The sequence below is a fragment of the Allobosea sp. genome (assembly GCF_051860145.1).
In the GTDB taxonomy this organism is placed as follows: Bacteria; Pseudomonadota; Alphaproteobacteria; order Rhizobiales; family Beijerinckiaceae; genus Allobosea.
Window position 1 is genome coordinate 1 of the sequence record NZ_JBHYEM010000008.1, and the last position, 53,562, is coordinate 53,562.

The 53,562-nt window shown below is 65.6% G+C and carries 66 protein-coding genes, 1 tRNA gene and 1 pseudogene; 56 read left to right on the plus strand and 12 right to left on the minus strand.

The window, feature by feature from the left end:
* The 29 genes from ACTIF2_RS14840 to ACTIF2_RS14980 form a co-directional block, all read left to right on the plus strand.
* A partial coding sequence (locus ACTIF2_RS14840) for an EF-Tu C-terminal domain-related protein (RefSeq protein ID WP_465248471.1) occupies positions 1–151 on the plus strand: 151 nt, incomplete at its 5' end.
* A 67-nt stretch (positions 152–218) separates the two neighbouring features.
* Positions 219–527: a 30S ribosomal protein S10 gene (gene rpsJ / locus ACTIF2_RS14845; protein ID WP_043237115.1), complete on the plus strand. Its 309-nt coding sequence runs from the start codon at positions 219–221 to the stop codon at positions 525–527.
* 67 nt (positions 528–594) lie between these two features.
* Positions 595–1,344: a 50S ribosomal protein L3 gene (rplC, locus tag ACTIF2_RS14850; RefSeq protein ID WP_439497864.1), complete on the plus strand. Its 750-nt coding sequence runs from the start codon at positions 595–597 to the stop codon at positions 1,342–1,344.
* Entirely contained in the window at positions 1,344–1,964 is a 621-nt protein-coding gene (gene rplD, locus ACTIF2_RS14855) for a 50S ribosomal protein L4 (RefSeq protein WP_439497865.1), read from the plus strand. The genes rplC and rplD overlap by 1 nt, the downstream gene beginning before the upstream one ends.
* Positions 1,961–2,272, plus strand: a complete 312-nt coding sequence (locus ACTIF2_RS14860) for a 50S ribosomal protein L23 (RefSeq protein ID WP_043237110.1) — start codon at positions 1,961–1,963, stop codon at positions 2,270–2,272. The genes rplD and ACTIF2_RS14860 overlap by 4 nt, the downstream gene beginning before the upstream one ends.
* A gap of 15 nt (positions 2,273–2,287) precedes the next feature.
* Entirely contained in the window at positions 2,288–3,130 is an 843-nt protein-coding gene (gene rplB, locus ACTIF2_RS14865; protein ID WP_439497866.1) for a 50S ribosomal protein L2, read from the plus strand.
* Positions 3,131–3,138: 8 nt separating this feature from the next.
* Entirely contained in the window at positions 3,139–3,417 is a 279-nt protein-coding gene (gene rpsS, locus ACTIF2_RS14870) for a 30S ribosomal protein S19 (RefSeq protein ID WP_439497867.1), read from the plus strand.
* 3 nt (positions 3,418–3,420) lie between these two features.
* Complete coding sequence (gene rplV / locus ACTIF2_RS14875; protein WP_439497868.1) at positions 3,421–3,804, plus strand: 50S ribosomal protein L22; 384 nt, start codon at positions 3,421–3,423, stop codon at positions 3,802–3,804.
* A 10-nt stretch (positions 3,805–3,814) separates the two neighbouring features.
* Positions 3,815–4,525: a 30S ribosomal protein S3 gene (gene rpsC / locus ACTIF2_RS14880; RefSeq protein ID WP_439497869.1), complete on the plus strand. Its 711-nt coding sequence runs from the start codon at positions 3,815–3,817 to the stop codon at positions 4,523–4,525.
* 18 nt (positions 4,526–4,543) lie between these two features.
* Positions 4,544–4,957, plus strand: coding sequence for a 50S ribosomal protein L16 (gene rplP / locus ACTIF2_RS14885; RefSeq protein ID WP_439497870.1), 414 nt, complete (start codon positions 4,544–4,546; stop codon positions 4,955–4,957).
* 10 nt (positions 4,958–4,967) lie between these two features.
* Positions 4,968–5,180: a 50S ribosomal protein L29 gene (rpmC, locus tag ACTIF2_RS14890; RefSeq protein WP_439497871.1), complete on the plus strand. Its 213-nt coding sequence runs from the start codon at positions 4,968–4,970 to the stop codon at positions 5,178–5,180.
* An 11-nt stretch (positions 5,181–5,191) separates the two neighbouring features.
* On the plus strand, positions 5,192–5,434 hold the full coding sequence (rpsQ, locus tag ACTIF2_RS14895; protein WP_439497872.1) for a 30S ribosomal protein S17: 243 nt from the start codon (positions 5,192–5,194) through the stop codon (positions 5,432–5,434).
* Between the two features lie 215 nt (positions 5,435–5,649).
* Positions 5,650–6,018 (plus strand): 50S ribosomal protein L14, encoded by a 369-nt coding sequence (gene rplN / locus ACTIF2_RS14900; protein WP_043237099.1) that lies wholly within the window; start codon positions 5,650–5,652, stop codon positions 6,016–6,018.
* Positions 6,018–6,335 (plus strand): 50S ribosomal protein L24, encoded by a 318-nt coding sequence (gene rplX, locus ACTIF2_RS14905; RefSeq protein WP_043237098.1) that lies wholly within the window; start codon positions 6,018–6,020, stop codon positions 6,333–6,335. The genes rplN and rplX overlap by 1 nt, the downstream gene beginning before the upstream one ends.
* Positions 6,328–6,894, plus strand: a complete 567-nt coding sequence (gene rplE, locus ACTIF2_RS14910; protein ID WP_439497873.1) for a 50S ribosomal protein L5 — start codon at positions 6,328–6,330, stop codon at positions 6,892–6,894. The genes rplX and rplE overlap by 8 nt, the downstream gene beginning before the upstream one ends.
* 36 nt (positions 6,895–6,930) lie before the next feature.
* Positions 6,931–7,236, plus strand: coding sequence for a 30S ribosomal protein S14 (gene rpsN / locus ACTIF2_RS14915; RefSeq protein ID WP_439497874.1), 306 nt, complete (start codon positions 6,931–6,933; stop codon positions 7,234–7,236).
* A 12-nt stretch (positions 7,237–7,248) separates the two neighbouring features.
* Positions 7,249–7,647, plus strand: coding sequence for a 30S ribosomal protein S8 (gene rpsH / locus ACTIF2_RS14920; RefSeq protein ID WP_439497875.1), 399 nt, complete (start codon positions 7,249–7,251; stop codon positions 7,645–7,647).
* A gap of 30 nt (positions 7,648–7,677) precedes the next feature.
* Entirely contained in the window at positions 7,678–8,211 is a 534-nt protein-coding gene (rplF, locus tag ACTIF2_RS14925) for a 50S ribosomal protein L6 (RefSeq protein WP_439497876.1), read from the plus strand.
* A gap of 11 nt (positions 8,212–8,222) precedes the next feature.
* Positions 8,223–8,585: a 50S ribosomal protein L18 gene (gene rplR, locus ACTIF2_RS14930; protein ID WP_439497877.1), complete on the plus strand. Its 363-nt coding sequence runs from the start codon at positions 8,223–8,225 to the stop codon at positions 8,583–8,585.
* 74 nt (positions 8,586–8,659) lie between these two features.
* Positions 8,660–9,220, plus strand: a complete 561-nt coding sequence (rpsE, locus tag ACTIF2_RS14935; protein ID WP_439497878.1) for a 30S ribosomal protein S5 — start codon at positions 8,660–8,662, stop codon at positions 9,218–9,220.
* 10 nt (positions 9,221–9,230) lie between these two features.
* Complete coding sequence (gene rpmD, locus ACTIF2_RS14940; RefSeq protein ID WP_439497879.1) at positions 9,231–9,425, plus strand: 50S ribosomal protein L30; 195 nt, start codon at positions 9,231–9,233, stop codon at positions 9,423–9,425.
* Positions 9,426–9,438: 13 nt separating this feature from the next.
* Positions 9,439–9,915 (plus strand): 50S ribosomal protein L15, encoded by a 477-nt coding sequence (gene rplO, locus ACTIF2_RS14945; RefSeq protein ID WP_439497880.1) that lies wholly within the window; start codon positions 9,439–9,441, stop codon positions 9,913–9,915.
* Positions 9,916–10,013: 98 nt separating this feature from the next.
* Positions 10,014–11,351 carry a preprotein translocase subunit SecY gene (gene secY / locus ACTIF2_RS14950; RefSeq protein ID WP_439497881.1) on the plus strand — a complete coding sequence of 446 codons (1,338 nt, stop codon included), beginning with the start codon at positions 10,014–10,016 and terminating at the stop codon, positions 11,349–11,351.
* Positions 11,351–11,932 (plus strand): adenylate kinase, encoded by a 582-nt coding sequence (locus ACTIF2_RS14955; RefSeq protein ID WP_439497882.1) that lies wholly within the window; start codon positions 11,351–11,353, stop codon positions 11,930–11,932. The genes secY and ACTIF2_RS14955 overlap by 1 nt, the downstream gene beginning before the upstream one ends.
* Positions 11,933–12,148: 216 nt before the next feature.
* Positions 12,149–12,517 carry a 30S ribosomal protein S13 gene (rpsM, locus tag ACTIF2_RS14960; protein ID WP_439497883.1) on the plus strand — a complete coding sequence of 123 codons (369 nt, stop codon included), beginning with the start codon at positions 12,149–12,151 and terminating at the stop codon, positions 12,515–12,517.
* 171 nt (positions 12,518–12,688) lie between these two features.
* Positions 12,689–13,078: a 30S ribosomal protein S11 gene (rpsK, locus tag ACTIF2_RS14965; RefSeq protein WP_043237079.1), complete on the plus strand. Its 390-nt coding sequence runs from the start codon at positions 12,689–12,691 to the stop codon at positions 13,076–13,078.
* Between the two features lie 88 nt (positions 13,079–13,166).
* Entirely contained in the window at positions 13,167–14,183 is a 1,017-nt protein-coding gene (locus ACTIF2_RS14970; protein WP_439497884.1) for a DNA-directed RNA polymerase subunit alpha, read from the plus strand.
* Positions 14,184–14,294: 111 nt separating this feature from the next.
* Positions 14,295–14,714 (plus strand): 50S ribosomal protein L17, encoded by a 420-nt coding sequence (rplQ, locus tag ACTIF2_RS14975; protein ID WP_439497885.1) that lies wholly within the window; start codon positions 14,295–14,297, stop codon positions 14,712–14,714.
* Positions 14,715–15,797, plus strand: a complete 1,083-nt coding sequence (locus ACTIF2_RS14980; RefSeq protein ID WP_439497886.1) for a CPBP family intramembrane glutamic endopeptidase — start codon at positions 14,715–14,717, stop codon at positions 15,795–15,797. It begins immediately after the preceding gene.
* A 99-nt stretch (positions 15,798–15,896) separates the two neighbouring features.
* On the opposite strand, the gene ACTIF2_RS14985 is transcribed toward ACTIF2_RS14980, so the two are convergent.
* Positions 15,897–16,316, minus strand: coding sequence for a BLUF domain-containing protein (locus tag ACTIF2_RS14985; RefSeq protein ID WP_439497887.1), 420 nt, complete (start codon positions 16,314–16,316; stop codon positions 15,897–15,899).
* 156 nt (positions 16,317–16,472) lie between these two features.
* Between ACTIF2_RS14985 and ACTIF2_RS14990 the strand changes: the two genes are divergently transcribed.
* Positions 16,473–17,906: a DegQ family serine endoprotease gene (locus tag ACTIF2_RS14990; protein WP_439497888.1), complete on the plus strand. Its 1,434-nt coding sequence runs from the start codon at positions 16,473–16,475 to the stop codon at positions 17,904–17,906.
* Positions 17,903–19,210, plus strand: a complete 1,308-nt coding sequence (locus ACTIF2_RS14995; protein WP_439497889.1) for a replication-associated recombination protein A — start codon at positions 17,903–17,905, stop codon at positions 19,208–19,210. Before ACTIF2_RS14990 ends, ACTIF2_RS14995 begins: the two co-directional genes overlap by 4 nt.
* 152 nt (positions 19,211–19,362) lie before the next feature.
* Here ACTIF2_RS14995 and ACTIF2_RS15000 read toward each other — a convergent pair whose 3' ends face one another.
* Positions 19,363–20,670 (minus strand): porin family protein, encoded by a 1,308-nt coding sequence (locus ACTIF2_RS15000; RefSeq protein WP_439497890.1) that lies wholly within the window; start codon positions 20,668–20,670, stop codon positions 19,363–19,365.
* Positions 20,671–20,803: 133 nt separating this feature from the next.
* Between ACTIF2_RS15000 and crcB the strand changes: the two genes are divergently transcribed.
* From crcB to ACTIF2_RS15045, 9 genes are all read left to right on the plus strand, one after another.
* Positions 20,804–21,187, plus strand: a complete 384-nt coding sequence (crcB, locus tag ACTIF2_RS15005; RefSeq protein WP_439497891.1) for a fluoride efflux transporter CrcB — start codon at positions 20,804–20,806, stop codon at positions 21,185–21,187.
* On the plus strand, positions 21,184–22,497 hold the full coding sequence (locus ACTIF2_RS15010; RefSeq protein WP_439497892.1) for an RluA family pseudouridine synthase: 1,314 nt from the start codon (positions 21,184–21,186) through the stop codon (positions 22,495–22,497). The genes crcB and ACTIF2_RS15010 overlap by 4 nt, the downstream gene beginning before the upstream one ends.
* A gap of 104 nt (positions 22,498–22,601) precedes the next feature.
* A complete protein-coding gene (locus tag ACTIF2_RS15015; protein ID WP_439497893.1) occupies positions 22,602–23,099 on the plus strand; it encodes a hypothetical protein in 498 nt (165 codons plus the stop codon).
* Positions 23,077–23,829, plus strand: a complete 753-nt coding sequence (locus ACTIF2_RS15020) for an HAD-IA family hydrolase (RefSeq protein ID WP_439497894.1) — start codon at positions 23,077–23,079, stop codon at positions 23,827–23,829. Before ACTIF2_RS15015 ends, ACTIF2_RS15020 begins: the two co-directional genes overlap by 23 nt.
* 389 nt (positions 23,830–24,218) lie before the next feature.
* A complete protein-coding gene (locus tag ACTIF2_RS15025) occupies positions 24,219–24,656 on the plus strand; it encodes a hypothetical protein (protein ID WP_439497895.1) in 438 nt (145 codons plus the stop codon).
* A 116-nt stretch (positions 24,657–24,772) separates the two neighbouring features.
* Positions 24,773–26,773, plus strand: a complete 2,001-nt coding sequence (locus tag ACTIF2_RS15030; RefSeq protein ID WP_439497896.1) for an acetyl-CoA carboxylase biotin carboxylase subunit — start codon at positions 24,773–24,775, stop codon at positions 26,771–26,773.
* 98 nt (positions 26,774–26,871) lie between these two features.
* Positions 26,872–27,492, plus strand: coding sequence for a glutathione S-transferase family protein (locus ACTIF2_RS15035; RefSeq protein WP_439497897.1), 621 nt, complete (start codon positions 26,872–26,874; stop codon positions 27,490–27,492).
* A gap of 52 nt (positions 27,493–27,544) precedes the next feature.
* On the plus strand, positions 27,545–28,066 hold the full coding sequence (locus tag ACTIF2_RS15040; protein WP_439497898.1) for a lysozyme inhibitor LprI family protein: 522 nt from the start codon (positions 27,545–27,547) through the stop codon (positions 28,064–28,066).
* Between the two features lie 63 nt (positions 28,067–28,129).
* Positions 28,130–28,918 (plus strand): YdcF family protein, encoded by a 789-nt coding sequence (locus ACTIF2_RS15045; protein ID WP_439497899.1) that lies wholly within the window; start codon positions 28,130–28,132, stop codon positions 28,916–28,918.
* Position 28,919: 1 nt separating this feature from the next.
* On the opposite strand, the gene ACTIF2_RS15050 is transcribed toward ACTIF2_RS15045, so the two are convergent.
* From ACTIF2_RS15050 to ACTIF2_RS15060, 3 genes are all read right to left on the minus strand, one after another.
* Positions 28,920–29,186, minus strand: coding sequence for a DUF3253 domain-containing protein (locus ACTIF2_RS15050; RefSeq protein WP_439497900.1), 267 nt, complete (start codon positions 29,184–29,186; stop codon positions 28,920–28,922).
* A gap of 49 nt (positions 29,187–29,235) precedes the next feature.
* A complete protein-coding gene (locus ACTIF2_RS15055) occupies positions 29,236–29,934 on the minus strand; it encodes an alpha/beta hydrolase (protein ID WP_439497901.1) in 699 nt (232 codons plus the stop codon).
* A 103-nt stretch (positions 29,935–30,037) separates the two neighbouring features.
* Complete coding sequence (locus ACTIF2_RS15060; protein WP_439497902.1) at positions 30,038–30,727, minus strand: DUF599 domain-containing protein; 690 nt, start codon at positions 30,725–30,727, stop codon at positions 30,038–30,040.
* Between the two features lie 108 nt (positions 30,728–30,835).
* Here ACTIF2_RS15060 and ACTIF2_RS15065 point away from each other — a divergent pair, with 108 nt between their 5' ends.
* From ACTIF2_RS15065 to ACTIF2_RS15075, 3 genes are all read left to right on the plus strand, one after another.
* Positions 30,836–31,255 carry a rhodanese-like domain-containing protein gene (locus tag ACTIF2_RS15065; RefSeq protein WP_439497903.1) on the plus strand — a complete coding sequence of 140 codons (420 nt, stop codon included), beginning with the start codon at positions 30,836–30,838 and terminating at the stop codon, positions 31,253–31,255.
* A gap of 9 nt (positions 31,256–31,264) precedes the next feature.
* Positions 31,265–31,438, plus strand: a complete 174-nt coding sequence (locus tag ACTIF2_RS15070) for a hypothetical protein (protein ID WP_439497904.1) — start codon at positions 31,265–31,267, stop codon at positions 31,436–31,438.
* A 319-nt stretch (positions 31,439–31,757) separates the two neighbouring features.
* On the plus strand, positions 31,758–33,554 hold the full coding sequence (locus tag ACTIF2_RS15075; protein ID WP_439497905.1) for an ABC transporter ATP-binding protein: 1,797 nt from the start codon (positions 31,758–31,760) through the stop codon (positions 33,552–33,554).
* A gap of 126 nt (positions 33,555–33,680) precedes the next feature.
* On the opposite strand, the gene ACTIF2_RS15080 is transcribed toward ACTIF2_RS15075, so the two are convergent.
* Positions 33,681–34,196: a gamma-glutamylcyclotransferase family protein gene (locus tag ACTIF2_RS15080; RefSeq protein ID WP_439497906.1), complete on the minus strand. Its 516-nt coding sequence runs from the start codon at positions 34,194–34,196 to the stop codon at positions 33,681–33,683.
* 132 nt (positions 34,197–34,328) lie between these two features.
* Positions 34,329–35,501, minus strand: a complete 1,173-nt coding sequence (locus ACTIF2_RS15085; protein WP_439497907.1) for an isovaleryl-CoA dehydrogenase — start codon at positions 35,499–35,501, stop codon at positions 34,329–34,331.
* Between the two features lie 193 nt (positions 35,502–35,694).
* Here ACTIF2_RS15085 and ACTIF2_RS15090 point away from each other — a divergent pair, with 193 nt between their 5' ends.
* Together ACTIF2_RS15090 and dmeF are read left to right on the plus strand one after the other, a co-directional pair.
* Positions 35,695–35,961, plus strand: a complete 267-nt coding sequence (locus tag ACTIF2_RS15090) for a metal-sensing transcriptional repressor (RefSeq protein WP_439497908.1) — start codon at positions 35,695–35,697, stop codon at positions 35,959–35,961.
* A gap of 16 nt (positions 35,962–35,977) precedes the next feature.
* Positions 35,978–36,985 (plus strand): CDF family Co(II)/Ni(II) efflux transporter DmeF, encoded by a 1,008-nt coding sequence (gene dmeF / locus ACTIF2_RS15095; RefSeq protein ID WP_439497909.1) that lies wholly within the window; start codon positions 35,978–35,980, stop codon positions 36,983–36,985.
* 239 nt (positions 36,986–37,224) lie between these two features.
* Here the strand turns inward: dmeF and ACTIF2_RS15100 are convergent.
* From ACTIF2_RS15100 to ACTIF2_RS15120, 5 genes and pseudogenes are all read right to left on the minus strand, one after another.
* Positions 37,225–37,983 (minus strand): annotated as a pseudogene (locus ACTIF2_RS15100) (glycoside hydrolase family 25 protein); the annotation flags it as partial.
* Between the two features lie 116 nt (positions 37,984–38,099).
* Positions 38,100–39,029, minus strand: coding sequence for a glycoside hydrolase family 25 protein (locus ACTIF2_RS15105; RefSeq protein WP_439497910.1), 930 nt, complete (start codon positions 39,027–39,029; stop codon positions 38,100–38,102).
* A 95-nt stretch (positions 39,030–39,124) separates the two neighbouring features.
* The gene (mgtE, locus tag ACTIF2_RS15110) at positions 39,125–40,528 is read right to left on the minus strand and encodes a magnesium transporter (protein WP_439497911.1); all 1,404 of its coding nucleotides are present in this window, start codon (positions 40,526–40,528) and stop codon (positions 39,125–39,127) included.
* A gap of 156 nt (positions 40,529–40,684) precedes the next feature.
* Positions 40,685–40,769, minus strand: a tRNA-Leu gene (locus tag ACTIF2_RS15115).
* Positions 40,770–40,871: 102 nt separating this feature from the next.
* A complete protein-coding gene (locus ACTIF2_RS15120; protein WP_439497912.1) occupies positions 40,872–41,141 on the minus strand; it encodes a FliM/FliN family flagellar motor switch protein in 270 nt (89 codons plus the stop codon).
* A 132-nt stretch (positions 41,142–41,273) separates the two neighbouring features.
* Here ACTIF2_RS15120 and lipB point away from each other — a divergent pair, with 132 nt between their 5' ends.
* The 11 genes from lipB (at position 41,274) to ACTIF2_RS15175 (ending at position 53,551) form a co-directional block, all read left to right on the plus strand.
* Positions 41,274–41,975, plus strand: coding sequence for a lipoyl(octanoyl) transferase LipB (gene lipB / locus ACTIF2_RS15125; protein WP_439497913.1), 702 nt, complete (start codon positions 41,274–41,276; stop codon positions 41,973–41,975).
* 142 nt (positions 41,976–42,117) lie between these two features.
* Positions 42,118–42,372: a hypothetical protein gene (locus tag ACTIF2_RS15130; RefSeq protein ID WP_439497914.1), complete on the plus strand. Its 255-nt coding sequence runs from the start codon at positions 42,118–42,120 to the stop codon at positions 42,370–42,372.
* A gap of 116 nt (positions 42,373–42,488) precedes the next feature.
* A complete protein-coding gene (locus tag ACTIF2_RS15135; RefSeq protein ID WP_439497915.1) occupies positions 42,489–44,096 on the plus strand; it encodes a carboxyl transferase domain-containing protein in 1,608 nt (535 codons plus the stop codon).
* A 116-nt stretch (positions 44,097–44,212) separates the two neighbouring features.
* Entirely contained in the window at positions 44,213–45,271 is a 1,059-nt protein-coding gene (locus ACTIF2_RS15140; RefSeq protein WP_439497916.1) for an ABC transporter substrate-binding protein, read from the plus strand.
* A 101-nt stretch (positions 45,272–45,372) separates the two neighbouring features.
* Positions 45,373–46,173: an ABC transporter ATP-binding protein gene (locus ACTIF2_RS15145; protein WP_439497917.1), complete on the plus strand. Its 801-nt coding sequence runs from the start codon at positions 45,373–45,375 to the stop codon at positions 46,171–46,173.
* A gap of 169 nt (positions 46,174–46,342) precedes the next feature.
* The gene (locus tag ACTIF2_RS15150; protein WP_439497918.1) at positions 46,343–47,119 is read left to right on the plus strand and encodes an ABC transporter permease; all 777 of its coding nucleotides are present in this window, start codon (positions 46,343–46,345) and stop codon (positions 47,117–47,119) included.
* 1,039 nt (positions 47,120–48,158) lie between these two features.
* Positions 48,159–49,940 carry a hypothetical protein gene (locus tag ACTIF2_RS15155; RefSeq protein WP_439497919.1) on the plus strand — a complete coding sequence of 594 codons (1,782 nt, stop codon included), beginning with the start codon at positions 48,159–48,161 and terminating at the stop codon, positions 49,938–49,940.
* A gap of 110 nt (positions 49,941–50,050) precedes the next feature.
* Positions 50,051–51,226: a phosphoserine transaminase gene (locus ACTIF2_RS15160; protein WP_439497920.1), complete on the plus strand. Its 1,176-nt coding sequence runs from the start codon at positions 50,051–50,053 to the stop codon at positions 51,224–51,226.
* 213 nt (positions 51,227–51,439) lie between these two features.
* Positions 51,440–53,029, plus strand: a complete 1,590-nt coding sequence (serA, locus tag ACTIF2_RS15165; RefSeq protein WP_439497921.1) for a phosphoglycerate dehydrogenase — start codon at positions 51,440–51,442, stop codon at positions 53,027–53,029.
* 115 nt (positions 53,030–53,144) lie between these two features.
* A complete protein-coding gene (locus ACTIF2_RS15170; protein ID WP_439497922.1) occupies positions 53,145–53,357 on the plus strand; it encodes a DUF1902 domain-containing protein in 213 nt (70 codons plus the stop codon).
* Positions 53,357–53,551: a type II toxin-antitoxin system HicA family toxin gene (locus ACTIF2_RS15175; protein WP_439497923.1), complete on the plus strand. Its 195-nt coding sequence runs from the start codon at positions 53,357–53,359 to the stop codon at positions 53,549–53,551. The genes ACTIF2_RS15170 and ACTIF2_RS15175 overlap by 1 nt, the downstream gene beginning before the upstream one ends.
* Positions 53,552–53,562: the final 11 nt, after the last annotated feature.

Sequence of the window (53,562 nt, forward strand, 5' to 3'; positions counted from 1 at the left end):
CGAGGGCACGGAGATGGTGATGCCGGGCGACAACATCGCCATGGAAGTGCACCTGATCGTGCCGATCGCGATGGAGGAGAAGCTGCGCTTCGCCATCCGCGAAGGCGGACGCACCGTCGGTGCCGGCGTCGTCGCAAGCATCATCGCGTAACGCGTTTTCGTGAGGGCGAAGGTCCCTCGGGGCCTTTGCCTTTTCACGTCACGGAGAACACAAGACCATGAACGGTCAGAACATCCGGATCCGCCTCAAGGCGTTCGACCACCGCATTCTCGACGCTTCGACGCGCGAGATCGTGTCGACCGCGAAGCGGACAGGCGCCCAGGTGCGCGGGCCCATCCCGCTGCCGACGCTTATCGAGAAGTTCACGGTCAACCGCTCGCCGCACATCGACAAGAAGTCGCGCGAGCAGTTCGAAATGCGGACCCACAAGCGGGTTCTCGATATCGTCGACCCGACCCCGCAGACGGTCGACGCCCTCATGAAGCTTGATCTCGCCGCCGGCGTCGACGTCGAAATCAAGCTCTGATCCATCGTCGGGTCCTCTGTTTCCGGGTTTTCCGGATGGACATGACCCCAAGAGAAGGTGTGCACCGATGCGTTCCGGTGTGATTGCACAGAAAGTCGGGATGACCCGCATCTTCACGGATGCCGGCGAGCATATCCCGGTCACCGTGCTGAAGCTCGACAGCTGTCAGGTTGTCGCGCATCGCACGATCGAGAAGAACGGCTATGTCGCCGTGCAGCTCGGGTCGGGCTTGGCCAAGGTCAAGAACGTCTCGAAGGCCGCGCGCGGGCATTTCGCCGTGGCCAAGGTCGAGCCCAAGCGCAAGATCGTGGAGTTCCGCGTCAGCGACGACGCGTTGATCCCGGTCGGCGCCGAGCTGACGGCGGATCACTTCGTCGTCGGCCAGTTCGTCGATGTCAGCGGCACCACCACCGGTAAGGGTTTTGCCGGCGGTATGAAGCGCTGGAACTTCGGCGGCCTGCGCGCCACCCACGGCGTCTCGGTCTCGCATCGCTCGATCGGTTCGACCGGTGGCCGTCAGGACCCGGGCAAGACCTTCAAGAACAAGAAGATGCCGGGCCATCTCGGTGCCGAGCGCGTCACCACGCAGAACCTGCGCGTCGTCCAGACGGACGCCGAGCGCGGCCTGATCCTGGTCGAGGGCGCCGTCCCCGGCGTCGCCGGCGGCTGGATCCATGTCCGCGACGCCGTCAAGCGCGCCCTGCCCAAGGATGCGCCGCTTCCCGGCAAGTTCAAGGTCTCCGGCGAAAGCAAGGCAGACGCTCAAGAAGCAGATGCTCAAGAGGCTCCTGCGGCCCAGGCTGAGGAGAACGTGTGATGAAACTCGATATCACCACCCTCGAGGGCGGTAAGGCCGGCTCGGTCGAGCTTTCGGATGCGATCTTCGGCCTCGAGCCGCGCGCCGACCTGCTCGCCCGCATGGTGCGCTACCAGCTCGCCAAGCGCCGCGCCGGCACGCACAAGTCCAAGGGCCGCTCGGAAGTCGACCGCACCCGCAAGAAGATCTACAAGCAGAAGGGCACCGGCGGCGCTCGCCACGGCGCGGCTTCGGCTCCGCAGTTCCGCGGCGGCGGCAAGGCCTTCGGTCCGATCGTGCGCGACCATGCGCATGATCTGCCGAAGAAGGTCCGTGCGCTGGCGCTGCGCCATGCGCTCTCGGCCAAGGCCAAGGGCTCCGAGATCATCATCATCGATGATGTGAAGCTCGCCGAGCCCAAGACCAAGCTGCTGCTCGGGCATTTCGGCAAGCTGGACCTGTCCAGCGCGCTGGTGATCGGCGGCGCCGAGATCGACGAGAATTTCGGCCTGGCCGCGCGTTCGATCCCGAATGTCGACGTCCTGCCGGTTCAGGGCATCAACGTCTACGACATCCTGCGTCGCGACAAGCTCGTGCTGACGCGCTCGGCTGTCGATGCGCTGGAGGCGCGCTTCAAATGAGCCAGTCTGCAAAGAATCTGGATCCGCGCCACTACGACGTCATTCGTGGCCCGGTGATCACCGAAAAGGCGACCATGCTCTCGGAGCACAACAAGGTCGTCTTCAAGGTCGCGAAGACCGCGACCAAGCCGCAGATCAAGGCGGCGATCGAGAAGTTGTTCGATGTCAAGGTGAAGAGCGTCAACACGCTCGTCACCGAAGGCAAGGTCAAGGTCTTCCGGGGGCGGCTCGGCCAGCGCTCGGACGTCAAGAAGGCCGTTGTGACCCTCGAAGAAGGTCACTCGATCGACGTGACCACGGGCCTCTGAGGAAGGATCGTCATCATGGCTTTGAAAAGCTTCAAGCCGATCACGCCGAGCCTTCGCCAGCTCGTGATCGTCGACCGTAGCGAGCTCTACAAGGGCAAGCCGGTCAAGTCGCTGACCGAGGGCAAGTCCTCGAAGGGCGGCCGCAACAATCTCGGCCGCGTCACGGTGCGTTTCCGTGGCGGCGGACACAAGCAGACCTACCGCGTCGTCGACTTCAAGCGTCGCGGCAAGGCGGGCGTGCCGGCGACCGTGGAGCGGATCGAGTATGATCCCAACCGCACCGCCTTCATCGCGCTGATCAAGTACAGCGATGGCGAGCAGGCCTATATCCTGGCGCCGCAGCGTCTGGCCGTCGGCGACTCCGTCGTCTCGGGCGACACTGTCGACGTCAAGCCCGGCAACGCTGCCCCGATGGGCTCGCTGCCGATCGGCACGATCGTCCACAATGTCGAGCTCAAGATCGGCAAGGGCGGGGCGCTGGCGCGGTCTGCGGGCAACTACGCCCAGATCGTCGGCCGCGATCAGGGCTATGTCATCGTCCGCCTGAACTCGGGCGAGCAGCGCCTGATCAGCGGCCAGTGCTATGCTACCGTGGGCGCGGTCTCGAACCCCGACCACATGAACATCAACCTGGGCAAGGCCGGTCGCTCGCGCTGGCTCGGCCGTCGTCCGCATAACCGCGGCGTCTCGATGAACCCGGTCGACCACCCGCATGGTGGCGGCGAGGGCCGTACCTCGGGCGGCCGGCACCCGGTCACTCCGTGGGGCCTTCCGACCAAGGGCAAGAAGACCCGCTCGAACAAGCGGACCGACACGTTCATCGTGTCGAGCCGTCACGCCCGCAAGAAGAAGAACTGAGGTCCGTCATGGCGCGTTCGCTTTGGAAAGGTCCGTTTGTCGACGGATACCTTCTGAAAAAGGCCGAGGTCGCCCGTTCGGCGAGCCGGTCGGAAGTCATCAAGATCTGGAGCCGTCGCTCCACGATCCTGCCGCAGTTCGTCGGTCTGACGTTCGGCGTCTACAACGGCCACAAGCATGTGCCGGTGAACGTGTCCGAGGAGATGGTGGGCCACAAGTTCGGCGAGTTTTCGCCGACGCGCACCTTCCACGGCCACGCAGCCGACAAGAAGGCGAAGAGGAAGTAAGCCATGGGTAAGCCATCCGCCCCCCGTGCGCTGCCTGACAACGAGGCCGTTGCGGTCGCCCGCAACCTTCGCGTCAGCCCGCAGAAGCTGAACCTCGTCGCCCAGCTCATCCGGGGCAAGAAGGTCGCCACCGCGCTCGCCGATCTCGAGTTCTCGCGCAAACGGATCTCGCTCGACGTGCGCAAGTGCCTGCAGAGCGCCATCGCCAACGCCGAGAACAACCATGATCTCGACGTCGACGATCTCGTCGTCGCGCAGGCCTTCGTCGGCAAGGCGTTGGTGATGAAGCGCTTCCATGCCCGCGCCCGCGGCCGTGGCGCCCGCATCCTGAAGCCGTTCGCGAACATCACGATCGTGGTGCGCGAAGTCGCAGCGGCCAAGGCCTGAGGAGAGAACGATGGGTCAGAAAATCAATCCGATCGGGCTTCGCCTCGGCATCAACCGCACCTGGGACTCGCGCTGGTTCGCGCAGAAGGGTGAGTACGGCCAGCTGCTGCACGAGGACATGAAGATCCGCGCCGCGCTGATGAAGCTGCTGAAGCAGGCCGCGGTCTCCAAGATCATCATCGAGCGCCCGCACAAGAAGTGCCGCGTCACCATCCACTCGGCGCGTCCGGGCGTGGTGATCGGCAAGAAGGGCGCCGATATCGAGAAGCTGCGCAAGGAAGTCTCGAAGCTGACCAAGGCCGACGTGACGATCAATATCGTCGAGGTCCGCAAGCCCGAGATCGACGCGACCCTGGTCGCCGATTCGATCGCGCAGCAGCTCGAGCGCCGGGTCGCCTTCCGCCGCGCCATGAAGCGGGCCGTCCAGTCGGCCATGCGTCTGGGCGCCGAGGGCATCCGCATCAACTGCTCGGGCCGTCTCGGCGGCGCCGAGATCGCGCGCCTCGAGTGGTATCGCGAGGGCCGCGTGCCGCTGCACACGCTGCGCGCCGACGTGGATTACGGTGTCGCCACCGCCTTCACGACCTACGGGACGTGCGGCATCAAGGTCTGGATCTTCAAGGGCGAGATCCTCGAACACGACCCGATGGCCCAGGACAAGCGTCTCTCCGACGAAGGTGGCCGCTCCGGCGGTCGCGAGCGTCGCGAGCAGGCTGCGTAAGGCTGATCGAGAAGAGCCATGTTGCAACCAAAGCGAACCAAGTTCCGCAAGCAGTTCAAGGGGCGCATTTCCGGCGTCGCCAAGGGCGGCACGGACCTCAATTTCGGCCAGTTCGGCCTGAAGGCGTTGATGCCCGAGCGCGTCACCGCCCGTCAGATCGAAGCCGCGCGCCGCGCGATCACGCGCGCCATGAAGCGCGCCGGCCGCGTCTGGATCCGGATCTTCCCGGACGTGCCGGTTTCGAAGAAGCCGACCGAAGTCCGCATGGGCAAGGGCAAGGGCGCGCCTGAATTCTGGGCAGCCAAGGTCAAGCCCGGCCGGGTCATGTTCGAGATCGACGGGGTGGGCGAGGAGATCGCGCGCGAAGCGCTGCGTCTCGGCGCCGCCAAGCTGCCGATCAAGACCCGCTTCATCCAGCGCATCGCCGAGTAAGGAGGGCGACATGAAAGCTACGCAACGCCTGTCCGACCTCAAGGTGATGAGTGTCGACCAGCTCCAGGACGAGCTCCTGAAGTTGAAGAAGGAGCAGTTCAACCTGCGTTTCCAGCGCGCCACCGGCCAGCTCGAGAATACCGCTCGGGTCACCGAGGTGCGCAAGGACATCGCCCGCATCAAGACGCTGCAACGGTCGAAGACCGTTTCGGCGAGCGCCTGAGGAGTAGGACAATGCCGAAGCGCGTACTGCAGGGCGTCGTCGTGAGCGACAAGCAGAACAAAACGGTTGTAGTGAAGGTCGAGCGGCGCTATACGCACCCGCTCCTCAAGAAGACCGTTCGCCGGACCAAGAACTACCACGCCCACGATGAGGCGCAGACGTTCAAGGTTGGGGACATGGTCTGGATCGAGGAATCCAAGCCCATTTCCAAGCTGAAAAGCTGGGTTGTGCTCGACGACGCTCCCAAGGCGTAAGTCAACGTGCTTTCCGTTCGGCCAGACCGGTCGAACGATCAGGGAGCGCGTAGGGAAGAGTGAAACATGGTCTTGCCGCAAAAGTGCGTCCCACTTTTGCGGTCCGTGTTTTGATTGAGGCCAGGGGGCGATCGACCCCCGTCAGTCGTAGTCCGGGCCGGCGCTGACGCCGTGTCCGGAAACCGAGCTGATACGTAACTGGAAGGATCAAGGCCATGATCCAGGTGCAGACGAATCTCGAGGTCGCGGACAATTCCGGCGCCCGTCGCGTGATGTGCATCAAGGTTCTCGGCGGGTCGAAGCGGAAATACGCTGGTGTCGGTGACATCATCGTCGTTTCGATCAAGGAAGCCATTCCCCGCGGCCGCGTGAAGAAGGGCGACGTCATGAAGGCGGTCGTCGTTCGCACCGCCAAGGACGTCAAGCGCGCCGATGGTTCGGTGATCCGCTTCGACCGCAATGCGGCCGTGCTGATCAACAACCAGAAGGAGCCTGTCGGCACCCGTATCTTCGGACCGGTTCCGCGCGAGCTGCGCGCCAAGAACCACATGAAGATCATCTCGCTTGCGCCTGAGGTGCTGTGATGGCTGCGAAGATCAAGAAGGGCGACAAGGTCGTCGTGCTGGCCGGCCGTGACAAGGGCAAGGCCGGCGAGGTTCTCCAGGTGCTGCCGAAGGATGCCCGCGCCGTGGTGCGTGGCGTCAACCTGGTGAAGAAGCACACCAAGGCCTCGGCCCAGTCCGAAGGCGGCATCATCAGCAAGGAAGCCACGATCGACCTGTCGAACCTGGCCGTTGCCGATCCGAAGGACGGCAAGCCGACCCGCGTCGGTTTCAAGGTGCTCGATGACGGCCGCAAGGTGCGTTTCGCCAAGCGTTCGGGGGATCTGATCGATGGCTGAGAATCAGCAGGCGGCGCTGACGCCGCGCATGAAGAAGCATTACGAGGACGTCGTTCGTCCGGCGATGATCGCCGAGTTCGGCTACAAGAATGTGATGGAAGTCCCGACGATCGAGAAGATCGTCATCAACATGGGCGTGGGCGAAGCGACGGCCGACCGCAAGAAGGTCGACAACGCCGCCGGGGATCTCGCGCTCATCGCCGGCCAGAAGCCGGTGATCACCAAGTCCCGCCTCGCCATCGCCGGCTTCAAGCTGCGCGAGAACATGGCCGTGGGCTGCAAGGTCACGCTGCGCAAGACCAAGATGTTCGAGTTCGTCGACCGGCTCGTCACCGTTGCCTTGCCGCGCGTGCGCGACTTCCGTGGTCTCAACCCGAAGTCGTTCGACGGGCGCGGCAATTTCGCGCTCGGGATCAAGGAGCACATCGTGTTCCCCGAGATCAACTACGACAAGGTCGACCAGGTCTGGGGCATGGACGTGATCGTCTGCACGACTGCGAAGTCGGACGACGAGGCGCGCGCCTTGCTCAAGCACTTCAACTTCCCGTTCCGGCAGTGAGCCTTACCGCTCATACGCGGAAACCAGGAGAGATCGATGGCTAAGAAAAGCTCCGTCGAGAAGAACAACCACCGCAAGAAGCTCGTGAAGAAATTCCTGGGCAAGCGGACCCGTCTTCTCGCGATCGCCAATGACGAAAGCCAGTCCATGGACGAGCGGTTCCTCGCTCGCCTCAAGCTGGCCGAACTGCCGCGCAACTCGGCCGCTAACCGCGTGCGCAATCGCTGCGAAGTGACCGGCCGCCCGCGCGCCGTGTATCGCAAGCTGAAGATGTCGCGCGTTGCTCTGCGCGAGCTCGGCAACAAGGGGCTGGTTCCCGGCCTCGTCAAGTCGAGCTGGTGAGGAGGACGCATCATGGCGATCATTGATCCGCTTGGAGATATGCTGACCCGCATCCGCAATGCGCAGATGCGGCGCAAGTCGCGCGTCACGACGCCGGGCTCGAAGCTGCGCGCCCGCGTGCTCGACGTGCTGCAGGCCGAGGGTTACATCCGCGGCTATTCCACGACCGAGTTCGGCAATGGCCGGACGGAGTTCGACATCGAGCTGAAATACCATGAGGGACAGCCGGTCATCCGGACGATCTCTCGGGTGTCGAAGCCCGGCCGCCGCGTCTACTCTTCGGTGGACACGATGCCGCGCGTGGCCGACGGCCTCGGCGTGACCATCGTCTCCACGCCGAAGGGCGTGATGCCCGATCATCTTGCCCGCGAGCAGAACGTGGGCGGCGAAGTGCTCTGCAAGGTCTTCTGACCTTCGCGCCGCTCGTTCAGGAGAAATCCAATGTCTCGTATCGGTAAAAGGCCCGTCCCCGTTCCGTCCGGCGTCACCGCCGCGGTCGAGGGCCAGCTCGTCAAGATCAAGGGCTCGAAGGGGGAACTCTCCTTCGAGGTGCCCGACGACGTCTCGGTCGCGATGGAGAACGGCGCCATCGCCGTCCAGCCGCGCTCGGAAACCAAGCGCGCCCGCGCGCTCTGGGGCACGTCGCGCGCCCGCGTCGCCAATCTGGTGATCGGCGTGACCAACGGTTTCGAGAAGAAGCTCGAGATCAACGGCGTCGGCTACAAGGCCGCCGTCACCGGCAAGGTGCTGAAACTGTCGCTCGGCTACAGCCACGACATCGACTACGCGATCCCGGCCGGGGTCGCGATCGTCACGCCGAAGCCGACCGAAATCGTCATCACCGGCATCGACAAGCAGGTGGTCGGCCAGACCGCCGCCGAGATCCGCGACTATCGCGGTCCCGAGCCCTACAAGGGCAAGGGCGTCAAGTATGCCGGCGAGTTCATCTTCCGCAAGGAAGGCAAGAAGAAGTAAGGACGCGAGCCATGAGCAAGCAGACAATTGCGACTGCGCGCCGCAAGGCCCGCGTCCGTCGCGCCATCAAGGCGGTCGCCAATGGCCGCGCCCGCCTGTCGGTGCACCGCACCGGCAAGCAGATCTATGCCCAGGTGATCGACGACGCGAAGGGTCTCACCATCGCGTCGGCCTCGAGCATGGACAAGGACATCCGCGCCGACATCAAGTCGGGCGCGAATGTCGAGGCCGCGGCCACGATCGGCAAGCTGATTGCCGAGCGCGCCGTCAAGGCCGGCATCAAGGACGTGGTCTTCGACCGCGGCTCCTATATGTATCACGGCCGGGTCAAGGCCCTGGCCGATGCAGCCCGCGAAGCCGGGCTGAATTTCTGAAGACGTCGCTCCATCCGGAGCGCTCGAGCGAGCGGCGCTGCAGCAGGCAGTGTCCGCGCAAGTAAGAGGATGACATGGCGAGAGAACCTCGTGACCGCGATCGCGAAGAGCGCGATTCGGAATTCGTGGACCGGCTGGTTCATATCAACCGCGTCGCCAAGGTGGTGAAGGGCGGGCGTCGCTTCGGCTTCGCCGCGCTCGTCGTCGTCGGCGACCAGAAGGGCCGCGTCGGCTTCGGCCACGGCAAGGCCCGCGAAGTGCCTGAGGCCATCCGCAAGGCGACCGAGGCCGCCAAGCGCGGGCTCGTCCGCATCCCGCTGCGCGAAGGCCGTACGCTCCATCACGACGTCCAGGGCCGTCACGGCGCCGGCAAGGTCGTGCTGCGCGCGGCTCCGGCCGGTACCGGCATCATCGCCGGCGGCCCGATGCGCGCCGTCTTCGAGGCGGTCGGCATGCAGGACGTGGTGTCGAAGTCGCTCGGCTCCTCGAACCCGTACAACCTCGTGCGCGCCACCTTCTCGGCGCTCAAGAACGAGGACAGCCCGCGTGGCGTCGCCGCGCGCCGTTCGCTCAAGGTCTCGGCCCTGCAGACGCGTCGTCGCGATGCCGGCACCGACGCCGCGGCCGAAGCGTGAGGGCTGAACCATGGCAAAAGCTGAAAAGACCGTGGTCGTCGAGCAGGTCGGTAGCCCGATCCGCCGCGACGCCTCGCAGCGCCAGACCCTGATCGGTCTCGGCCTGAACAAGATCCGCCGCCAATCGACCCTGCAGGACACCGCTTCCGTCCGTGGCATGATCGAGAAGGTCAAGCACCTCGTCCGCGTCGTCGACGCGAAGTGAGGGGGATTGTCCGATGAAACTCACAGACATTCGTGACAATGAAGGCGCCCACAAGTCGCGCATCCGCGTCGGCCGTGGCATCGGCTCCGGCAAGGGCAAGACTGGCGGGCGTGGCGTCAAGGGTCAGAAGGCCCGCGCCGGCGTGGCGGTCAAGGGCTTCGAAGGCGGCCAGATGCCGCTCTATCGTCGCCTGCCGAAGCGCGGCTTCCACAACCTCTTCGCCAAGGAACTGAACGAGGTCAATCTCGGTCGGATCCAGCAGGCGGTCGAGGCCGGCAAGCTCGACGGCAAGGCCGTGGTCACCATCGATGCGCTGGTCTCGGCCGGCGTCATCACGCGGCAGGCCAAGGACGGCGTCAAGATTCTCGGCGTCGGCGAGCTGAAGGCGAAGCTCGCCTTCGAGGTTTACGGCGCGTCGAAGTCGGCGGTCGAGGCCATCGAAAAGGCCGGCGGTTCGGTCAAGATTCTGGCGGCCGCTTCACAGGCGTGACAGCGACGCCTACATGAGCGATAGCGAACGGCGGCCGGGCCAGAAGCCTTGGCCGCCGTTCGACTGTTTGACGTTTATTCCGATCAAGGACCGGACGCATGGCATCGGCGGCTGAACAGCTTGCGGCAAATCTGAATTTCGGCGCGCTCGCCAAGGCGGATGAGCTCAAGAAGCGCATCTGGTTCACCCTGGGCGCGCTGATCATCTACCGGCTCGGCACCTATATCCCGCTGCCGGGGATGAATCCGGACGCGGTCGCCGACCTGTTCAAGCAGTCGCAGTCGGGCGTGCTCGGCCTGTTCAACATGTTCTCCGGCGGCGCGGTCGGGCGCCTCGCGATCTTCGCGCTGGCGATCATGCCGTATATCTCGGCCTCGATCATCATCCAGCTCCTGTCGAGCGTGGTGCCGACCTTCGAGGCGCTGAAGAAGGAAGGCGAGCAGGGTCGCAAGGTCCTGAACCAGTACACCCGCTACCTGACGCTCGTGCTCGCCGTGTTCCAGGCCTATGGCATCGGCGTCGGCCTGCAGGGCTCGGGCAACCTCGTGCTCGAACCCGGCCCGTTCTTCCTGCTCTCGACGACTGTCACGCTGGTCGGCGGCACCATGTTCCTGCTCTGGCTCGGCGAGCAGATCACCAGCCGCGGCATCGGCAACGGCACGTCGATGATCATCTTCTCGGGCATCATCGCCGAATTCCCGGCCCAGCTCGCCCAGACGCTCGAGCTCGGCCGCCAGGGCGCGATCTCGACCGGCCTGCTGCTGCTGATCCTGGTGATGGCGATCTGCGTCATCGCCTTCTGTGTGTTCATGGAGCGCGCCCAGCGGCGGCTGCTGATCAACTATCCCAAGCGCCAGGTCGGCAACCGGATGTATGAGGGGCAGACCTCGTTCCTGCCGCTCAAGCTCAACACCTCGGGCGTGATCCCGCCGATCTTCGCCTCGTCGCTGCTGCTGCTGCCGACGACGATCGCCAGCTTCTCGCAGGCTTCGGGCGGCACCGGCATGCTCTCGACCATTGCGACCTATCTGGCGCATGGCCGGCCGGCGTTCATGATCCTCTACGCGGCGCTGATCATCTTCTTCTGCTTCTTCTACACCGCGATCGTGTTCAATCCGGTCGAGACGGCGGACAACCTCAAGAAGCATGGCGGCTTCATGCCCGGCATCCGGCCGGGCGAGCGCACCGCCGAGCATATCGACCGCGTGCTGACCCGGATCACTGTTCTGGGCGCGGGCTATCTGACGATCGTCTGCCTTATCCCGGAATTCATGATCACCTATGCTCAGATCCCGATCATCCTGCTGGGCGGCACCTCGCTGCTCATCGTGGTGACGACGACGATGGATACCGTGGCGCAGGTCCATGGACATTTGCTGGCCCATCAGTATGAGGGCCTGGTCAAGAAGGCGAAGCTGCGAGGGGCGAGGCGCTGATGCGATTGATTTTCCTGGGGCCGCCGGGGGCGGGTAAAGGCACTCAGGCGGCGCGCATCGTCGCGAAGCATGGCATTCCTCAACTCTCGACCGGCGACATGCTGCGCGCCGCGGTCGCGGCCGGAACGCCGGTCGGCGTCAAGGCCAAGGCAGTGATGGATTCGGGCGGCCTCGTCTCGGACGAGATCGTGATCGGCATCGTCGCCGACCGCATCGAGGAGCAGGACGCCAGGAAGGGCTTCATCCTCGACGGCTTTCCGCGCACGCTGGCGCAGGCCGAGGCGCTCGACGCCATGCTCGAATCGAAGGGCCTGCCGCTCGATGGCGTGCTGGAGCTCAGGGTCGACCAGAGCAAGCTCGTCGACCGGATCGTGCGCCGCGCCGAAGAGGCGAGGGCGGCCGGCCAGCCGGTGCGCAAGGACGACGATCCGGAGGTCTTCAAGACCCGGCTCGAGGCCTATAACCGCGATACCGCGGTGGTGGCGCCCTATTACGAGAAGCGCGGCCAGCTCACCGCCATCGACGGCATGAAGCCGATCGACGAGGTCAGCGCCGCGATCGATCAGGCATTGGCCGGCTGAGGATTGTGCCCGCCGGGTTGACGGCTGGGCACGAACCGATTAAGGAGCGGCCATCCGGTTTCATGTGGCGATGCCGTTGCCTTCGCGAGAGGGGACGACGTCGCGTTCTTGCGTGGACTTGATTCAACGCCCGCAGGGGCCGGCCTCCACCGGACGCGGGTTTGTTTTCACTGCCGGGCAGCCATCGGGCGCTCCGGCCGACATGGAGAAGAGACTATGGCTCGTATCGCGGGCGTCAACATTCCGACCGGCAAGCGCGTCGTTATCGGCTTGCAGTATATTCACGGCATCGGCGCGCAGAAGGCCAAGGAAATCTGCGCCAAGGTCAACATCGCCGACGACCGGCGGGTGAACCAGCTGACCGACGCCGAGGTGCTCCAGATCCGCGAGACGATCGACCGCGACTACCTGGTCGAGGGCGACCTGCGCCGCGAAGTCTCGATGAACATCAAGCGCCTGATGGACCTGGGCTGCTATCGCGGCCTGCGCCATCGCCGCTCGCTGCCGGTCCGCGGCCAGCGCACGCATACCAATGCGCGCACCCGCAAGGGCAAGTCCAAGCCGATCGCCGGCAAGAAGAAGTGAGGATTGCCGCAGGCAATCCTCATCCTCGGGCTTGACCCGAGGATCTCGTGACGAGGGCGCCTGCCGGCGCCTTCTCCTGCAAGAGATGGTCGGGTCAAGCCCGGCCATGACGAGCAGAACTCTCCCCAGCGCCTGGCATGACGGGCGCGCCTGAAGGATGAAAGAAAGACCATGGCCAAGGAAGCCCAGCGCGTACGGCGCCGCGAACGCAAGAACATCGTCTCTGGCGTCGCGCATGTGAACGCGTCGTTCAACAATACCATGATCACCATCACCGATGCGCAGGGCAACACGATCTCGTGGTCGTCCGCCGGCACGATGGGGTTCAAGGGTTCGCGCAAGTCGACCCCCTATGCCGCCCAGGTCGCGGCCGAGGACGCGGCCCGCAAGGCTGCCGAGCACGGCATGCGCACCCTCGAGGTCGAGGTGACCGGTCCGGGTTCTGGTCGCGAGTCCGCGCTGCGCGCGCTGCAGGCCGCCGGCTTCACCGTGACCTCGATCCGTGACGTGACGCCGATCCCGCATAACGGCTGCCGGCCGCGCAAGCGCCGTCGCGTCTGACGCGGATTGGATTGCGGCGCTCGCAATGGCGAGCGCCGGTACGGGGCGGCCCGTCGCCGCCGAGAGATGAAGCACCAGGAGTGCGGTCGTGATCAGCAAGAACTGGCAGGATTTGTCCAAGCCGAACAAGCTCGAAATCAAGGTCGGAGACGACCCCAAGCGCCATGCCACCGTCATCGCCCGCCCGCTCGAGCGCGGCTTCGGCATGACGCTCGGCAACGCGCTGCGGCGCGTGCTGCTCTCCTCGCTCCAGGGCGCGGCCGTCACCGCCGTCCAGATCGACGGCGTGCTGCATGAGTTCTCCTCGATCCCCGGCGTGCGCGAGGACGTCACCGACATCGTCCTCAACATCAAGGCGATCGCGGTCAAGATGCAGGGCGAGGGCCCCAAGCGCATGACCCTGCGCAAGGCGGGCCCGGGCACCGTCACCGCCGGCGACATCAACACCATCGGCGACGTCTCGATCCTCAACCCCGAGCTCGTGCTCTGCACGCTCGACGAGGGCGCCGAGATCCGCATGGAGTTCACGGTCAATACCGGCAAGGGCTATGTGCCCTCCGAGCAGAACCGCCCCGAGGATGCGCCGATCGGCCTGATCCCGGTCGACAGCCTGTATTCGCCGGTCAAGAAGGTCTCCTACCGCGTCGAGAACACCCGCGAGGGCCAGAATCTCGACCGCGACATGCTGACCCTGCAGATCGAGACCAACGGCTCGGTCAGCCCCGAGGACGCGCTGGCGCTCGCTGCCCGCATCCTGCAGGACCAGCTCGCCGTCTTCATCACCTTCGAGGAGCCGCGCAAGGAAGAGGCCGTCTCGACCGCGCCGCAACTGCCCTTCAACCCGGCGCTGCTCAAGAAGGTCGACGAGCTCGAGCTTTCGGTGCGTTCGGCGAACTGCCTGAAGAACGACAACATCGTCTATATCGGCGACCTGATCCAGAAGTCGGAAGGCGAGATGCTGCGCACTCCGAATTTCGGCCGCAAGTCGCTGAACGAGATCAAGGAAGTGCTCGCCACCATGGGCCTGCATCTCGGCATGGACGTCACCGGCTGGCCGCCGGAGAACATCGAAGAGCTGGCGAAGCGCTTCGAGGAGCATTACTGATCCCGCCGGCGCGGATTTCCCTCCGCGCCAGCATCCCGCACGGCGCATGAGCGCCGGAGCATAATGAACGGCCGTACCGTGGCACGGCGGCCGTAATCAAAGGAGAGCCAAATGCGTCACGGTTTCCGCGGTCGTCGTTTCAACCGCTCGGTGGAGCATCGCAAGGCGATGTTCGCCAACATGTCCCAGGCCCTGATCAAGCACGAGCAGATCACCACCACGCTGCCGAAGGCCAAGGACCTGCGCCCGGTCGTCGAGAAGCTGGTGACGCTCGCCAAGCGCGGCGACCTGCATGCCCGCCGCCAGGCGATCGCGCAGATCAAGGACGTCGTCCTCGTCGGCAAGCTCTTCGCGGTGCTCGGGCCCCGCTACAAGGAGCGCAATGGCGGCTACCTGCGCATCATGAAGGCGGGCTTCCGCTTCGGCGACAACGCCCCGCTCGCGGTGATCGAGTTCGTCGATCGCGATGTCGACGCCAAGGGCCTGGATTCGGGCCCGGTGCAGTTCGTCGCGGACGACGAGGCAGCCTGAGTGGCTCAGCCAGCGCCAAGAGATCAAGGGGCGGCCTTCGGGCCGCCCTTTTTCTTTATTGATCCTCCGAATATTGAGGTCTGTGTGAAGCTGCATGAAGACGGCGTGAACACGAGCAGGGGGCTTATGATGCAACGGTACCGGTTCGATGCCTATGTCGACGCAGCTCGGAATGGCAAGAATGCCGTCTGGCGCATCGTCCTTGCCGTTGTGCTCATCACCATCATCTGGCTCGCCGCGACCTTCGCGCTCCTGTGCGCCGGCACGGCGGCCATGATGATTCGCGACGGTTATTCAACGATCGGCTTCGACGATGTTCGCTATGCCTTCGACTACGAGGCTTTGATGACCGATCAGATCGGCCTCATCGTCACGCTGCTGTCGGTTGCCTCGCTATGGATCGGCGTCTGGCTGGCCTTGAGGGTTTTTCACAAGCGATCGCTTCTCGACCTGTTTGGCATCGAGCGCAGATTGGGTTGGCCGGATTTCATTAGAAGCACCGTGGTGAGCCTGGCCGTGGGAATCGCCGCGATCCCCGTCGGTCTGCTGATCGACCCGACCGTCATGCGCGGCAGCATCAGCCTCTCCGGTTGGCTCGCAATGGCGCCGCTGGTGCTCGTCTCCTGCTTTCTGCAAAGCTCGGCGGAAGAGCTCGCCTTTCGCGGTTATCTTCCTCAGGTGCTCGCAGCGCGCTTTGCAACGCCGCTCATATGGCTCGGCGTGCCCACGGCAGTCTTCACTCTCTTGCACTGGCAGGGCGGGGCTTCGATTGCAATGAACCTCGCGTATCTGTTCGTCATCCTCGGATTTTCGCTGAGCATGACGCTTTTTCTCATGGTAAGCGGAAATCTGGCGGCCGGCATGGGCGCGCATTTCGGCAACAACATCGGTGCCGTCGTCCTTTTCTCATCTCAACCGGATCTGGGTGCCGCCGCACTCTTCGCGGGGCGCTCCATCCTCGATCAGGGCTGGACATTTTCGCAGGCGGTCATGTTCGGCCTGTACGGCGTTCTGGTGATTGTCATCACGCAGTTACTGCTCCTGCATCCGGCCTCTCCCGTGCGATTGAGGTCGTTATTGTGACGGCGTGGGAGTGACGGGTGCCGCAAGGTTCTAAGAATCTCATTCAGTGCGAACGGACCAAGCGCGTCATCATCGAGCGCTGAGGGTCCGCGCAGCCTGTCACGCGTGCTGGCATGAGAGTTCGCCGGCCAGGTCCAGCAGCAAATCGGCAGGCTGAGCCGGTAGATCGCTCTCAGGCGTCACGCCGTAGAGGCCGAAGATGAAATTCGTGGTCTCGTCGCGCTCGGCCAGGCCCATCGACCAATGCGGGAAACGGCGTGCGCCGATAGGCTCCTCCACGAGCAGGCGGATCTCGCCATGGCGCGGGTCGATCACGATGCGGCCATAGGTTTCGGCGACATTATGCTGCTCGCCTTCGAGCACCTGGGCAAAGGCTGTCGGCGTGACCATGAGAAATCCCGTGACGTCGTTCTGCGCATTCAGCCGCTGGGCGCTGGCCAGAATGTGGTCGAGCTCCTGACGACGATTGGCCTCGACGAGGCGACTCTGGCTGGCATAAACAAGGCGTATGAGACTCACGATCGGCTCCCTTTCGCAGGGCTTTCGTCCAGAATTTGCGTTTCACACAGCGGTCGCCGCGCGCCGCCAGTATGGTTTCAGGAAAATTCCCGTTCGGCTTGTAATGGCGAGATTAGAACGCCGCTTCCGGGATTTTGTTTCATCGTGGAGACAGCTATGAAGCGTGATGGCGGGCATGGCCGCTTCAAATCGACTGCCGTCGCGGCGATCTTGACGCTCGCGGCTGGCGTCATTCCTCTGCCGTTGCTGGCTCAGTCTCGGCAGGTTCCCGAAACGCGCCGCGAGATCTCCTTGTCCTTCGCGCCCGTCGTGAAGTCGAGCGCTGCGTCAGTGGTCAATGTCTACGGCGCGCGCGTCGAGCGGCGGCAGCAGAACCCGTTCATGGACGACCCCTTCTTTCGCCGCTTCTTCGGCGATAACGGTTTCGGCGTGCCGCGTGAGCGGGTGCAGCGCTCGCTCGGCTCCGGCGTCGTCGTCGATGCCGGCGGGCTGATCGTCACCAACCACCACGTCATCGAGGGGATGAGCGAGGTCAAGGTCTCCTTCGCCGACAAGCGCGAGGTCGAGGCGACGATCCTGCTGCGCGATCCGCGCACCGATCTCGCCGTGCTCAAGATCAAGCCTCCGAAGGATCTCAGCGCGCTCGAGCTGGCGGATTCCGACAAGGTCGAGATCGGCGATCTGGTGCTGGCGATCGGCAATCCTTTCGGCGTCGGCCAGACGGTGACGCAGGGCATCGTCTCGGCGCTGGCGCGCACCCAGGTCGGCGTCGGCGACGCGCAATCCTTCATCCAGACGGATGCGGCGATCAATCCGGGCAATTCCGGCGGCGCGCTGGTCGACATGCAGGGCAGGGTCGTCGGCATCAACACCGCGATCTTCTCGCGCTCGGGCGGCAGCGTCGGCATCGGCTTCGCCATCCCCTCGGCGATGGTGCGCGTCGTCCTGGAAAGCGCCAAGGCTGGCGCCGAACGGGTGCGCCGCCCGTGGTTCGGTGCGAGGCTGCAGGCGCTGACGGCCGAGGTCGCGGACGGGCTCGGCCTCGACCGGCCGTCGGGCTCGGTCGTCGCCAGCGTCGTCGAGAAGGGACCGGCGGAGGAAGCCGGCCTGCGCCGTTCCGACGTGATCCTCGCCGTCGACGGCTTTGCCGTCGATGACCCCGAAGCCTTCGGCTACCGCTTCGCGACCCGCCCGCTCAATGGCACGACGAGCCTGACCGTGCTGCGCGGCGGCAAGCGCCTGACGCTTTCGGTGAAGCTGGTCCCGGCGCCTGAGAGCCGCCCCCGCGACAAGGTGACCCTGTCGGGGCGCACACCGCTCGCGGGCCTGACGGTGATGAACCTGTCGCCGGCCGTCTCCGAGGAGCTCTCGCTCGAGATCGGCAATGACGGTGTCGTCGTGGCCGAGATCGAGGAGGGCAGCCTCGCCGCGCGCGTCGGCTTCCAGAAGGGCGACATCATCCAGGCGCTGAATGGCGAGCGGATGGCGACCTCGCGCGACGTCGAGGCGGCGCTGCGCGAGCGCAAGCGCGCCTGGGAGGTGACGATCACGCGCGGCGGCCAGACCGTGACGTCGGTCTTCCCGGGGTGAGCGATCTCTTCTCAGCCTCGGGCCTCGACAAGGCGGGGCCGCGCCCGCTCGCCGATCGCCTGAGGCCGACGACGCTGGCCGAGGTCACCGGCCAGGAGCATCTGACCGGGCCTGACGGAGTCCTGACGCGGCTGCTCGCCTCGGGCTCTCTCGGCAGCCTGATCTTCTGGGGTCCGCCCGGCACCGGCAAGACCACCGTGGCGCGCCTGCTGGCCGGCGCGGTCGATCTCGGTTTCGAGCAGATCAGCGCGATCTTCTCCGGCATCGCCGATCTGAAGCGGGTCTTCGAGCAGGCGCGGGGGCACAGGTTAGGGGGCAAGGGCACCTTGCTCTTCGTCGACGAGATCCACCGCTTCAACCGCACGCAGCTCGACGCCTTCCTGCCGGTGATGGAGGACGGCACGATCACGCTGGTCGGCGCCACCACCGAGAACCCGTCCTTCGCGCTCAACGCCGCTTTGCTCTCGCGGGCCCGCGTGCTGACCTTCAAGGCGCTCGACGAGAGCGCGCTGCTCTTCCTGCTCGGCCGGGCGGAGGTGCTGGAGAACCGGGAGCTGCCGCTGACGCCGGAGGCGCGGCTGGCGCTGGCGCGTTTCGCCGATGGCGACGGACGGGCCGTGCTGACGCTGGCCGAGGAACTCTGGCGCGCCGCCAAGCCCGACGAGGTCTTCGACGAGGCTGGCCTTGCCGAGGTGATCCAGCGCCGCGCGCCGATCTACGACAAGGCGCAGGACGGCCACTACAACCTGATCTCGGCCCTGCACAAGACGATCCGCGGCTCCGACCCGGACGCCGCGCTGTATTATTTCGCGCGCATGCTCGATGCCGGCGAGGACCCGCGCTTCCTGGCGCGGCGGCTGGTCAGGATGGCGGTCGAGGATATCGGGCTCGCCGACCCGCAGGCGCTGGTCCATGCCCGCGCCGCGGCCGAGACCTATGAGCAGCTCGGCTCGCCCGAGGGCGAGCTCGCGCTCGCCAACACCGTGATCTATCTCGCGACCGCGCCGAAATCGAACGCTGCCTACAAGGCCTACAAGGCGGCAGTGCGCGCCGCCAAGGAGGGCGGCTCGCTGATGCCGCCCAAGACCATCCTGAATGCGCCGACGCGGCTGATGAAGGACGAGGGCTACGGCGCCGACTACGCCTATGACCATGATGCGCCCGACGCCTTCTCCGGCCAGAACTACTGGCCCGACGCGCTCGGCCGGCAGCGCTTCTACGATCCGCCCGAGCGCGGCTTCGAGCGCGAGATCAGGAAGCGGCTGGAGTACTGGGAGAAGCTGAGGCAGGAGCGGGGCGAGTAGGCCGGCTAGCCGGACTTGGCGTCATGCTCGGGCTTGCCCCGAGCATCTCAGGCAGAAGAGGCTGTCGCTGGAACCTCTTATCCTGAGATACTCGGGTCTGCGCTGCGCTCCGCCCAAGAATGACGGCGAGCATTCGACCAATGAGCTCGGCTTTAAAAACTCCGTTCAATAAAAACCTGCGTCGAGATCTGCCGGCCCGCGAGCCCCGCCGGCACCGGCCGCCCGGTCAGCGCGATGCGAGCATGGGCGATGGAGGCTTCGAGCCCGGCCTTGAGCCCCTTCACGGGCGTCCAGACCAGATTGGCGGCGGCGCGGTCGATCGTGATCTTTCCCTTGAGCTGACCGGCCAGCGGCACCGCAAGGTGGTAGCGGCTGAGATAGAGGTTGGTGGCGATCTGGTCGGTCCATTCCCGGCGCATGGAGACCACGCCGGAAAAGCCGCGGGTCGGGTCGGTGCCGAGCAGGACGCGGCGGACCACGCGGGCATCGAGCTGGGAGCCGATATAGGGCGCTCCATCGACGGCGCCGGCAATCTGGGCCGTGATGCTGCCGGGGCGGCCGAGCATCTCGGCCTCATAGGTGACGCCGAGAATGCCGGCTCTGCCCAGGCGTATCGGCGGCCCGGGGATGTCGCGAAGGGCAAGCGCGCCGTGAAGCGCCCAGGAGCCCGATGTATAGACCAGACGCGCGACCCCGTCCGGGACGCGACGTCCGGCCTGGCTCGGCAGGCTCGTGGTCGAGCCGACCGCGGGATCCTCGACCGCGAAGGTCGCCACCCAGGTCGCGGTCAAGGGCAGTTCGAGCGCGATCACGCCGACCGTCCGGTCCGGCACGCGTGTCGAGAAGATGAACTCGTCGCCGGTCCAGAAGTTGAAGCGCGAGGAATCGAGGCCGAAGGTCCAGGGGCCGACCTGGATCGTCGCCTCGTCGATCGATACCGTGTCGCCATCCTCGGCCGGCGTTCTCATCGTGAACTCGAAGGCGCTGGCGATGCGCAGGCCGGAGGCCAGGTCATGCGAGGCGGCGATCCGCAGGCTGCCGCTGGTCTGGAAGGAGAAGGCGTTCGGCGGCGGCGCCGGTCCGGACTGCGGCACGCGATAGGCATCATATTGCAGGCCGGCGCTGACCGTGCCCGACAGCGACAGGCAGGTGGCGGAGCCCGGCAGGATCACGCCGGCCGTCTTGTCGTCCTCGTTATCGTCAGCATCCGCGTCATCGTCGTCGGCGCTGGCGGGTTCCGCCTTGCTCTCGAACAGAGGCTTCGTTTCAGGCGCCGCGATGGTGCAGCTGCGCGCGAAACTCGGCGCGTGAGAAGGGCCGTCACCTTTGCGCAAGGGGCGGGCGGTGGCCGTGCCGACGAGAAGGAAAGCGCCCGCCAGCGCGATCGCGAGCGCTGCAGCCGCCCTGCCCGCTTGCGGCGGGCAGGGAGGATGAGCGGCAAGACCCGTCGCGGATGTCATCGGTCGCTGGCGCCCCCGAGCTTCGCCCGCAACTGTCGTTCAGCCTGATGGTGAGTCAATCACGACGTCGATTGGCCGGGCCGGCGCCCGATTTCGTTTGTGCGGGCATGATGCGCTGGCTATTGCAGGAAGCATGACATCCACACTTCTCGTCTTCCTCGGCGCCGGCATCGGCGGGGCGCTGCGCCACGGCGTCAACATCGCCTCCGTGAAATGGCTGGGCATGGCCTTTCCCTACGGGACGATGACGATCAACATCGTCGGCTCCGGCGTGATGGGGCTGGTCGCCGGCTGGTTCGCGTTCCGGGCGGGCGAGGGCGCCTCGCAGGAGCTGCGGCTGTTCCTGGCCACCGGCATCCTCGGCGGCTTCACCACCTTCTCGGCCTTCTCGCTGGATGCGGTACTGCTCTGGGAGCGCGGTGAAGTCGGCCAGGCGGCTTTCTATGTGCTGGGTTCGGTGGCGCTGTCGCTCGCGGCGCTCGTCGGCGGGCTCGCGACCGTGCGGGGGCTGTCATGAGGCAGGGCGGCAAGGGGACGGGCGGCAAAGGAGCCGGCGGCAAGGGTGGCGTGCGGCGCGGTCCGCGACCGGCATCGGCGGGCCCAGTGGGCAAGCGCCCGAGCCATGATGCGCGGCGCTCGGCGCGGGCCGCCGCAAGGCCGCGACCGGAGCGTGACGAGGCCGCGGTGAGCACCGAGCCGACACGCAATCCTGCGCCGCACCACCCTGTCGCCCGGGCCGCCGGCCCGCGCAAACCCGCGCCGCGCAAGCCGCCGGTCTCTGACATGCCGACGCGAGCCGAGATCAAGGCCGAAACCGCGCAGGTGCTCGCCACCGGCGTTCAACAGCTCGTGGTGACGCCGGACGAGAACGAGATGCGGATCGACCGCTTTCTCGAAAGCCGTTTCCCGCAGCTCTCGTTCAGCCATATCCAGCGCATCGTTCGGAAGGGCGAATTGCGCGTCAACGGCAAGCGTGCCGACAGCAAGGACCGGCTGGAGGCCGGACAGACCGTCCGCATCCCGCCGCTGAAGCTGGAGCAGGCGGCGGAGCGGCCGCGCTCGGCCAAGGCCGATGCCGACACGCTCGGCTTCCTGCGCTCGATCACGCTCTACGAGGATGACGACGTCATCGTGCTGAACAAGCCCGCGGGGCTGGCCGTGCAGGGCGGCTCCGGCACGACGCGGCATGTCGACGGCATGCTCGACGCGATGATGGGCAAGGACGGGCAAAAGCCCCGCCTCGTGCACCGGCTCGACAAGGACACCTCCGGCTGCCTGGTGATCGCCAAGTCGCGTTTCGCCGCCGCGACGCTGGCAAAAACCTTCCGCTCGCGCTCGGCGCGAAAGGTCTATTGGGCACTGGTCGCCGGCGTGCCGCGCGTGCGCCAGGGCCGGATCTCGACCTATCTCGCCCGCGAGGAAGCCTATGACGGCGACCAGCGCATGGCGGTCGCCAAGCATGGCGATGACGGCGCCATGCATGCCGTGACCTATTACGCGGTGGTCGAGACCGCGGCGCAGAAGCTCGGCTGGCTCTCGCTGAAGCCTGTGACGGGGCGCACCCACCAGCTGCGCGCCCATGCCGCCCATATCGGCCACCCGATCATCGGCGATCCGAAATATTTCAACATCGCCAACTGGGAGCTGCCCGGCGGCATCCAGAACAAGCTGCATCTGCTGGCGCGGCGCATCGTCCTGCCGCATCCGCGCGGCAAGGGCACGATCGATGTCAGCGCGCCGCTGCCGCCGCATATGCGCCAGTCCTGGAACCTGCTCGGCTTCGAGGATGCGCATTACGATCCGATCGTCGACGCGCCCGACGAATAGGGCCGACCTTGGGGCACTTTCCTAACGCTGCGTAAGAGAACGCTTGCAGAACAAAATTGACTATGTTCTAATTTTGTTCCCATCACTCTTACGCAGGTGCTCCGATGATGCGTTTCGCCTTCATTCTTGCCGGCCTGACCCTGTCCTTCGCCATCCCCGCTGCCGCGCAGGCGCCCGCCGCGCCCAGGCAGGCCGCTGCCCCTGCGGCCAATGCCGACGAGCCGGTGCCGCGCACGGAGCGGGCCAAGGCGCGCCAGGATTGCCTGGCGGAGCATGTCGCGCTCAGCGGCGACGACCTGCGGCAGGCGATGCGGGACTGTATCCAGGCAAAATTCCCGGGCGTCCAGCTCTATGCCCGCAACGGGCTGACCCGGGACGGCAAGCCGACGGCCGCGACGGCGCGCACGGCCTGCAAGGCGGAGGCCGACGAGCGCAGCCTCTCGGGTGCGGCCCGGCGGGCGGCCCTGGCGGATTGCTTCAAGGCGAAGCGGCCGGATCTGGCGCTGCGGGCCGAGTGCCGCAAGGATAGCCGCGCCAAGGGGCTGGATGGCGAGCCCTTGCGCAAGGCGGTCGAGCAATGTGCCCGCGAGACCCGCTCATGACGGACGCGCGCCCGGCGCAGTGGATCGCGCCCGCGATCCGGGCTACAGCGCCGGCATGAATCTCGTCATCTTCGACCTCGACGGCACGCTGATCGATTCAGAGGCCATCATCCTCGGCGCCCAGTACGAGACATTCGCGCGCTGCGGCCTGGTTCACCCGGGCCGCGAGGCGGGGCTCGGCGTTGTCGGGCTGACGCTCGATATCGCGCTGATGCAGGTCGCGGGACTCGCGGCGCCGGACGACCGGCTGACCGAGACTTATCGGGAGGTCTTCAACGCGATGCGCCTGCAGGCGGAAACCGACCCGGCACTGGCCGAGCCTCTATTCCCCGGCGTCGCGGAGACGCTGGAGGTTTTGGCGGCGCGGCCCGACACCGTGCTCGGCATCGCCACGGGCAAGTCGCGGCGCGGCGCCGATTACATCGTCGAACGCCATGGCTGGACCAAGCTGTTCGCGACGATCCAGACGGCCGATGACGCGCCGTCCAAGCCGCATCCCGGCATGATCCTGCGGGCGATGAGCGAAACCGGTGCGCGGCCCGAACGGACGGCGATGGTCGGCGACAGCTCGTTCGACATCGAGATGGCGGTGGCGGCTGGCGTCACGCCGATTGCCGTGTCCTGGGGGTTCCAGCCCGTCGCGACGCTGCAGGCGCTCGGCGCGCGGCACGTCCTGACCGCCTGCGGCGACCTGCCGGCGCTGCTCGACCGCACGCTGCAGCCGGCCTGAACGATCTCGCCTGCCCACGGGTCGGGAGTCGCCGTCGGACTATCCGACCAGGGCGTTCGTGGGCGTCATCCCGTCCAAGCCGCGTCAGCGGCGCAGAGCCGGGATCCATGCCGGAGCGTATTCCTTGAGAAGCTCAGGCATGGATCCCGGGTCTCCCTTCGGTCGCCCGGGATGACTGCGTTCAGGATCATCCCGCACGATCCGCCACTGGCGGGGCGCCAGCGGCCGAGACCGCGAGTAACACTCCTGCAACCACGTCCGCTCAGCGCCGTTTAACCTGAACAAGCGTTCAGGTTTGGCCGTTAACCACCTGCTGGCTGGTCGCGATACATGCTGTTCCTACAACAGGAACGCACCGGCATAAAATAAAGCCGGGCAGGAGTCGAACGATGATTGGTCATGAGCTTCGTGAATTCGTCGATCGCGTGATGGATAAACACGCGATCGACGATCAGGACGTCAAGTTGCTTCAGCGCGAAATCTTGGCGGACAGCGTGATGACGCGGGATGTCGTCGATGTCCTGGTGGCGCTCGATCGCGCTGTCGCGACGAAGGCTGCATCCTTCGCAAATCTGCTGGTGGCGCTCGTCGTCGATTTCGCGGTGTGGGAAAGCCGCCCGACCGGCCTGGTCGATCGCGACAAGGCGCATTGGCTGGTCGCCAGCCTCGCGGCCGGCGAGGGCCCGACGCCGACGGCGCGCCGCATCGCCTTCGAGATCGTGCGCGAGGCCGATCGCTGCGACGAGGCGCTGCTGGCTTTCGTGCTGCGCAGCGGCATCGCCAGGCCGAGCGCAGCCAGCGCGGAGCGCGTGCTGCTCGCGAGCTGAGCGGCCCTGCACAGCCCGATGCCGATCCGCGAACTTTCGGATCAGTGGACGCGGGCGGCGGCCTCCAATAAACCCCGACTGTCACAGTCTTTTCAGACAGTCGGGAGACGCCACGCATGTTCACGAAGATTTTGATCGCGAACCGTGGCGAGATCGCCTGCCGCGTCATCAAGACGGCGCGGCGGATGGGCATCAGGACGGTCGCCGTCTATTCCGACGCCGATCGCGACGCGCTCCATGTCGAGATGGCCGACGAGGCCGTGCATATCGGCCCGGCTGCGGCGGCAGAATCCTATCTCCAGATCGAGAAGATCGTCGCCGCCTGCAAGCAGACGGGCGCGCAAGCCGTGCATCCCGGCTATGGCTTCCTCTCCGAGCGCGAGGCTTTCGCCCATGCGCTGAAACAGGCCGGCATCGTCTTCATCGGTCCCAATCCCGGTGCGATCGCGGCGATGGGCGACAAGATCGAATCGAAGAAGGCCGCCGCCGCGGCCAAGGTCTCGACCGTGCCGGGCCATCTCGGCGTCATCGAGGACCCGACCCATGCCGTGACCATCGCCAACGAGATCGGCTATCCGGTGATGATCAAGGCCTCGGCCGGCGGCGGCGGCAAGGGCATGCGCATCGCCCATTCGGCAGGAGAAGTGGCCGAGGGCTTTGCCCGGGCCAAGTCAGAAGCGGCCTCCTCCTTCGGCGACGACCGCGTCTTCATCGAGAAATTCATCGTCGACCCGCGCCATATCGAGATCCAGGTGCTCGGCGACAAGCACGGCAACGTCATCCATCTCGGCGAGCGCGAATGCTCGATCCAGCGCCGCAACCAGAAGGTTGTGGAGGAGGCGCCGTCGCCGCTGCTCGACGCGGCGACCCGCAAGAGGATGGGCGAGCAGGCCGTCGCGCTCGCCAAGGCGGTGAACTACGATTCCGCCGGGACGGTCGAGTTCGTCGCGGGCCAGGACAAGTCCTTCTATTTCCTCGAGATGAACACGCGGCTGCAGGTGGAGCATCCGGTGACGGAGATGATCACCGGCATCGACCTCGTCGAGCAGATGATCCGCGTCGCCTATGGCGAAAAGCTCGCGCTGACGCAGGATGACGTGAAGTTGAACGGCTGGGCGGTCGAGTCGAGAGTCTATGCCGAGGACCCGACCCGCAACTTCCTGCCCTCCACCGGCCGGCTTGTCACCTATCGGCCCCCTAGCGAGGGGCCGGACGGCGAGGCGGTGGTGCGCAACGATACCGGCGTGTTCGAGGGTGGCGAGATCTCGATCTATTACGACCCGATGATCGCCAAGCTCGTCACCCATGCGCCGACGCGCGAGGCGGCGATCAAGGCGCAAGCGCGCGCGCTCGACGCCTTCGCCATCGACGGCATCCGCCACAACATCCCCTTTGTCTCGGCCCTGATGCAGCATCCGCGCTGGATTGCCGGCGATCTGTCCACCGGCTTCATCGCGGAGGAGTTTCCCGAGGGTTTTGCGCTGCCGCAGCCGCGCGGCGAGACCGCCTTGCGCATGGCGGCGATCGCGATCGCCTGCGATCACCGGCTCAACCAGCGCAAGCGCCATGTCAGCGCCCAGATGGAGGGTTGGCGCAAGGTCGAGTTCGAGCGCACCCGCATCGTCACGCTCGGCGGCGAGCGCTTCGAGGGTGCGGTGACGGAGCAGGGCGAAGCGGTGGTCGTCGATCTCGGGGCGCGCAGCCTCACGGTCGCGAGCGCGTGGGTGCCGGGCGAGCCGGTCTGGCGCGGCACGCTCGACGGTGTCGCGGTCGCGGCGCAGGTGAGGGCGATCTTGAACGGCGTCGCGCTCGGTCATGCCGGTGCTTATGCCGATGCCCATGTCTACACGCCGCGCGAGGCCGAGCTCGCCGCACTGATGCCGGAGAAGCTCGCGGCCGATACCGGAAAATTCCTGCTCTGTCCGATGCCGGGCCTGGTCAAGGCGCTCTCGGTCGCGGTCGGCCAGGAGGTCAAGGCCGGCGAGGCGCTCTGCATGGTCGAGGCGATGAAGATGGAAAACGTGCTGCGCGCCGAGAAGGACGTCACCATCGCCAAGATCCTCGCCAAGGAGGGCGATTCGCTCGCGGTCGATGCCGTGATCATGGAATTCGCCTGAGGACGAGGCGGCGGTTGCCGGCAGCGGAGAACTATTTGCTTTCCTCGACGTCACGCAGGAAAGTCTCGCCCGCTGAATGACGGCGAGGGACGAATTTCATGCTGACGATCTGGGGGCGGATCAGCTCCATCAATGTGCAGCGGGCGGTCTGGGCCGCGGGCGAGGTCGGCCAGGCTTTCGAGCGCATCGATGTCGGCGGCAAGTTCGGCGGGCTCGACGAGCCGGCCTATCGCGAGAAGAATCCCAACGGCCAGATCCCGGTGCTGGAAGACGGCGACGTCGTCATCTGGGAATCATGCAGCATCGTGCGCTATCTCGCCGCCCGCTACGGTGCGGGCTGGATCTGGGAGGAGGACCCCTCTCGCCGCGCCGATGCCGACCGCTGGATGGACTGGATCATCGCCGAGTTGCAGCCTGCGATGGCGCCGGCCTTCCTGGGCCTGATCAGGACGCCGGAGGAGAAGCGCGACGCGGCCGCGATCGCCGCCTCGATCGCCCGCACCGAGGCGAAGATGGACATTCTCGAAGCCCATCTCGCCTCGCGCAGCTATCTGGCCGGAGCGCGGTTTGGCATGGCCGATATCGCGGTGGCGCCGGGCGCGCATCGCTGGCTCCATCTGCCGGTCAGCCGCGCGGCGCGGCCGAATGTCGAGCGCTGGTACGAGACGGTGGCGGGCAGGCCGGCCGCCAAACCGGCGCTGCCGTTGCCAATCACGTGAGATGACGTTTGGTCGCCTTGATCTGGCCGCGACCGTCGGCATGATGATGCACATGATCCCGATCAGGACGCTGGCGCTCGCCGCCGCCATATTCGCAGCCGCGCAAGCGCAGGCGCAGGCGCCGCGCCCGAATCCGGTGCTCGCCGCCGACCGCATGCAGATGGCGACATGCCTGCGCCAGAGCGCCTCGGCGACCGGCTCCTGCATCGGCCTGATCGCCGTCACTTGCGTGCGGGCGGCCACGGGCGACCGGCGCGACGCCGAGATCGGCTGCGCAAGGCGGGAGGAGGCGGTCTGGCGCGAGCGCCTCGGGATCGTCGGGCAGGCGCTGATGCGAGCCATCGACGGCGGCACGCGCGGCCAGTTCGCCTCGCTCCAGATCGCCTGGGAAGGCTATGTCGCGCAGAAATGCGCCTTCTATGGCAGCGCGCAGCCCCCGGCCCGGGTCGCCGGGATGCAGGCCGGCTGCGAATTGCGCGAGGTCGCCAACCGCTCGCTCGAGCTGGAGCGGATGGTGGGCCAGCAGCGCGGCGCGGCGCGGCGCCCGTCGAGCCCGCCGCAAATCATCCGCTGAGCCGCGTTAGCAGGCCGTCAGCTTTCATCGGCTAGACCTCTTGGGCATTCCGGAGGTCCGCCGATGTTCTTCACCCTGTCCAAGATCGTCTGGTTCCTGCTCTCGCCGGTCAACCTGATGATCCTGCTGGCGGCGCTGGCGGCCGTGCTGGCCTTCACCCGCTTCGCCCGCCCGGCGCGCTGGCTCGGGGCGCTGGCACTGCTCGGCCTGCTGCTGCTCGCCTTCAGCCCGCTGCCGCGCATCGTCGTGCGGCCGCTGGAGAATCGCTTTCCCCAGCAGGAGGCAGCGAAGGGACCGGTCACCGGCATCGTCGTGCTCGGCGGCGCGATCGGCGTGGCGCGCGGCGATGTCGTGATGAACTACGCCGCCGCGCGGATGACCAAGGCGGTCGAGCTCGCACGCCTCCATCCAGGCGCCAAGGTCGTCTTCACCGGTGGCGGCGCCAATCTGCTCTCGCCGGTGATCAAGACCGAGGCGGACGGCGCCAAGCTGCTCTTCGAGGGGTTGGGCCTGCCGCCCGAACGGCTGGTGCTCGAGGACAAGTCGCGCAACACCCGCGAGAACGCGATCTTCACGCGCGCGCTGGTGACGCCGAAGCCGGGCGAGCGCTGGCTGCTGGTGACCTCGGCCTCGCATATGCCGCGCGCCATGGGCGTCTTCCGCAAGGCCGGCTTCCCGGTCGAGGCCTTTCCGGTCGACTATCTCTCGGCTGACGAGCCGGCCGATTTCATCCGGCCCTATCGCAAGGCCTCGCGCGGGCTCGACATTTCCGACGACGCCTTCAAGGAATGGGTCGGTCTCGTCGCCTATTACGCGGCGGGCTATACAGACGCGCTGTTCCCGGCGCCGTGAGCTAGTCGCCAGCGGGCAGCGAGAGCCGGTAGACCCCGCGGAAATCGTCCGGATCGACTGGCCGCCCCTTCCGGGTGATGACGATCCGCCCGTCCTTCATCAGCCGCACGGCGGTGCGCCGCAGCGGCTGCATCAGCGGCCCCCAGCCATCGGGATGGTCGCCGCCGACCCGGCGTGCGGCATCCATCGCGCTGATCGTGCGGCCGGGCCCGGCTTCTGCAAGCAGGTCAAGGATGGCGGTTTCGAGCGCGTCGGGTTCGGTGGTCATGCGTTCAGGAGGGCAAGGCGGGTGGATTCGTCAAGGCGGCGGGACGCGCTCAGGCCGATACCGCCGCCCTCGCGGCCTCGTCGATGAGTGCGGTGACCTCGATCGGTTTCGAGGCCAGGGAAGCGTGGCTGGCGGCGAGCGTGATGACCTTTCTGGCGTCGAGCCGCGCCGCCATGCGCTCCTGGTTCGCGGGCGCGATCATCCGGTCCTGGCTGGAGATCTGATACCAGGACGGCTTCTTCCTCCAGGCCGGGGCGGTGATCGTGTCGCCGAAGGTGCTGGCCAGCGGCGCCTTCTGCGTAATGCCCATCACGAAGCCCTCGTCCGCCGTCAGGTCCGGGCAGAAGCTCTCATGGAATTTTTCGGGACGCACCCACAAATAGCCGTCGCTGTCCGGCGCCAGATTCGCGGCCGCCTCGGGCGGATGCTGCTGCGTGATGCCACCGGGGCTTTCGCCCGCATCCGGGGCGAAGGCGGCGATGTAGACCAGACCGACGACATTGGGCAGGTCTCCGGCCTCGGTGATCACCGCGCCTCCATAGGAGTGCCCGACGAGCAGGACCGGTCCCTGCTGCTGCGCCACCATCTTGCGGGTACGTTCTGCGTCATCGGCGAGCGAGGTCAGCGGCATCTCGACGGCGTGGATCGACGTGTAGCCCTTGCGGGAGAGTTCCAGGATCACCTTGTTCCAGTGCGAGGCGTTGCCCCAGAACCCGTGCACGAGGACAATCGCTGCTTGCGTTGCCATGCTCGCCTCCTGATCCGACGATCGATGAGCCCCCGGTCGCGACGGTCCCACGAGGCGTCTCACGATGTCCAGCGAGATCGTAGCTGCCGGCGCTGCAGCCGGACTAGCGCCCCGGCTTCGTGAAGACGCGCACCGAATCGGACGCGAATTGCCGCCGCCACATCACCGTCAGCACGGCAGCCGTGGCGATGAGGAACATCCAGGGGTCGATGAACCAGCCGAGATAGGCGAGCGCGAAGAAGAAGGCGCGCTGGCCGCGGTTGAAATGCCGGCCGGCGGCGATGTTCATCGCGATCGTCTCGCGCACGGCTTCCTTCGTCTCCGCTTCGTCCTGCCGTTTTGCCGAGGGGATCGCGCCGAGCAGGATGGCGCAGTAGTTGAATAGCCGGTAGCTCCAGGCGAACTTGAAGAAGGCGTAGGCGAAGATCACCGCGAGCCCGATCACCTTGAGCTCCCAGGCCGCGCGTGTCGTCTGGGTCGCGAAAGGCAGGTCGGCGAAGATCGCGACCACGCGGTCGGTGGATTGCAGCAGGGCGAGCGAGCCGCCGATGGCGATCAGTGAGGTCGAGGCGAAGAAGGCCGTGCCGTTCTGCAGGCCGTTCATCACCTGCGTGTCGATGATCCGGTTGTCGCGCTGCGCCGATTCCTCGATCCAGCGCGCGCGCCGGATGTTCATGCGGGCGTTCAGGCTGCGGGCGGCATGTGGGCCGCTCTCGACGGCGGCGCGATAGCCGAGCCATGCGGCGACGAAGAAGATGAAAGCGATCGCGTCGATCGTCGTGAAACCGGCCATGAATCGCCTCCCCATGCCAGAGTGCGGCGCGCATGAGCACTCGGCAAGCCCATGATTGACGCCGCGGCGGCGAGCGGTCACGGTGCCGCCGCGAGAGGGAGGCCGACCATGCCGCAGACGATCACCAAGGGCTACAAGGCGCTGCTGGCCGAGGCCGAGGCGAAGGTCGAGACGCTTTCCGTCGAGCAGGCCAGGGAACTCGTCGGCCGCGACGACGTCGTCTTCGTCGACCTGCGCGATCCGCGCGAGTTGGAGCGGGAAGGGCGCATGCTCGGCGCCTTCCATTGCCCGCGCGGCATGCTGGAATTCTGGATCGACCCCGAAAGCCCCTATGCCAAGCCGGTGTTCCAGGAAGACAAGCGCTTCGTGTTCTTCTGCGCCGGCGGCTGGCGCTCGGCGCTCGCCGCGCAGACGGCGCATGAGATGGGCCTGAAGCCCGTCGCCCATGTCGCCGGGGGCTTCGGCGCCTGGAAGAAGGCGGGCGCGCCCTTCGATGCGCCTGAACCGAAGGATGGCGGGAAGGGCTGAGCGCTGGTCTTGTCCCATATCCTGATCGTCGCGCTCGTCGTCGCGTTCCTGTTCCGCAAGCCGCTCGGCCGCCTGCTGGCAAAGCAGTTCCCGGACCGGCAGAAGCGCCAGCAGGTGCTCGGCATCGTCATCGCCGGCTTTCTGCTGGTGATCGGCATGCGGCTGCTGGCCCTTTTCTGGTAGGCCAAGCCGGCCGCCGTTGCCGCGCAGCCACAGCGCCAACCGCAAATACCCCATGCGTGGGACACGGCTTGCACAATCGTTATGCATGCGGCATCTTGCCGGTCTTGGCTCCAACTCAAGAAAGGGAGGACTGAATGGCATTCATCACCGTCGTCGCTCCCGCACGAATGTCCCGCCGCTAGGTCGGACATTGTCGTGGCCCGCCTGAGGCGGGCACGAGCCATCTTTCTCCATCGCTACCCTTCATCCGGAGACGGACGCTTTCGCGCCTTCTCCGCCTGATCTGGAGTCGGCTGCCGCGCGGCGCCGAATGACCGCTATGTCTCTTCAATCTTCAAACGGGCGGCAGGAGCCGTTCCGGGCCGTTCTCGGCTTCACTTTCCGCCACTGGGCCCGCCAGCCCGGTCCCGTGCTCGGCGTCGCCGGCTCGATGATGGCCGCGACCCTGGCCGACCTGTTCATGCCGCTCTATGCCGGCCGCCTCGTCGATGCGGTGGCAGGCCAGGGCGCGAGCGCGCTCGATGCGTCGCTGTGGGCGCTGGGCGCGATGCTTGCGCTCGGCGCGGTCAGCGTGCTGTTCCGGCATCTCGGCTTCATCGGCATCACCGGCATGACGCTGCGCACCATGAGCGACACGGCGCAGGAGGCGTTCGCGCGCCTGCAGCGCTTCTCGACCGACTGGCACGCCAACAACTTTGCCGGCTCGACAGTGCGCAAGATCACGCGCGGCATGTGGGCTCTCGACCTGCTGACCGACACGGTGCTGATCGCGCTGCTGCCGTCGCTGGTCGTGCTGGTCGGCACGACGGCGCTGCTGGCCTGGCACTGGCCGGCGATGGGCCTCGTCGTCTTCCTCGGCTCGCTCGCCTATGTCGGCGTCACGGTCGCGCTGTCGCTTGCTTACGTCGCGCCGGCGGCGCGGCTGGCCAATAGCTGGGACACCCGGGTCGGCGGCGCGCTCGCCGATGCGATCTCGTGCAACCCGGTGGTCAAGGCCTATGGCGCCGAGCTGCGCGAGGACGGAAGGCTGGCCGAGGTCCTGGCGAAATGGTCGCTCAGGACGCGGCGGACCTGGGTGCGCGGCACCATCTCGGGCACGGCGCAGCAATTCGTGTTGCTGGCGCTGCGCGCGGCGGTGATCGGCCTCGTCATCTGGCTCTGGGCGAACGGGCAGGCGACGCCGGGCGATGTCGCCTTCGTGCTGACGAGCTATGCCGTCGTGCATGGCTATCTGCGCGATGTCGGCCAGCATGTGCACAACCTGCAGCGCTCGGTGAACGACATGGAGGAGCTCGTTGCGATGCACGCCCATCCCTATGGCGTGCCGGACCGCAAGGGCGCGGCCGACATGGCGGTGACGGCCGGCGAGATCGCCTTCGAGAACGTGACCTTCCATTATGGCGGGCATGTCGAGCCGCTCTATCGCGACTTCTCGCTGACGATCCGGGCCGGCGAGAAGGTCGGCCTCGTCGGGCGCTCCGGCTCCGGCAAGACGACCTTCGTCAAGCTGGTGCAGCGGCTCTACGACGTGACGGCCGGGCGCATCGCCATCGACGGGCGCGACATCGCCGATGCGACGCAGACCTCGCTGCGGGCGCAGATCGCGATCGTGCAGCAGGAGCCGGTGCTGTTCCACCGCTCGCTGGCGGAGAACATCGCCTATGCCCGGCCCGGTGCCTCGATGGCCCGGATCGTCCAGGCGGCGAAGCTCGCCAATGCGCATGACTTCATCATGCGCCTGCCCAAGGGCTACGCCACGCTCGTCGGCGAGCGCGGCGTCAAGCTCTCGGGCGGCGAGCGCCAGCGTGTCGCGCTGGCCCGCGCCTTCCTGGCCGATGCGCCGATCCTGATCCTGGACGAGGCGACCTCGAGCCTCGATTCGGAATCGGAGGCGCTGATCCAGGAAGCGATGGAGCGGCTGATGCAGGGCCGCACCACCATCGTCATCGCGCACCGGCTCTCGACCGTGCGCGCGATGGACCGCATCCTGGTCTTCGATCGCGGCGAGGTGGTGGAGGAGGGCAGCCACGAGACGCTGCTCACGCGCGAGAACGGCGCCTATCGCGCGCTGTTCGAGAAGCAGGTCAGCGAGCTGGCCAAGGGGCTGGCGGCGTAAGCCGCCGGCTCCCGGCCTTCTCCGTCATGGTCGGGCTCGTCCCGACCATCCACGTCTTCGGCAAGGGCGGTGTGCAAGACGTGGATGCTCGGCACAAGGCCGAGCATGACGGCGGAGGCTCTCTGCCTATTTCGGTGCTAAAGCCCGCGGCCTCACGCCCGCAACCGGGCCGGGCGGCAGCTCCTTCACATCCTGAATCAACGGCTTCGCGTCGAGAATCGGCTTGGTCACAAAGCGATTCATCGCCGCGATGTAAGCCTCTGGCAGCCCTCGATCTTTCGCGCTGGCGATGACCGCCTCGATATAGCCGGGCTTGGGCCTGCCGACCGTGCCGCTGCGCCCGACATAGACCAGTGCGCGCTTGGCGCCGCCCTCGACGATGACCGGCTGGCTGATCTTCACATAGAGGCCGCTGGCGATGTCCTCGAACTTGTCGAGCGTGCGGATATCACTGAGCGAGCAATCCCAGAGCACGCCATGGACCTCCTCGCGCGGATCGCGAATGACCGAGGCGTAGCCGTCGCTGGTGACGATGAAGCGATGACGCGGCAGGCGGGCGAGGCCGAGCGGTTTCGAGCGCGGGCAGCGCTTGCCCATGCCCGCAAGGTCCATGTTGAGCCCGTAGGCGAAGTAGAGGGGCATGTGAACACCACGTCATTCTCGGGCGGAGCGAAGCGCAGACCCGAGAATCTCGGGACGGGAGGGCGCCTGCGTCGCGCAGACTTCTCGTCCCGAGATGCTCGGGTCAAGCCCGAGCATGGCGTGCTGCGCCCGTCACTTCGTCTTCTGGAACAACTCCCGGCCGATCAGCATGCGGCGGATCTCGCTGGTTCCGGCGCCGATCTCGTAGAGCTTTGCGTCGCGCAGCAGGCGGCCGGTCGGGTAGTCGTTGATATAGCCGTTGCCGCCCAGGAGCTGGATGGCGTCGAGCGCCATCTGGGTCGCCTTCTCGGCGGCGATCAGGATTGCGCCCGCGGCATCCTCGCGGGTGGTCTCGGCCCGGTCGCAGGCCTTGGCGACGGCATAGACATAGGCCTTGCAGGAGTTCATCGCGACATACATGTCGGCGACCTTGCCCTGGACGAGCTGGAACTCGCCGATCGACTGGCCGAACTGCTTGCGCTCGTGGATATAGGGCAGGACGATGTCCATCGCCGCCTGCATGATGCCGAGCGGCCCGGCCGAGAGCACGACGCGCTCGTAATCCAGCCCCGACATCAGCACGTTGACGCCGCGCCCGACCTGGCCGAGCACGTTTTCCTCCGGCACCTCGCAGTCCTGGAAGACCAACTCGCAGGTGTCGGAGCCGCGCATGCCGAGCTTGTCAAGCTTCTGGTGGGTCGAAAAGCCCTTCATGCCCTTCTCGATCAGGAAGGCGGTGATGCCCTTGGCGCCCGCGGCCGGATCGGTCTTGGCGTAGACCACCAGCGTCTCGGCGATCGGCCCGTTGGTGATCCACATCTTGTTGCCGGTGATGACGTAGCGGTCGCCCCTCTTCTCGGCGCGCGTCCTCATCGAGACGACGTCGGACCCGGCGCCCGGCTCGGACATGGCGAGCGAGCCGACATGCTCGCCCGAGATCAGCTTGGGCAGGTATTTCGCCTTCTGCTCGGCAGTGCCGTTGCGGGCGATCTGGTTGACGCAGAGATTGGAATGAGCGCCGTAGCTCAAGCCCACCGAGGCCGAGGCGCGCGAAACCTCCTCGATCGCGACGACATGCTCGAGATAGCCGAGGCCGGCGCCGCCGTCCTCCTCCTTCACGGTGATGCCGTGCAGGCCGAGCGCGCCCATTTGCGGCCAGAGATCGCGCGGGAACTGGTTGGTGCGGTCGATCTCCTCGGCGCGCGGGGCGATCTTCTCCTGCGCGAAGGACTGGACCGTGTCGCGGATCGCGTCTGCGGTCTCGCCGAGGTCGAAATTGAACGGGCGCGGGGCGTTGGCGAGCATGGTGGCCTCCCAGAGTTGCGGCGCGCGATGGCGCTGCGTTTGAGAGGGTTATAGCGCGCTTTGCGCCGCTGTCAGGCCGTCCGAAAGGCTGTGTTCGGATTGGCGGGGATGCACGGGAGCGTTTCCATCTCCCGCAGGGGAGAAGGAAGGAGCTCTGGCTTGCATATCCTACCCTGGAGGATAGGATAGAGCCATGAGTCATGCTCTCGATCCCGATATCGTCAAGCGGCTGCGCCGGGCGCAGGGCCATCTCGACACCGTCGTGAAGATGGTGGGGGCGGGGCGCGAGGTTCCCGAGGTGGTGCAGCAGCTCCAGGCGGTCGAGAAGGCGCTGGAGAAGGTCAAGATGCTGCTGATCTTTGATCATATCGAGCATCACCTGTTCGAGACGACGGGCGCGCAGACACCGAACACCCGCCGCTCGATCGAGAGCCTCAAGGCCCTGACCAGATATCTCTGAGCGCGGAGTTCGCTGCATGCCCGGCACGGTTCATCTTTCGCCCCGTCACGATCATGTCTTCCTCGGCGCCGCACATGCGGAGAACGAGCGCCGGACCTGGATCGTCATCGCCCTGACCGCGACGATGATGGTCGCCGAGATCGTCGCGGGGACGATCTTCGGCTCGATGGCGCTTGTCGCCGATGGCTGGCACATGTCGACCCATGCGGCGGCGCTGGCGATCGCGGCCTTCGCCTATCGCTTCGCGCGGCGCCACGCCCGCGATCCGCGCTTCAGCTTCGGCACCGGCAAGCTCGGCGACCTCGCAGCCTTCGCGAGCGCGCTGGTCCTGGCGCTGGTCGCGCTGTTCATCGGCTGGGAATCGGTGATGCGCCTCGTCCAGCCGGTGCCGATCGTCTTCGGCCAGGCCATCGCGGTCGCGGTGCTGGGCCTTGCCGTCAATCTCGCCAGCGCCTGGCTATTGAGGGAAGGGCACGACCATGCCCATGGTCAAAGCCACGCCCACGGCCATGCGCCCCACGCCCAAGGTCATGACGACCACCATCATCACCACGACGATGCGGGCCATGGGCACCACCATCATGCGCAGGCCGGGCGGGACAACAATCTCCGCGCGGCCTATCTGCACGTGCTCGCCGACGCCTTCACCTCGGTCCTGGCGATCGTCGCGCTCGTCGGCGGCAGCCTCTATGGCTGGATCTGGCTCGATCCGATGATGGGCATCGTCGGCGCGCTCGTCATCGCGCATTGGTCCTTCGGGCTGCTGCGCGCGTCGGGAGCGGTGCTGCTCGACACCGTGCCGGACAGGTCGCTCGCCGAGGGCATCGCGGCAAGGCTCGCGGCCGACGGGGTGGAGGTTGCCGACCTGCATCTCTGGCAGGTCGGGCCGGGACATTGCTCGGCCATCGTTTCGGTGGTCGCAACCGATCCGAAGCCGCCGGCGGCCTACAAGGCCCTGCTGTCGGGCCTGCCGATGCTGTCGCATGTCACGGTCGAGGTGAACCCGCCCGTCGCGGTTGCGTGACGAGCTGCCTCAGGTCCGGGCTACGGCAACGATCAGTTATGCGCCAGCGAACCCGTCACCTTCGGGTCGCGCCGGGGCGGGCGCTCGGGAATGCGCGCGGGCGGCAGCATCATCAGCCGCGTGCCGCCGGCCGCTTTCGGGGCTTGCGAGCCCGCCGGAGAGGTCGGCGGCTTGTTGTCGGCGAGTTTCGGCTCGCCGCCGCGCCATGTGCGGGCGCCGATGTCGAAGCGGCCCTCGTGCCAGGCGGCGAATTCGCGCTCCGTGCCGAAAAAGGCGTTGCGGTCGACATCGCCGGTGATGCCGGGCACGCGGCCGGTGGTGGTGAACTGCCAGAACTCCCATTGCTTGCGGGCATAGCGCTTGCGGAGCGGGGCGGCAGTCGAGCGCAGCCAGTAGGGGTGGCTGTTGAACTCGCCCTCCAACACATCCTCATGGAAGGTGATGTCGGTATAGATGATCGGCTTCTTGCCGGTATGTTCCTCCAGGCCCTGGAGCATGGTGCGGATCTTGGCCAGCGCCTTGTCGCGCGGGATCTTCTTGCCGCAGCTTTCCGAATGGCCGTTCCATTCGACGTCGAGCACCGGCGGGAGCGCGTCCTTGTCGCGTGGGATATGGCGCTTGAACCAGCGCACCTGGTCCTTGGCGGAGCGGCACCACCAGACGAAGTGATAGGCACCGCGCGGCACGCCGGCCCTTTTGGCGCCCTCCCAGTTCTTGCGGAAACTCGGGTCGAGATGGTCGCCGCCCTCGGTCGCCTTGATGAAGGCGAAGCGGGTGCCGGCGTCCTTGACCTTCTCCCAGTCGATCTCGCCCTGCCAGCGCGAGACGTCGATGCCCTGGATCGCCTGGCGCCTGGCGTCGCGGACGCCGTGATGGGGGGAGGCGTCGCCCTTCTTGGGATAGAGCGCGAAGGCGGGGGCGGCACAGGCGACCGTCAGTCCCAGCACGGCGAATATCCGCCGCAAGCTTTTCGTCCTCGTCGCTCCAGAAACCGGCATCCGCACCTCCTTGTCCACGAGCAGTGGTGCGGGCGGGCTGGTTAAGGCGCGGTAAGTTCTGCTCCAATTGGAGCGGGTTGTTTCAGGGTTGGTTAACCGGGCCGGCCGGCGCGGCGCTAGAGCCGGCCGAGATGCAGCGAGGAGGGCACCGGCTCGAGCGCGCCGGGGATGATCGCCACCGGCGGCTCTTCGGCGCGCGGGGCCTCGAATTCCGGCTCGTTGACGATGCTCGGGCTCGGCTGCGCCGGCGACTGGCGGCGCTTCGTCCATTGCCTGGTGCCGATGTCGAACTCGCCGTTGATCCAGCCGTTGAACTGCTCCTCGTTGCCGAAGAAGGCGTTGCGGTCGACATCGCCCTTGATCCCGGGGATGCGGCCGGTCGTGGTGAACTGCCAGAAGGCCCAGAGCCGGTCCTCATAGCGGGTTTCGGGCTTGGCCGCCGTCGAGCGGATCCAGTAGGGGTAGTCGTTGAACTGGCCCTCGAGCACCTCCTTGTGGAAGGTGATGTCGGTATAGATGACCGGCTTCTTGCCGGTGAGCTGCTCGAGCTCGGTCAGCATCAGCTGGATCTTCTCCAGGGCCAATGACCGGTCGATCTTCTGCGGGCAAGTCTTGGAATGGCCGTTCCACTCGACGTCGAGGACGGGCGGCAGGGCTTCGGGGTCGTTGGGGATGTGGCGCTTGAACCAGACGGCCTGCTCATGGGCCGGGCGGCACCAATAGACGAAATGATAGGCGCCGCGACGCACGCCGGCGCGGCGCGCGCCTTCCCAATTGCGCAGGAAGGCCGGGTCGATATGGTCGCCGCCCTCGGTCGCCTTGATATAAGCGAAGCGGGTGCCGGCACCCTTGACCGCGGCCCAGTCGATCTCGCCCTGCCAGCGCGAGATGTCGATGCCATGGATCGGATAGCGATGCGCGCTGGCGACACCGGGATGCGGCCTCGCATCGCCCTTCGCCGGATAGTTGCCTTCCATCGCCACGCAGCCGCCAAGGACCGCGAAAGCGGCGGCGAGCAGAAAAGGGAGGGTGCGGAGGCGAGGCATGCGGCGGGCGGTCATCTCATGGAAGATTGAGGAGAAAGCTTGACGTCCGGTTTACGTTACCAAGGTTTTCAAGGCCGAGTCAGCCTGCCTCGTCATCACAGCCGGAGCAGAAGCGTGGCGATGCCGAGAAAGGCGAAGAAACCGACGACGTCGGTCACGGTGGTGACGAAGGTGCCCGACGCGATCGCCGGGTCGATGTCGAGCTTGTCGAGCAGCAGCGGGATCAGCACGCCGGCGATGGCGGCCGCGAGCAGGGTGACGACCATCGCGATGCCGATGACGATGCCCAGTCCGGGGCTCGCGAACCAGATCGCCGCGACCGCGCCGGTGATCAAAGCGAAGCCGATGCCGTTGACGAGGCCGACGATGAGCTCGCGGGTGAAGAAGCGACGCAGGTTCCAGGCGCCGAGCTCCTGGGTGGCGAGCGCGCGGACCGCGACCGTCATCGTCTGCGTCGCCGCGTTGCCGCCCTGGCTCGCGACGATCGGCGCCAGGATCGCGAGCGCCACGACCTTGGAGAGCTGCTCCTCGAACAGGCTCATCACCGCGGCCGCCAGGAACGAGGTCAGCAGGTTGATGAAGAGCCAGCTGAACCGGCTTCTGGCGATCTTCTGGACCGGATCCGACAGCTCCTCGTCGGCGTTGACGCCGCCGAGCTGCTTCACGTCCTCGTCCGCCGCCTCCTCGATGACGTCGACGATGTCATCGATGGTCAGCACGCCGACGAGCCGGCCGGCCGCGTCGATGACGGGTGCGGCGACGAGGTTGTAGCGCTGGAACAGGCGGGCCACGTCCTCAAGTTCCTCGGTCGCCTCGACGACACGACGGTCCTCCTCGAGCAGGTCGGTGACGACGACCGGGCGGCGCGTGCGCAGCAGCCGGTCGAGACGCACCGTGCCGACGAAATGATGCGCCGGGTCGGCGACGAAGATCTCGAAGAAGCGCTCCGGCAGGTCCTCCGCATCGCGCAGGAAGTCGATGGTCTGGCCAACCGTCCAGAACGGCGGCACGGCGATGACCTCGGTTTGCATGCGCCGGCCGGCGCTGTCCTCGGGATAGTCGAGGCCCTGCTGCAGGGCGATCCGCTCGGCCGGAGAGAGCTTGCCGAGGACCTCCTGCTTGTCGGCCTCGTCGAGGTCCTCGAGGATGTAGACCGCGTCGTCGGTGTCGAGATCGCGAACGCCTTCCGCGACAGTCTCGGCGGAAAGCTCCTCGAGAATCTGGTCGCGGACGGTGTCGTCGACCTCGGTCAGCGCCGTGAAGTCGAAATCGGCGCCGAGCAGCGAGATCAGGCGGGGACGCTCCTCGGGATCGAGCGCTTCGAGCAGCGCGCCGAGATCGGCCTCGTGCATATCGGCGACGACGCCGCGCAGCGTCGTCAGGTCGGAGAGCAGGACGGCCTGCGAGACCTGCTCGACCAGCGCGGCGTCGATCGCGCCGTCCTCGTCGCGAATCGTGCGCGCGACCGTATCGTCGGCAGCGTTCTCGGCGTCGACCATCGCTCCGGCTCCGCGATGAGAGGGCAGGGATTCGGGCAGGCCGCGCCCTTCTGGCAGCCGCGTCCCGCTCTGGCAACGCGCCACGCGCAGGTTCGGTTCGAGAAACGAAAACGGCGACCCTTGCGAGGTCGCCGTTTTGAGGGCTCAGCCCGAATATGGTGCGGTCAAGAGGACTCGAACCTCCACGGGTCTCCCCGCTACCACCTCAAGGTAGTGCGTCTACCAATTCCGCCATGACCGCGGCGACCGGGCGATGCAGCGCGAACGCGGCGAACTCCGGAGCGGCGCGGGTCTAGCAAATCGAATCCGCCGCCACAAGAGCAATGCGAAAGGAAAAGCGGGATCAGGCCGCTTCCGCGATCGCCTCGACGGAATAGACCGTCGGCCGTTTCAGCAGTTCGGTGATCTCGACGGAGATGCGCGAGCCGCTGACGACGACGTTTCCGCGCGCGAAGGGGTGGTTGTTGGCCAGAATCTGGACTTCGTCGTTTTCGGTGGCGTTGAGCTCGATGATGGCGCCGCGGCCCATGCGCAGCAATTTGTAGATCGGCATCTGGGTCGAGCCCAGAACCACCGTGAGTTCGACCGAGACGTGGTCCAGATCAGCCTTCAAGTCCTGCCTCCGAAAGCTTACTTGCGAATTCCACCAACGAAACTTGCCTGATGGCCGGCTTGGGCGCATGAGCCTGCCGGCAGGCCGGGCCCGACCGGTTAGCAACGGTTGAACGAACAGGGTTAATGCACCGTGAAGACCCGTGAGGCGCTTTCGGTTTCCTTCCTCTCCGCTCCCGGTTCGGAGCCGGTCGAATGGGTGATCGCGGATGGGCCGGTCGGCTATGACGAGGCCGTCGCCGAGATGGATGCTCGCGCCGCCATGATCGCCGACGGCACGGCGCGCGAGCGCGTCTGGCTGGTCGAGCATCCACCGCTCTATACCGCCGGCACCTCGGCGCGCGCCGCCGACCTGATCCAGCCGGAGCGCTTTCCCGTGCACCAGAGCGGCCGGGGAGGGCAGTTCACCTATCACGGCCCCGGCCAGCGCGTCGCCTATGTCATGCTTGACCTGAAGCGGCGCGATCCCGATCTCCGGCGCTTCGTCGCCGCGCTCGAAGCCTGGCTGATCGGCACGCTGGACGGCTTCAACATCCGTGGCGAGCGCCGCGAGGACCGCGTCGGCGTCTGGGTCCGCCGGCCGGAGAAGGGAGACGGCTGCGAGGACAAGATCGCCGCGATCGGTATCCGCGTCAGGCGCTGGGTCTCGTTTCACGGCATCTCGCTGAATGTCGAGCCGGAGCTCTCGCATTTCGAGGGCATCGTCCCGTGCGGCGTCAGCGACCAGGGTGTGACCTCGCTGGTCGATCTCGGCCTTCCCGTGACGCTGCCGGAGGTCGATTCGATGCTGCGGGCCGAGTTCGAACGGATCTTCGGTCCGACGGTTGCCGCCTAGAAGCCGGATGCTTTCAGATGGGATCGCGCAGCGATCCCATCTGAAAGCTGAATCCGTCTCTCACCAATGAGTTAGAGCAGGATCGATTGCGAAAAACCGGTCCCCACTTTTTCGCATCCTGCTCTAAACCGTTCACCTTCTGTTGATCAAACCGACCCATGCTTGGGCTCGATATGAGCAAAGCAAGGGGACGATGATGCGGATTCTCATCTTCGTGGGCTGCGTCGCGGCCATTTTGGGTGCCTGCACCACCAATGATAAGCTGATCGCAGGCGCGGCTGCGGGTGCAGGCACGGGCGCGCTGATCGGCGGGCCGATCGGCGCCGTCGCCGGTGGCGCGATCGGCGCCGTGGCGGCTCCGGCCGTGACCGGCTCGATCAACAAGATGCGTGAATAGCCCACCGGAACGGCAGGCGGATTCGCGAAGCCCGCTTTGCGTATCCGCGCCGGTTGGCCTTTTGCGCGCGGCGCGCCATAACCCGGCGAGACTTCATCGCTTGAGGAGCGGGCGCCGTGGCGATCATCGAGAGCAAGGTCGATCTGAACTCGGCCGAAACGCGCGCCAATGCCGAGGCCTGGGACGGCCTGCGCGCCGAGCTGGCCGGCCGGCGCGCCACGGCCGCGCTCGGCGGCAACGCCAAATCGCGCGAGCGCCACACCGCCCGTGGCAAGCTTCTCCCCAGGGAGCGGGTGCTGCGCCTGCTCGATCCCGGCTCGCCGTTTCTCGAGATCGGCGCGCTCGCAGCCTTCGAGATGTACGATAAGGAGATCCACGGCGCCGGCATGATCGCCGGGATCGGCCGCGTCGCCGGACGCGAGGTGATGGTCGTCTGCAACGACGCCACCATCAAGGGCGGCACCTACTATCCCATGACGGTGAAGAAGCATCTGCGCGCCCAGGAGATCGCGCGCGAGAACCGGCTGCCTTGCGTCTATCTCGTCGATTCCGGCGGTGCCAACCTGCCGCACCAGACCGAGGTCTTCCCCGACCGCGAGCACTTTGGCCGGATCTTCTACAACCAGGCGACGCTCTCGGCCGAGGGCATCCCGCAGATCGCCGTCGTGATGGGCTCCTGCACCGCCGGCGGCGCCTATGTCCCGGCGATGTCCGACGAGACGGTGATCGTGCGCAAGCAGGGCACGATCTTCCTGGGGGGCCCGCCTTTGGTGAAGGCCGCGACCGGCGAGGTCGTCTCGGCCGAGGACCTCGGCGGCGCCGATGTCCATGCCCGCCTCTCGGGCGTCGCCGACCATTATGCCGGCGACGACACCCATGCGCTGGCCATCGCACGGCGCATCGCCGCCAATCTCAACAGCGTCAAGCGCCCGGACATCGACATCGCCGAGCCGGTCGAGCCGCTCTACGACCCGGCCGAACTCGAGGCTGTCGTGCCGACCGACCTCAAGAAGCAGTATGACATCCGCGAGGTCATCGCCCGGCTCGTCGACGGCTCGGAATTCGACGAGTTCAAGCGCCTCTACGGCACCACGCTGGTCACCGGCTTCGCCCGGATCCACGGCATGCCGGTCGGCATCATCGCCAATAACGGCATCCTGTTCTCGGAAAGCGCGCTGAAGGGCGCGCATTTCATCGAGCTCTGCTGCCAGCGCCGCATCCCGCTGCTCTTCCTGCAGAACATCACCGGTTTCATGGTCGGCCGCGATGTCGAGACGCGCGGCATCGCCAAGGACGGCGCCAAGCTGGTGACCGCGGTCGCCTCGGCCCGCGTGCCGAAGATTACCGTGCTGGTCGGCGGCTCGTTTGGCGCCGGCAATTACGGCATGTGCGGGCGGGCCTATTCGCCGCGCTTCCTCTTCACCTGGCCGAATTCGCGCATCTCGGTGATGGGTGGCGAGCAGGCGGCGAGCGTGCTCGCGACCGTGCGCCGCGACAATATCGAGGCCGAGGGCAAGAGCTGGAGCGCTGACGAGGAGGAGGCGTTCAAGGCGCCGATTCGCGACAAATACGAGGACGAGGGCTCGCCTTACCACGCCACGGCGCGGCTCTGGGACGACGGTGTCATCCTGCCGTCCGAGACCCGCCGCGTCCTGGCGCTTGCCTTCTCCGCCTGCCTCAATGCCGAGGTGCCGCAGACGCGCTTCGGCGTGTTCAGGATGTGAGGGCGGCAATCGCGCCCATCTATGCCCAGAAAAAGGGCAGGAGCGGTCCCGCGCTCGATTGACCGACTATTAGCTGCTCGATAGCGTCGCTGCCAATCAACAGGGGATTGGCGAGCATGATCAGCGGCGTAGCGCGGGTGTTGTCGAGGTTCGCGCAGTCGCGCGGCAAGGGCCGTTCGGTTATGCTCGCTGCGGCGGTGGCGCTGCTTTCGCCCGTCGCGGGTTTTGCGCAGACCCCGGTCAAGTTCACGCTCGACTGGGTGTTCCAGGGCCCGACCTCGCCCTTCCTCGTCGCGCTCGAGAAGGGCTATTACAAGGCCGAGGGCCTGGACGTGACCATGGATCCCGGCCAGGGCTCGGCCGGCGCCGTGCAGCGCGTCGCCACCGGCGCCTACGACATCGGCTTCGCCGACGTGAACTCGCTGATCGAGTACAACGCCAAGAATGTCGGCAAGGAGATCCTCTGCGTCTTCATGGCCTATGACTTTCCGCCCTTCGGCGTGCACACGCTGAAGAAGACCGGTATTTCCAAGCCGGCGGACCTCGCCGGCAAGAAGCTCGGCGCACCGGTGTTCGACGCGTCCTTCCGGCTCTTTCCCGCCTTCGCCAAGAAGGTCGGTATCGACGCCGCCAGCGTCACCCATGTCAACCTGACGCCGCAGTTGCGCGAGCAGTCGATGGTGCAGGGCACGGTCGACTTCATCAGCGGTCACTACTTCTCCTCGACCCTCGACCTGAAGGCGCGCGGCGTGAAGCTGGAGGACATCGTCTCGTTCAACTACTCCGACTTCAAGATGGACGTGTATGGCAACGGCATCATCGTTTCGCCGGCCTTCGCGGCGAAGCCGGAGGTCGTCACCGGCTTCCTGCGCGCCACGGCGAAGGCCTGGAAGGAAGTCGCGGCCAATCCGGCGATCGGCATCGCCGCTGCCAAGAAGCGCGACCCGCTGATCGACGAGGCGCTGGAGACCGAGCGGCTCGCCATGTCGCTGAAGATGAACGTGCTGACGCCGTTCGTGAAGGAGAACGGCATCGGCGACGTCGACCCGGCGCGCTTCGCCCGCTCGGTCACCGACGTTGCGGACGCCTTCGGCCTGCCGGCCGCGCCGGCGCCGGACAAGGTGTTCTCGAACAAGTACCTGCCGCCGAAAGCGGAGCGCATGGTCGCGCCGTAAGAGGGGCTGACGTCAACCGTCATGGTCGGGCCTGGCCCGATCATTTCCTGAAGCTTGCAGGTCCTGAGATTCTCGGGACAAGCCCGAGAATGACACCCTTCATGCAGGCTTCCTCCGACACGCCACTCGTCGAGCTGCGCAATGTCAGCCTGTCCTATGGCAGCGGCCGCGAGCGCATCCCGGCGCTCGAGGATGTGACGCTCTCGATCGGGAAGGGCGAGTTCGTCGCCGTGGTCGGCCCCTCCGGCTGCGGCAAGTCGACTCTGATGAAGCTGGTCACCGGACTGATGCCGCCGACGGCCGGCGAGGTCCGGGTCCACGGCCAGACGGTCAAGGGCCCGATCCGCGGCGTCGGCATGGCCTTCCAGGCGCCGACGCTGATGCCGTGGCGGACCACGCGCGACAACATCCTGCTGCCGCTGGAAGTGGTCGAGCCGCATAAGCGCCGCTTCCGCAAGAACAAGGCCGAGTATGTCGAGCGGGTCGAGAAACTGCTGGCTTCGGTCGGACTTGGCGGCTTCGGCGACAAATTTCCCTGGCAGCTCTCCGGCGGCATGCAGCAGCGCTCGAGCCTGTGCCGCGCGCTGGTCCACGAGCCCGAGATCCTGATGCTCGACGAGCCCTTCGGCGCGCTCGACGCCTTCACCCGCGAGGAGCTCTGGGGCGTGATGCAGGCGCTCTGGCTCGAGCGCCGCTTCACCGCCGTGCTCGTCACCCATGACCTGCGCGAGGCGGTCTATCTCGCCGACACCGTCTATGTGATGAGCAGGCGGCCGGGGCGGATCGTCAAGCTGCGCAATGTCGACCTGCCGCGCCCGCGCAGGCTGGAGACGACCTTCGAGCCCCGCTTCGTCGAGATCGTCCACGAGCTGCGCGAGCGCATCCATCTGGAGCATGCGTGATGTGGCCCCCGCCAGGACCAGGAGACCGTTTGATAATGCTACTGGCGTGGCCGTCTAACGCGACTCTCTGCGCTTCCGGTGCTCACGGACAGATGTCCGCTGCGCTCCGGTTCTCGACAGCCACGCCAGCCAGCTCACGCCAGCGAATTCTCAAACGGTCTCCAAGACGATGAGCGACACGCAGCGCCGCTGGCTCCTCATCGCCATGCCCTGGCTCGCCATGGCGGGCCTCCTCATCGCCTGGGAGCTCGCCTGCATCGTCTTCGAGGTGCCGGAGATCCTGGCGCCGCGGCCGACGCGGATCTTCGAGGTCATGGTCCTGCGCTGGGAGATTCTGCTGAAATACTGCATGGAGACCTTCGTCACCACCGCGATCGGCTTCGTGCTGGCGATCGGCTTCGGGCTGCTGCTGGGCCTGGCCATCGGCGCCTCGCCCTTCGTCTATTCGGGCCTCTACCCGCTGCTGATCGCCTTCAACGCCGTGCCCAAGGTCGCGCTGGTGCCGATCCTGATGATCTGGCTCGGTGTCGGCGCCCTGCCGGCGGTGATCACCGCCTTCGTCATCTCGTTCTTCCCGATCGTCGTGAACGTCGCCACGGGGCTCGCTACGATCGAGCCCGAGATGCGCGACGTGATGCGCTCGCTCGGCGCCAGCCAGTGGGAGACCCTGACCAAGGTCGGCATCCCGCGCGCCATGCCCTATCTCTTCGCCAGCCTGAAGGTGGCGGTGACGCTCGCCTTCATCGGCTCGGTGATCTCCGAGACGGTCGGCGGCAACCGCGGCATCGGCTTCCTGATGCTTTCGGCCGGCGCCCGCAACGACTCGGCGACGACCTTCGCCGGGCTCTTCGCCATCGCGATCATGGGCGTCGCGATGTACGCCGCCTGCGCGCTGGTCGAGCGCCGGATGACGCGCTGGGCCTTTCGCGGCGAGATCGTGGGGTGAGGGAGCTCCCTTCTCCCCTCGGGGGAGAAGGTCCCGGCAGGGGGATGAGGGCGGTTCGACTGGGCGAGGCCGCGCTTCCCTCATCCGTCAGCGCTTCGCGCTGCCACCTTCTCCCCCGAGGGGAGAAGGGATCGCGCCAAGCGTCGTCCCCGCCCGCGTGCCTGCACGCGGGCGTTGTCACAAGTGAGGGGCAGCGGAGCGCCGCGAGGCGCGTGGGTATCGGTCCGCGTCCATTGAGCCAGGACGCGGCGCGGATGGATTGAGCCACCATCCGCACGCCCCGTGGCGCTCCGCCAGACGGCGATTTGAAAACTCCGGGCCGCGCTTCTCTCGCGCCAGTGTGAGCCGGCGCATCTAGCGAGCTCCTCGCGCAGGGGCCGTAGTACCCCCAGGTCGGTTCCCGAAGCCTCCCGGGAGCGAGGCGCAACCCTCGCCCGCAGGCGCCGCACCCACCCCGCCACACGACATGCCTCCGGATGGCCGCCCCCCGGGGATGGGATGCGGTGGATTATAGGGGAAGTGCAGGAGGCGGGGATAAGTTTGCTGCCTGTCCTCGCTTGGTGCGGAACCACGACAGAACCCCTCTCCTGGAAGGAGAGGGGCAGGGGCGAGGTGCAGGCCGTTGGACCAGTTGCGTGAGCGCCCACGCGGTTGGGTTCAGGCTAACGTTTTCGGTCCGAACACCTCACCCTGCCCTCTCCTTCCAGGAGAGGGTTCCCCGCGCCCTCTCCGTTATGGTCGGGCTTGTCCCGACCATCCACTCCTTCGCGGATGCCCCGGGCGGCCAAAACGTGGATGCTCACCACAAGGGCGAGCATGATGGAAACGGCACGCCAGCCCCGCCCGCGGGCCAGCCTGCGGAAGCTCGACACAGGCGGCAGCGGAGCGCCACGAGACGTAAGGTAGTGTTTCCACACCGTTGAGCTAGGGCGCGGCGCGGGTGACCATCCCCCTTGACTGCTGATGATGCCCCAAGGTTTGCTTGAAGCTGGACAAGCACTAGCCTTAGAATCACTCTAGGGAATCAGGAGGAAAATCGGTGCGTCCGCCAAAAAATAAGTGGCCCGACACCGACGGAAGTCGGGGTGTTCTTATGTTCGCTCAGTTGATGAGTGAAATGCTTGAACCTTCAACGTTTGAGAGCTTTCGTGTCTTTTCGTTAGATACAAATGCCCGCCTTCGAGAAGCCTTACAACAAATTGGCGATGTACGCAGGCAACGCGTACCTAAAGTCACCCTGGATCCGATAATGGAAGAATTAGATTGGTCTTTCACTAAAGACTCGGCCGCGACCTCTCTAGCCTCCCTTGAGATTGGCGCTCTAAAGCGCGTCGCAAAGGATAAAAACACGTCATTGGAGGACTTTAGGTCCCATATACGCCTTGTCCGGAAACTAACATCAGATTCATATAAACGAAAGATAGAAGATCTATTAATAAATATCTTTGATAAACCTAATGAAAAAATTGAACTACGAAAGCTAACAGGATTTTATTGCAGTCATATCGTTAATATTGGGTACTCCAGAAAGCACATATCTGAAACTGTTCAAAGGTACTTCTTTGAGACGGATATCCGGCGAATCGGGCGGGCGACGCTTACGAAGTTTTTTCGAGAGTTTGACGGAAAGGAGAAGAAATTTAACGTACACGCAACCGTGACAAAAGACCTTGGAAAGTACTTAAAAGGACTTGGATTTCAAATAAAAGAAAAAGAGCAGCTTAATCCTGAGCAGTTAATGACCCTATCGCAGAATATAAATTATGCCGACACGCCCTCTGCATTAGAGATTATTGTTGATGAGTACGACCCCCACGGCGCAATGGACTATTGCTACCAAATTCTGAGCGCGCAACGTGCTATTGCATATCTTGACCCGCATGGCATGCATTCGGAGTGGGGCGACACGATGCATGTCACTCGGCTGCGGGCACAATCGGGCGCCGCAGTATCAAAGACTGATCTGTTCGCAAATAGAACTGACGCTCATAAATTCAGGTCAAATAGGCGGGCTAGCATTATCAGCAATTATGCGCAGGGCCTCTTTCGTAATTTTGACCCGCCATCTACTGAGCGCCTCATTAGTTCCATAAGGACAGCCGCGCTAGCAAGGACTTCTCTTAATCCAGAGAACCAAATCATTTCCCTCTGGTCAGCAATTGAGGTGCTACTTAGCGACCCTCAAGGTGAATCTAGAATAGTGCATTATGCTAAACTTATAACTCCGTGCATAGTCCTTCGCCATAATCGCCGGCAGGTAATTGCTATATACGATAATTTACTTATAAATTATCGATACAAACTTAACAAATTACTTCGAAAACTCCCCAATTTCCCGAATATTCATGGGCACACCGCTTTTGCGGAGCTAATGCTTCTTCCCGAACATGCCCAACTTCGTATTGAACTGTGTAGCATTCTAGCGAAAAACCCCCTAGCTCTCCATCGGGTCTGGAAACTACAAGATGATCATAAGGACGTTGATAGTGCATATCGGCACATGTGCGATCATTTTGACCGAGTCAGGTGGCAAATTCATAGAATTTATCGCGCCAGAAATCAACTCGTCCACTCGGGACGAATGCCAAGTTACTTAGAATCATTGATATTAAATCTTGCTGAATACTATAGATCATCAATTACCACGATAGTTGAGCGATCAAAAAGAGAGCGCGAGCGCTCCAATATCGACCAGACTGTCGCTGAAATAGGAATTCGTTATGGCATATTAAGAAGTCACTTTAATATAAAGAATGGCAATAAGCCGTTGGATTTAAAACATGTAGCGATGCTCATGGATGATCGTAACGCTTGGCAATAACGCACCCCCACTTCTCACCACTTGACTCCCCACCCCCCTCCATCCTAACCCCATCGACGGGACACGCCGCCCCAACGCGGCGCGCCCATCTGTAAGGATGGAGAACATCGATGGCGAATACGATTCCGAACGCGCGCCCGCGCGTTCCTAATTTCTCGTCCGGCCCCTGCGCCAAGCGCCCCGGCTGGACCCTCAAAGCCCTGTCTGACGCGGCGCTCGGCCGCTCGCACCGCGCCAAGGTCGGCAAGGACAAGCTCAAGCTTGCCATCGACCTGACCCGTGAGGTGCTGCAGGTGCCGGCCGATTACCGCATCGGCATCGTGCCGGCCTCCGATACCGGCGCCGTCGAGATGGCGCTGTGGTCTTTGTTGGGCGCCCGTGGCGTCGACATGCTGGCCTGGGAGAGCTTTGGCGAGGGCTGGGTCACTGATGTCGCCAAGCAGCTCAAGCTGGCGGATGTCCGCATCTTCAACGCCCCCTATGGCGAATTGCCGAACCTGAAGAAGGTCGATACGAAAAACCGCGACGTCGTCTTCACCTGGAACGGCACGACTTCCGGCGTGCGCGTCGCCGATGCGAGCTGGATCGCCGACGACCGCGAGGGGCTGACCATTTGCGACGCGACCTCGGCCGCCTTCGCCCAGCGCCTCGATTGGCCCAAGCTCGATGTCGTGACCTTCTCCTGGCAAAAAGTGCTCGGCGGCGAGGCGGCGCATGGCATGATCGTGCTCTCGCCGCGCGCGGTCGAGCGGCTGACCACCTACAAGCCGTCCTGGCCGCTGCCGAAGATCTTCCGCATGACCTCGGGCGGCAAGCTTTCCGAAGGCATCTTTGCCGGCGAAACGATCAACACGCCCTCCATGCTCGCGGTCGAGGATTATCTCGATGCGCTGAACTGGGCGAAGAAGGTCGGCGGGTTGGACGGGCTGGTGAAGCGCGCCGACGGCAATGCCCGCGTCATCGCCAAATTCGTGCGCGAGAACGACTGGATCGACTTCCTAGCGGTGAAGCCGAAGACGCGCTCGAACACCAGCGTCTGCCTGAAGTTCACCGACCCGGCGGTGACGGCGCTGCCGGCGGAGGCTCAAGGAGCCTTCGCCAAGCAGGTCGTCTCGATCATCGAGAAGGCCGGCGCCGGCTATGATCTCGGCCATTATCGCGACGCCCCTCCCGGCCTGCGCATCTGGTGCGGCGCGACCGTGCAGTCGCGCGACCTGAAGGCACTGCTGCCCTGGATCGCCTATGCGTTCGCGGAAGCGAAGGCGGGACTGAAGAAGGCGGCGTAACCGCGACGCGCGCCCTCTCCCCTCGGGGGAGAGGGTTGGGGTGAGGGCAGCACGACATCTGTCGCTAGCCCTCCCTTACACGCCAGCGCCCTCGCCCGCCGGCCCTCATCCGTCTCGGCTTCGCCGAGCCACCTTCTCCCCCGAGGGGAGAAGGATATGCGCCTCCCCATTCACGCGCGCGACCGCTTGCGGCGCGCAGCCGGAGCCATCCCCATGACCGCCCCCCGCGTCCTCATTTCCGACGCCCTCTCCCCCGCCGCCGTGCAGATCTTCAAGGATCGCGGCATCGACGTGACCTTCGATCCGAGCCTCGGCAAGGACAAGGACAAGCTCGCCGCGATCATCGGCGAGTATGACGGCCTCGCCATCCGCTCGGCGACCAAGGCCACCGCCAAGCTGCTCGAGGCCGCGTCAAGACTGAAGATCATTGGCCGCGCCGGCATCGGCGTCGACAATGTCGAGATCCCGGCCGCGACCGCCCGCGGCATCATCGTGATGAACACGCCCTTCGGCAATTCGATCACCACCGCCGAGCACGCCATCGCCATGATGTTCGCGCTGGCGCGCCAGATCCCGTCCGCGGATGTCTCGACCCAGGCCGGAAAGTGGGAGAAGAACCGCTTCATGGGCGTCGAGATCACGGCCAAGACGCTCGGCCTGATCGGCTGCGGCAATATCGGCTCGATCGTCGCCGAGCGCGGCATCGGGCTCAAGATGCGCGTCATCGCCTTCGACCCCTATCTCTCAGCCGAACGCGCGGTGCAGCTCGGCGTCGAGAAGGTCGAGCTCGACGAGCTCCTGAAGCGCGCCGATTTCATCACGCTGCACGTGCCGATGACGGCGATGACCAAGAACATCCTCTCGGCCGAGAATCTCGCCAAGACGAAGAAGGGCGTCCGCATCATCAATTGCGCCCGCGGCGGCCTGGTCGACGAACAGGCGCTCGCCGAACTGATCAAGTCCGGCCATGTCGCCGGCGCCGCCTTCGACGTGTTCTCGGAGGAGCCGGCGGAATCGAACCCGCTCTTCGGGCTGGACAACGTCGTCTGCACGCCGCATCTCGGCGCCGCCACCAACGAGGCGCAGGAGAATGTCGCCCTCCAGGTCGCCGAGCAGATGTCGGACTACCTGCTCAAGGGCGCGATCACCAATGCGGTGAACTTCCCCTCGATCTCGGCCGAGGAAGCCCCGCGCATCAAGCCCTTCGTCGACCTGGCGGAGAAGCTCGGCTCGTTCCTCGGCCAGCTCACCGAGGCGCCGGTCAAGGGCATCCGCATCGAGTACCAGGGCGCCGTCGCCCATCTCAACCTGAAGGCGATCTCGGCTGCCGCGATCACCGGCGTGCTGCGACCCTTCCTGCCCGAGATCAACATGGTCAACGCCGCGATGATCGCCAAGGAGAAGGGCATCGTCGTCGAGGAGCTGACACGCGAGGCCGCCGGCAATCTCGAAAGCGTCATCCGCATCGTGGTCGAGGCCGAGGACATGCCGCGCCACGCCTCGGGCACGGTCTTCCAGGACGGCAAGCCGCGCATCGTCGAGATCCGCGACATCCAGGTCGATGCCGAATTCGCGCCGCACATGCTCTATGTCCGCAATGCCGACAAGCCGGGCTTCATCGGCCAGTTCGGCTCGCTGCTCGGCGAGGCCGGCGTCAATGTCGCGACCTTCAATCTCGGCCGCGACAAGCCGGGCGGCGACGCGATCTGCTATGTCGCCGTCGACGAGGCGATCTCGGACGAGCTGCTCGAGAAGATCCACGAGATCCCGATGGTCAAGCGGGCGAGACGGCTGAAGTTCTGAGTGCCAGCTGTTTCAGCGCGTCATCCCGGACAAGCCGCGTAGCGGCGCTGCTCCGGGGATGACGACGTGAGGTTCACGCTGCTTCATGCTATTCTCTCCGCAACGGAGATTTTGCATGCGCATCGTCACCTTCGAGGTCCGTCGCGATGACGAGGCCGGAATCTGGTACGCCAGCTCGACCAGCGATACCGGCATCGTCACGGAAGCTGCCACGATCGAAGCCCTGCGCGATCGGTTGAAGCTCCTCGTGCCGGACTTTCTCGAAACCGAGGAAAAGCTCAGGCTCGACCTCGACATCAAGGTCTCGGACATCGTCCAGGCTGCCTGATGGTCGAGATCGGCCCACGGCTAAAACGCATCCTGCGCAAGGCCGGCTACGAATATCATCGCGCAGCCAAGGGCGACCACGAGATCTGGCGCCATCCAGAGACCAAGGTCCAGGTCTCGATCGATGCGGGGACGAAGTCGCGGCACACTGCCAACGAAATCCTGAAGCAGGCCGGCCTGCCGAAAGCGTTCTGAACCGCCCTACC

Coding starts and splice junctions, on each gene's coding strand:
- ACTIF2_RS15150 (WP_439497918.1), top strand. CDS start 46,343: ATGAGCGACACGCAGCGCCGCTGGCTCCTCATCGCCATGCCCTGGCTC.
- ACTIF2_RS15055 (WP_439497901.1), bottom strand. CDS start 29,934: ATGGCAACGCAAGCAGCGATTGTCCTCGTGCACGGGTTCTGGGGCAAC.
- ACTIF2_RS15035 (WP_439497897.1), top strand. CDS start 26,872: ATGCTGACGATCTGGGGGCGGATCAGCTCCATCAATGTGCAGCGGGCG.
- ACTIF2_RS15085 (WP_439497907.1), bottom strand. CDS start 35,501: ATGCTCGCCAACGCCCCGCGCCCGTTCAATTTCGACCTCGGCGAGACC.
- rplN (WP_043237099.1), top strand. CDS start 5,650: ATGATCCAGGTGCAGACGAATCTCGAGGTCGCGGACAATTCCGGCGCC.
- ACTIF2_RS14860 (WP_043237110.1), top strand. CDS start 1,961: ATGAGCCAGTCTGCAAAGAATCTGGATCCGCGCCACTACGACGTCATT.
- rpmD (WP_439497879.1), top strand. CDS start 9,231: ATGGCAAAAGCTGAAAAGACCGTGGTCGTCGAGCAGGTCGGTAGCCCG.
- rpsM (WP_439497883.1), top strand. CDS start 12,149: ATGGCTCGTATCGCGGGCGTCAACATTCCGACCGGCAAGCGCGTCGTT.
- rplQ (WP_439497885.1), top strand. CDS start 14,295: ATGCGTCACGGTTTCCGCGGTCGTCGTTTCAACCGCTCGGTGGAGCAT.
- ACTIF2_RS14990 (WP_439497888.1), top strand. CDS start 16,473: ATGAAGCGTGATGGCGGGCATGGCCGCTTCAAATCGACTGCCGTCGCG.
- rpsK (WP_043237079.1), top strand. CDS start 12,689: ATGGCCAAGGAAGCCCAGCGCGTACGGCGCCGCGAACGCAAGAACATC.
- mgtE (WP_439497911.1), bottom strand. CDS start 40,528: ATGGTCGACGCCGAGAACGCTGCCGACGATACGGTCGCGCGCACGATT.
- rplF (WP_439497876.1), top strand. CDS start 7,678: ATGTCTCGTATCGGTAAAAGGCCCGTCCCCGTTCCGTCCGGCGTCACC.
- rplX (WP_043237098.1), top strand. CDS start 6,018: ATGGCTGCGAAGATCAAGAAGGGCGACAAGGTCGTCGTGCTGGCCGGC.
- rpsH (WP_439497875.1), top strand. CDS start 7,249: ATGGCGATCATTGATCCGCTTGGAGATATGCTGACCCGCATCCGCAAT.
- crcB (WP_439497891.1), top strand. CDS start 20,804: ATGACATCCACACTTCTCGTCTTCCTCGGCGCCGGCATCGGCGGGGCG.
- ACTIF2_RS15010 (WP_439497892.1), top strand. CDS start 21,184: ATGAGGCAGGGCGGCAAGGGGACGGGCGGCAAAGGAGCCGGCGGCAAG.
- rpsJ (WP_043237115.1), top strand. CDS start 219: ATGAACGGTCAGAACATCCGGATCCGCCTCAAGGCGTTCGACCACCGC.
- rplV (WP_439497868.1), top strand. CDS start 3,421: ATGGGTAAGCCATCCGCCCCCCGTGCGCTGCCTGACAACGAGGCCGTT.
- ACTIF2_RS15105 (WP_439497910.1), bottom strand. CDS start 39,029: ATGCCTCGCCTCCGCACCCTCCCTTTTCTGCTCGCCGCCGCTTTCGCG.
- ACTIF2_RS15145 (WP_439497917.1), top strand. CDS start 45,373: ATGCAGGCTTCCTCCGACACGCCACTCGTCGAGCTGCGCAATGTCAGC.
- rpsC (WP_439497869.1), top strand. CDS start 3,815: ATGGGTCAGAAAATCAATCCGATCGGGCTTCGCCTCGGCATCAACCGC.
- ACTIF2_RS15170 (WP_439497922.1), top strand. CDS start 53,145: ATGCGCATCGTCACCTTCGAGGTCCGTCGCGATGACGAGGCCGGAATC.
- ACTIF2_RS15045 (WP_439497899.1), top strand. CDS start 28,130: ATGTTCTTCACCCTGTCCAAGATCGTCTGGTTCCTGCTCTCGCCGGTC.
- ACTIF2_RS15040 (WP_439497898.1), top strand. CDS start 27,545: ATGATCCCGATCAGGACGCTGGCGCTCGCCGCCGCCATATTCGCAGCC.
- ACTIF2_RS15160 (WP_439497920.1), top strand. CDS start 50,051: ATGGCGAATACGATTCCGAACGCGCGCCCGCGCGTTCCTAATTTCTCG.
- rplR (WP_439497877.1), top strand. CDS start 8,223: ATGAGCAAGCAGACAATTGCGACTGCGCGCCGCAAGGCCCGCGTCCGT.
- ACTIF2_RS15025 (WP_439497895.1), top strand. CDS start 24,219: ATGATTGGTCATGAGCTTCGTGAATTCGTCGATCGCGTGATGGATAAA.
- ACTIF2_RS15140 (WP_439497916.1), top strand. CDS start 44,213: ATGATCAGCGGCGTAGCGCGGGTGTTGTCGAGGTTCGCGCAGTCGCGC.
- dmeF (WP_439497909.1), top strand. CDS start 35,978: ATGCCCGGCACGGTTCATCTTTCGCCCCGTCACGATCATGTCTTCCTC.
- ACTIF2_RS15065 (WP_439497903.1), top strand. CDS start 30,836: ATGCCGCAGACGATCACCAAGGGCTACAAGGCGCTGCTGGCCGAGGCC.
- secY (WP_439497881.1), top strand. CDS start 10,014: ATGGCATCGGCGGCTGAACAGCTTGCGGCAAATCTGAATTTCGGCGCG.
- rplE (WP_439497873.1), top strand. CDS start 6,328: ATGGCTGAGAATCAGCAGGCGGCGCTGACGCCGCGCATGAAGAAGCAT.
- ACTIF2_RS15075 (WP_439497905.1), top strand. CDS start 31,758: ATGTCTCTTCAATCTTCAAACGGGCGGCAGGAGCCGTTCCGGGCCGTT.
- ACTIF2_RS15030 (WP_439497896.1), top strand. CDS start 24,773: ATGTTCACGAAGATTTTGATCGCGAACCGTGGCGAGATCGCCTGCCGC.
- ACTIF2_RS15080 (WP_439497906.1), bottom strand. CDS start 34,196: ATGCCCCTCTACTTCGCCTACGGGCTCAACATGGACCTTGCGGGCATG.
- rpsS (WP_439497867.1), top strand. CDS start 3,139: ATGGCGCGTTCGCTTTGGAAAGGTCCGTTTGTCGACGGATACCTTCTG.
- rpmC (WP_439497871.1), top strand. CDS start 4,968: ATGAAAGCTACGCAACGCCTGTCCGACCTCAAGGTGATGAGTGTCGAC.
- rplP (WP_439497870.1), top strand. CDS start 4,544: ATGTTGCAACCAAAGCGAACCAAGTTCCGCAAGCAGTTCAAGGGGCGC.
- rpsE (WP_439497878.1), top strand. CDS start 8,660: ATGGCGAGAGAACCTCGTGACCGCGATCGCGAAGAGCGCGATTCGGAA.
- rplO (WP_439497880.1), top strand. CDS start 9,439: ATGAAACTCACAGACATTCGTGACAATGAAGGCGCCCACAAGTCGCGC.
- rpsN (WP_439497874.1), top strand. CDS start 6,931: ATGGCTAAGAAAAGCTCCGTCGAGAAGAACAACCACCGCAAGAAGCTC.
- rpsQ (WP_439497872.1), top strand. CDS start 5,192: ATGCCGAAGCGCGTACTGCAGGGCGTCGTCGTGAGCGACAAGCAGAAC.
- serA (WP_439497921.1), top strand. CDS start 51,440: ATGACCGCCCCCCGCGTCCTCATTTCCGACGCCCTCTCCCCCGCCGCC.
- ACTIF2_RS15090 (WP_439497908.1), top strand. CDS start 35,695: ATGAGTCATGCTCTCGATCCCGATATCGTCAAGCGGCTGCGCCGGGCG.
- rplD (WP_439497865.1), top strand. CDS start 1,344: ATGAAACTCGATATCACCACCCTCGAGGGCGGTAAGGCCGGCTCGGTC.
- ACTIF2_RS15175 (WP_439497923.1), top strand. CDS start 53,357: ATGGTCGAGATCGGCCCACGGCTAAAACGCATCCTGCGCAAGGCCGGC.
- ACTIF2_RS14955 (WP_439497882.1), top strand. CDS start 11,351: ATGCGATTGATTTTCCTGGGGCCGCCGGGGGCGGGTAAAGGCACTCAG.
- ACTIF2_RS15060 (WP_439497902.1), bottom strand. CDS start 30,727: ATGGCCGGTTTCACGACGATCGACGCGATCGCTTTCATCTTCTTCGTC.
- ACTIF2_RS15015 (WP_439497893.1), top strand. CDS start 22,602: ATGATGCGTTTCGCCTTCATTCTTGCCGGCCTGACCCTGTCCTTCGCC.
- ACTIF2_RS15000 (WP_439497890.1), bottom strand. CDS start 20,670: ATGACATCCGCGACGGGTCTTGCCGCTCATCCTCCCTGCCCGCCGCAA.
- rplB (WP_439497866.1), top strand. CDS start 2,288: ATGGCTTTGAAAAGCTTCAAGCCGATCACGCCGAGCCTTCGCCAGCTC.
- ACTIF2_RS15050 (WP_439497900.1), bottom strand. CDS start 29,186: ATGACCACCGAACCCGACGCGCTCGAAACCGCCATCCTTGACCTGCTT.
- rplC (WP_439497864.1), top strand. CDS start 595: ATGCGTTCCGGTGTGATTGCACAGAAAGTCGGGATGACCCGCATCTTC.